This window comes from Wolbachia endosymbiont of Cylisticus convexus (genome assembly GCF_003344345.1).
The window spans coordinates 1-57,671 of record NZ_QPIP01000006.1 but is presented as its reverse complement, the minus strand read 5'-3'; the positions used below and the strand labels follow the sequence as shown (position 1 = coordinate 57,671).

Genomic DNA, 57,671 nt, shown 5'->3' with positions numbered 1-57,671 from the left:
GCGTCATAATATAAAACACTTAATGCATGAGTACGATCAGTGGAAAAAATGTGGATTCAATGTAAATTATGTTTTTAAAGATAGTTCAAAAGAATTTACATTACTACATTTTGCTGCGAGTTTTGGAGATACAAATATTACAAAATTGCTGTTAGAAGAAGGAGCAAGTATTGATATAAGAGATCAAAACAAAAATACTCTCCTGCACTTAGCTGCTTCCAATGGTCATACAGACACAGTGAAATTTCTAGTGGAAAAAGGTTCAGACCTTAGTTTAGTGAATGAAGAAGGAAATACTTCCCTGCACTTAGCTGCTTTCAATGGTCATACAGACACAGTGAAATTTCTCTTGGACAAGGGTTCCGATCTAAGTGAAGTAAATAAGGACGGAGATACCCCTTTAAATACTGCTTTCCATAATGATCAAAGAGAAACAGTTAAGTACCTAATAGAAAAAGAGCCAAGAATGAAAGAAGTAGTAGAGCATTTAGTAAAATGTGTAATAGAAAGCAAGGCGCATAAGTTATTAAAAGGTAGTACTTCTTTACATCTCGCTGCTGCTTACGACTGTACAGAAATAGTAGAATCTTTACTGGAAGAGGGAAGAAATCCTTTATCGAAAGATATTAATGGTAAAATTCCAGGAGAGTTAGCTACGGATGAAAGTTTAATACAGATTTTTAAGGCTGCAAAAATAAAACAACAAGAATATGATGCAACCAAGTGGAGTGTTGTGAGTGGCGTATCAGCAGCAGCCCTTGGTACAACTATAGCATCAACTCTTTTTGCAACGGTATTTACAATTGGATTTCTGCCTATAGTAGGAGCAGTTGCTGCAGTTACAGCATCTTCGTTAGCGATTGGTGGAACTATATATACAATGTTGAAGCCTAATGCTGAACAAAAAATAAGTAACAAATTGCAAACCTTTGAAGCATAACGAGAAAACCTTTACTTATGGTTGGACTAAAAATATGTATATAATATAAAATTGTGATATGGCAAAAAAAATAGTTAATGCATTAAAATCTGAAGTAGAAAAGCTCAAGTATGCTGATTTAAAATCTATACCAATAAAATCAGGTGGTTGGAGTAGCATAAACTCTGGTTACAACACATATATTGACCTTGATAGATCGCACAACCTTACTATTAACAAACACAAAATAGACAATGAGCTTATCGAGGAGCTATACTCAAAACATAAAGATCTCATTTTAGGGAATGAAAAAAGAAAAAGGGATTATCGTTTATTTCTTAAATTAGTTTTTATGGAAATATTTATACATGCTGGTGCAACAGTTCCGAGTGACTCTATTATGGAAGAATTGATAACTAGCTATCATCAAGAAGGGTATAATCATTTTCTGTTTCTTCATATATTAAAGGCTCTTTCTTCACTTGGCTTGCTTGTGTTAGATTCTGACGTGATGATAACTTATAGTATGGATTGTCGTAACTCCAATTGTCTAAAACTCAGTTTTAGCATGGAATGTATAAAGGTACGCAGCAGTGACCTTGTTAATGATATCAAAACACCAGGTTTTTACAGTTCATTGGAATTTAAGCTGAAATGTAAGGGTCGAAATGTAACATATGAAGATGGTAAAGTATCTCTTATTATTCCGAAAGAGCTGAAAAATTACAAAGCGAGTGGTAGAAATTTTTTTGACATTACTATTGAGAGTTTTCAAGAATTTTTTGGAAATTTGGGATTTAAATTTGAGACAAAAGTAGAACATACTCTAGGTGAACCACTGAAAGTGTTAAGTGATGTAAATGTACTTTGCGCTCAGTTAGAATTAGGTTGAAATTTTAACAGCAACAAGCCTGTTAAGATCTTCTTCAGCGTAATAACTTTGATGTGATTCTTTTTCTCTTATCTTTAGAGCTTTATCTGGCAATTCAGGAACACTCAAGGCCATGCTAACCTTTAAATATTCACATTTGCTGCTTAAGATAATTTTCTTTGCACTCAATTTTAGAGCGAATTACCTCTCCCTTCCATACTGGACTGCACAGTAACACCTTCTAAATTCGTAAAAGTATACTCTACTAGAAAGCTTAAAATCTCACGCCCACCTCTTTCAGCAATTAAATGTAAAGGTATTGCTCCATAATTGTTCTCTACATTAATACCAGCTACTCTCTCTATTAGAGATCTTACTACATCAATATTACCATTCCTAACAGCGAGGTGTAAAACTGTTTGTTCTGTTACATTATCAATAGTGGGTGCTTCTCTATACGTATTAGTCTCTTCTTCTGATGTTCTTCCTCCAATATCTCTAATAGCGGTTTCTAACTCTTTTAACATTGCGTTATTTAATCTTGACCTTTCACTTAATCTTGTATTACTGCCCTGACTGTCAGCAATAATTACATAATCTAAAGCTGTAAGACTCTTATAATTAGTGGTAATAATATTGTTAATATAATCTCTTCCTAATTCATTAACAATCTCCAATGCTCTTTCCAAGTTAGATCTAATATCTTCGATAGCAATAAGAGAAATTTTTTCAACTAATTCTTCTTGTAATTCTTTTATACCCACACTACTCACTATATAAATGCTTATATTTTAATTATATTACAGTAATCAATAAAAGTCAATATTTAATGACGAGCCTTGAGCCTGTTAAAATCTTCTTCAGCGTGGTATGATGACCGGGTTAATGGGCTCGATGCGACTACCAAGAAACCTTTGGAGTAAGCAATATATTTATAGTGCTCAAACTCTTCTGGGGTAACATATCTATCAATCTTTGCATGCTTTGGAGTTGGTTGCAGATATTGACCAATTGTAATGAAATCAACTTCGGCACTGCGTAAATCATCCATAACCTGAAATATTTCTTCTTTTGTTTCTCCAAGACCAACCATAAGCCCTGACTTCGTGAAAAGCTTAGAATTGATCTGTTTCACCATCTTTAGCAAATACAGTGAATGAAAATAACGAGCTCTTGGCCTTATTTTTGCATACAGCCTTGGTACTGTTTCGATATTGTGGTTATAAACATCAGGTGATGCAACAGCAATTGCTTCAAATGCTCCTTTCTTATTTAAAAAGTCTGGAGTTAAAATTTCTATTGTTGTTTCTGAAGTTATTTTTCTAATTTCCTCTATACACCTTATAAACTGATTTGCACCGCCATCTGATAAATCATCGCGGTCAACAGAGGTAATGACAACGTGCTTTAAATTTAGCTTTTTTATTGCCTTTGCTAAATTTTCTGGCTCGTGAGGATCGAGCTTATCAGGAATGCCAGTTGCAACGTTGCAAAACGCACAAGCACGAGTACAAACAGAACCAAGGATCATCACAGTAGCATGACGTTTATTCCAACATTCACCAATATTTGGACATGCAGCTTCTTCACATACCGTATGTAAGTTATGTAGCTTAACAGTGTTTAAGGTCTCATTGAATACTTTACCAGCTGGAGCTTTTGCTCTGAGCCATGTAGGCTTACTATGCATCTGAAACAGCTAACTCTACCTCTTGTTTTGCTAAAACTTTCTTTAATCTTCTTTTTATCTTTTGCGCTTCTTTACTTAGTTTAATTGTTTTTGTATTGAGCAAGAAAGCATCAAGATCACCTTTGTAATCTATAGTTCTTAAAGTTCTTGTTGCTATACGAAATTTAAACTTTTTGTTTAATATACCACTCATCAATGTAACTGGATGCAAATTTAAGAAAAAGGCACGCTTTGTTTTACGATTTGAATGCGATACCTTATTACCAAAAGACTTTTTTCTATTTGTTAATTCACAAATTCTACTCACTTCAATATACCAATTTATCCTATGTAACTAGGTTAACCTTATATAGTGAAATAGTCAACTCCCTTGCTTGATTTTTATGCCGTATACTGCTTTATAGCCAAAAAACACCGTAATTTTTTCTATTACAAGAGAAATCATATGCTGCATTTCTAATGCTTTACTGCCGTTTGTTACTACCAAATACAGCACACCCGAATTTACATTTTGTGCGTATGAGATCTTTTGTGGTTTTGTACATTCTGCTATTTCCTCTCCCACTATACTCTTCCAGTTTAAAATAAGACGTATTTCATTTTTGCTAATCTTATTTTTCATGCATTTTAATGCATAGTTTTCTATTATAGATTTTAATTTCTTTGGTCCGCTATATTTAAACATCCTTCCAGCGCTTAACATTGTAATTATATTACAACTTCCTTATACAAAAAACTAACTTATTATTTTAACGAACCTCTGGCTTCATGCCATAAAAAGCAGTATTTTTATATTTCAACTTAGCATTTGCGAGAAATTTTGTACAGTATAGTATTTCTAATAGGAAGAAGGTTATCTTTTTACTGCATACCATAATACCCATACAGTTATGTCTGAACTCTGTTTTTCTAAGATCTTTCTGCAATCCAAGCTACTTGAATGGCCTCTAGTATTTTTTCGTTACAATGCTTTTCATCATCATCAAACTCCTCTAAATCCAAAACCTTTCTTTTGAGCTCAGTGAATCTAATATTAATTATATCCTCGCTTGGAAATTTCTCTTCTAGAGCTTCTGCAATATCTTCTATATCAAACCATTTCATACTTTTTCAATCAATTAAACTGGTGCCCATGGGGAGACTTGAACTCCCAAGGTCGCAAAACCCACGGATTTTAAGTCCGCTGCGTCTACCGATTCCGCCACACGGGCCTTTTTTTATCTATCTAGAATAAAATTCTACTACTAAATTGACTTCCATGTCTGCTGAATAGGGAACTTCAGAATATTGAGGCACTCTCAAATATTTCACTGAAAGTGCTTTACTATCTGCCTCTAAATAATCTGGAGCTTTGTGCTCTGGTTTTTGTTCAGCCTCTACTACTATAGGAATTTTTGCTGCTCTTTCCCTTATTTTTACTATATCACCGGGCTTCACTCGATAACTTGATATGTTAACTACCTTATCATTAACTGTGACATGTTTATGAGATATAAGCTGTTTTGCTGAGTAAATTGTTGGCACAAAACCAGAGTGATATAGAACAGAACTTAACCTCGATTCTAGGGCACCGATAAAATTATCAGCCGTATAACCCTTTCTCTTGTAAGCATCTAAAAACGTACGCCTAAGCTGCTTGCTTGAAATTGCATAGTAGAATTTAAATTTTTTATGTGCAGCAAATTGCTTACCAAAGTCAGATAACTTCTTGTATCCAAGAATACCATGTTGACCTGGAGGGTACTTTCTCTTATTTACCGGATCTTTTGCTCTACCCCATAAATTTACACCATACCTGCGGCAAACTCTGAACTTTCTCTCAATAATAATTGTCATACAAAAATTCTCACAATCTAACTCTAAATTATTAATGATTTTAGCATTAAGTGTCAACTTGTTTTTGCCACTATGATATAGTATACTTCACTTTTAAGTTTTTCTATGAATCATTTACCACTAGAATCTATGGCAAATGCTGTCCGCTTTTTATCAATTGATGCAGTACAAAAAGCAAATTCTGGACACCCAGGCATGCCACTTGGCATGGCAGATGTTGCAACTGTTTTATTTGCTAAATATCTAAACCATAACCCTGATGATTCTCAATGGATCAGTAGAGATCGTTTCGTCCTATCAAATGGTCACGGTTCAATGTTACAATACTCTATATTATATCTGACAGGCTACATTAGTATAGATGAACTAAAAAACTTCAGGCAACTTACATCAAAAACTCCAGGTCACCCAGAATTTGGCTTAACTTCTGGTATAGAAGCAACAACAGGCCCGCTTGGTCAGGGATTTGCCACTGTTGTTGGCATGGCACTTGCTGAATCGATTCTTGAAAAGCAGTTTGAAATCAGTCACTACACTTACGTAATGCTAGGAGATGGTTGTCTTATGGAAGGTATAAGCCATGAAGCAGCGTCCCTTGCTGGGCATCTTAAATTAAATAAGCTGATAGCACTTTTTGACGACAATAACATCTCTATAGACGGCTCTACTAGCCTCTCTTGCTCTGATGATGTAGAAAAGCGTTTTTCAGCGTATGGATGGAATGTTGACAAAATCGATGGGCATGACTTTGATGCCATATCCCTTGCAATAGAGCAGGCGCAAAAGTCTGATAAACCTACACTAATTTGTTGCAAAACCATTATCGGGAAATTTTCAAGCCGTGCTGGTACATCTTCTGCTCATAGCGGTGCTTTTACAGAGGAAGATATAAACCAGATGAGAGAAAAATTAAATTGGAACTATGAACCATTTTATGTACCAGAAGATGTGAAAAACGCTTGGATGGAAACAGTTAAGAGGGCAAAACAAAACTATACATCCTTGATCAATGAAGAACTACAAAGAAGACTTGAGAAACGTTTGCCGAATAACATCGAGAGTGATTTGGCTAACCTGAAGAAACAAATATGTGAGCTCATGCCAAACGAAGCTACTCGATCTTCTTTCGGCAGAGTAATGGAACTATTAACTAAGTCTATGCCAGAACTAATTGGTGGCTCTGCTGATCTTACCGGTTCAAATTGTACTAAATATAAGCACATGCAGGCAATAGATAGTAATAATTATGGTGGCTCTTATGTACACTATGGAGTGAGAGAGCACGCTATGGCAGCTTGTATGAATGGTATGGCTCTTCATGGTGGGATTATTCCTTATGGTGGAACTTTTTTAGTATTTTCCGACTACTGCCGCCCTGCTATACGTCTTTCAGCTTTGATGAAACAGCAGGTTATATATGTGATGACTCATGACTCAATTGGAGTAGGGGAGGATGGTCCAACTCACCAGCCAATAGAGCATTTAGCTTCTCTGAGAGCTATACCAAATCTATATGTTTTTAGGCCAGCTGATGCAATTGAAACCTTGGAGTGCATTAGCATTGCATTGAAAAAAAAGAATCTCCATCGTTATTTGCACTTTCAAGGCAAAATATTAATTACATGCACTCTTATACTGACCAATTGGCCAACCTATCAAAATTTGGTGCATATATACTATGCGAATATTCAGGGAAGCTAGAAGTGACGATATTTGCTACCGGATCTGAAGTTGAGATTGCAGTTGAGGCAAGAGAAAAATTGCAGGAAAAAGGTGTAGGTACAAGGGTCATTTCTATGCCATGTTGGAGGCTTTTTGACGAGCAAAGTGATGAATATAAAGGGGCAATATTAAATAATGACAGCATTAAAATTGCAATTGAGGCTGGAAGTGAAATGGGTTGGCATAAATATATAGGCTCAAATGGTATATTTATTGGCATGAAAAATTTTGGAGAATCAGCACCTTATGAAGCACTTTACAAGCACTTTAATATCAGTGTAGATCATATAGTAAAATGTGTGTGCGAATAACTCTTTTTGTCATTCCACTGCGCATAAAATTACTTAATGAACTCGGCCAGTGCCGTTATTATGATGTGTATAACAATGTTACAAAAAATAATATCATAGAATTCAAGAATTACTACATACTAAAAAAAGCAGAATGCTGTTTATGAAAATAAATGGCAAACATCCAACATAACAATTTCTATTTGTAAATCAGGTGAAGTCAAACCTATAAAAAATTTGGGAGTGTTCATATGCGTCAAGAAAGGTAATTTTTTTAAAAATATCTTAAATTATTAATCAAAAAACTACCTTACTCTACACTTCCGCCATTTTCTCTAATTTAAGCTACAGCAGCAACAAGGACTTTTTAACTTGCCAAACAGGTACAAATTTAAAACCCTAAAGACCATTTAAGCAACCTACAAGATTGGTAGTTTGATCAATTTCAACATTACTAAGTGTTGTATTTGCCTTATACAAACAGTAACATCCTGCTGTAAGAAAAATTAATGCGGCTACAGCGAGTGAAAGACACATTGCTAAATGAAACATTGTCAAACTTGCACCAACAGCAGATGCTCCAGATAATACAAAAGAAATAGAGGCATAATTACCTTGCCTTTTACTATTAATGCTTGCTCCTAAGAATTTTTCATATTTACTATTTAGCTCTTTATTTTTACCTTCAAATTGTTTTTGTAGATCTTTAACACGATTCTCTAATGTGCTTTCATGTTTCTTGAGTTCGGTTACCATACTCTCTAGTGTATCCTGTAATTGAGTGTGTTCTTCAGTACATTGAGTTATTTTAGTTAATTCTTTTCTTACACAATCTAGGCCCTGTTCTAAGTCACTGTTCCTAGAGTCAAGTTCTTCAAATTTTTCATCGTATTTTTCCTCTAGAACGTTAATTTTAGTTTGTATACCCCCAAATTTCGCAGTTGCTATTTCACCCCATTGCTGTAGAGTACCTACAACATCTGAACTACTATTTGCAGAGCTATGACTTTCTACATTATCTGCATTATCAATATGAACATCACTGCTACAATTGGGTAAGACAAGTTTAGGACTATTAAGTAATTCTAGATCACCATTAACTTGCTTACCTTCAGGCTCTTGAGATTTCTTCCTCTTAAGATCATTAATTGCCTTAATGAAGTTACTCATACTAATAGTGACTTTTCCTTCTTTAATGTTAGAATGATATATAATATCCCATGCTGTTCTATTTATTAAATTTTCTAACTCAGCTCCCGAGAAACCATCAGTTTTATCTGCAAGTTTTTTAGTATCTACTGTAACTTTCAACTTTTCATTATCTTTGAATTTTCTTATATACAAGTTCAATATATTCTCACGCTGGGTCTTATCTGGCAAAGGAATTTCAATATGCTTAGAGAGACGGCCTGGTCTAATAAACGCTTTATCTAAAACATCTCTACGATTAGTTGTAGCAATTACTGTTACACCTTCTAGTGGGTTGAAACCATCGAGCTCGATTAAAAACTGATTCACAAGGCTGTTGCATAATTGAGCATGACTAGAACTACCACCGCTACCACGTTCTGTAGCAATACAATCAATTTCATCTATAAAAACTATGCAAGGAGCATTTGCTCTTGCCTCTTTAAAAAGTTTTCTTACGTGTGCTTCACCTGCACCAATATACGATTTCAGAAATTCAGAGGCAGAAACACTAATAAACTTTGCGTTAGCTTGACATGCAATTGCACGAGCAATTTTGGTTTTACCATTTCCAGGTGGACCATAAAAAAGATAGCCTTTTTCTGGCTTGTAACCCGTCTCTCGAAGTAATGCTTTATTTTCTTCTGGAATAAAATCAAGGATCTTGTTTAGCTCCTCTTTCAAGCTCTCTGGAATTATAATATCATCAAGTGTTGTTTTACTTTCCGATTGAGTTGGATCAAAGATTTCTATTGGAGAGCCACCTTGTTTATTTATCAAGCTCATTGTATCAAAATCTCCTTTACCTTTATTAATGCTAGTATTGTTACCATCTGAACGACACAAAGTAAGTTTTTTAATATTAGCTAAAGCTTTTGCTCCTTCATTACCAATTTTATTAAATTGCAAATCAAGTGAAGTAATGTTTATAAGATTACCATTAGCTAAAGCTTTTGCTCCTTCATCACCAATTTTATTAAATTGCAAATCAAGTGAAGTAATGTTTATAAGATTACCATTAGCTAAAGCTTTTATTTCTTCATCACCAATATCACAGTTTTTTAAACTAAGCTTTGTGATATTAGGACTGCTCTGTAAAAAGCTTACTAATTCACTTACGGCTATTTTTTCAAATTGCAACTCAAGAGAGTCGCCTTGAGCAAATTTACTAAAATTCATTTTGTTTCTTCATTAAATATATAAACATTTTAGTCTATATTTTAACAATTATCAAATTTTTTATAAATTTAATGAGAAATTATAGAAAATGCTCAGCATCACAAAAAATTTACTTTATTTTTAAGCAGAAAAACAGTACGTATCTTTGTGAGAATGAGTTGCATGATAAGGAAACTGGTGAAATGTTTCGAGTAACTTTTTCGTTTCTATGATCCACTTGGCGGCAAGAATAAAGTTTTAATCATTCCATGGTTTCTGTATAATTTTCAAAACTTAATTGGTATATATGAAGGTAATAATAGGTAGCGCTAGTAAACGATTAGGAGATTCAATAGCAAGTGGTCTACATGCTCAGCTATTCCCTACTCAGGTGTCAAGATTTGCCGATGGTGAGGTAAATGTAGAAGTAGCAAATGATCTACGTAATCAAGAAGTATACGTAGTACAATCTCTTTCTTCTCCTGTAAATGATAACCTTATGGAGCTTCTGCTTACAATTGATGCAGCAAAGAGATCTGGAGCTAAGAGAATAACGGCTATTATTCCTTATTACGGATACAGTAGGCAGGATAGGGTTATTAAAAACAATAATATGCAATCTGCTTTAAGTGCTAAATTAACTGCAAATCTCGTTCAAACTGCGGGTGCAAATAGTGTTGCTGCTATTGATTTGCATTCAAGTCAAATTGAAGGTTTTTTTGATATACCAGTTACTAATCTAATCTGTTTTGAAGTATTTGTTAACTCTATATACAAGGAAAATTTGGCAATAGTTGCGCCTGATGTTGGAGCAATTGGCAGAGCTCGTGCTTTTGCAAAGATTTTAGAGGAAAAATACAAGTTGGATAATAATATTATTGTAGTAGATAAATATAGAGAAAAAGCAGGTACATCTCAGGTAATGAATGTAATCGGAGAAGTTGCAAACAAAAATTGCATCATTGTTGATGATATAGTTGACTCTGGCGGAACATTATGTAATGCAGCTCTTGCTTTAAAAGACCGAGGAGCAAAGTCTGTAGTTTCATGCATTACACACGGCATACTTTCAGGGAATGCAGTTGAAAAAATCTCTTCCTCTTCTCTGGATAAATTAGTAATTACGGATACTGTACTTCACAAATTCGAAAAAACTGATAAGATAGAAGTTGTTTCAATTGCAAATATTTTAATTTGCTTCATGCAAGGAGGTAAAAGTGTCAGCTAGGTCAACAGAAGATGTTATCACTTCGCTAATAGAATTTGCAAACAAGAGAAAAATAACAATTACTAGGGAAGAAATGCTTAAAACTGCACAGCTTGTGAGAATTAAGTTATCTGATGATGAGATTAAGTACTACTCTAAAGAATTGACAATGCTGGATTGGATACATGATACTTTGTTGAAAGTTAATACTGAATGTGTTTCTCCTATACGTTATGGCAGTATAGACAAGGACATTCATGTACGCGATGATGTTATAAATTCTCAAAACATTAAAGAAGAGATATTGTCCAATACAAAACCTGAGCATGGGTATTTCGTAGTGCCAAAGGTTATAAACGATTAAGGTAAAATAAGGCTCATATCAAATCTATAATAGATCTACTTTCAAAAATAAGACCAATCTGGTAAAGAAGCATTCGTTGGAGTAAAAACCATTTTTTGATTTTTCTTTACTAAATCTACTAAATATAGTTTAGAGTTGCTTGGTGATTCTGTTCTTGTAAAAATGATTTCTCTACCATTTGGTAGCCATGCCGGAGATTCAATTTTATGCCCCTCTGAAAGCAGACGTTCTTCTTTGCCATCTGGCTTCATAACTCCTATGTAAAATTTTCCTGACTGAATCTTTGTAAAAGCTATCAGATCTCCTTTTGGCGACCAAACAGGCGTAGCATATCTTCCACTTCCAAAACTAATTCTTTTAGGTTTTTTACTTTTGTTAGTAAAATCGATAACGTACAGTTGCTGACTCCCACTTATATCAGAGCTAAAAGCCATATACTTTTGATCTGGAGAAAAAGAGGGAGAAGTGCTTATAGCTGAACCTTTAGTAATTTTTTTTGTTCGTTTACTACTTAAATCTAGAGATAATATATTCGTTTCACCACCCAATGAGTGGGAAATTAAAAGAGATTTACCATCAGGAGAAAATCTTGGCGCAGAAATAACTCCTTCAAATGCGCTGATTATTGATTCAGTGTTATCTTTTAAATTTTTTAATATTATATAACTTTTACCATTTGTGTATGAGATATAAACAATACCCTTTCCATTTGGTGAGAATCTCGGTGTTGACACAAATTTATCACCATTTGTTAAGTATCTTATATTACTTCCATCTTGATTCATCACAGCAACTTTACGCACAGATTTGTAATTGCTATCTTTTTCTTCAGCAATATACGTGATTTTTGTGTTGAAGTGACCTTTCTCGCCAATTAATCTATCATGTATCACATTTGAAACAAGATGACTAATTTTCTTCCAGTCTTTTGCTGAAAAAACAACCGACTGAGTAAGCAATTCTCTTTTTGTAAAACTGTCAAATAAACGAAACGATAGCTCTAAATTTCTGTTTGATACTTCACTTAAACTTACTGTGACTATGGTATCGCTTTTCCAAGTCTCTATGCCACATTTTACATTAAATAAGCCACTATTAGATAGATTTGTTTCAATTACCTTTGTGATGCTTTCACTTAGTTTGTTTTCCACTTCTGTCTTGCATGCACATTTAGATACAACAAGATCAATATTACCAATATTGCTTTTTTTTATATCAACATATAAAACAGCTTTTGTGGTATAAGGAATAAATAACGAAATAAATAACACCAACTGAACGAATAGCTTCATTAGATTTCTTGCATTACTCTCTGTCATCTCAGCAAATAGTTTACTTTTGAAGTTAAACTGCACGACAATAGAGTAAATCAATTTCTGATGTCATTCCAGTGCTTGACACTGGAATGACATCAGAAATTTTGCAAGTAAGCGCACTGAGATGGCAAGCATAAAAGTAGCTGTTTTATGCTAAAACAAACGTCTTTGACAAGGTTGCATGAAAAACTGGATCCCAGTGTCTGGGCACTGGGATGACATTCTCCTGGTGGAGATTGCTCTAAAACTACAATGTTCGTGCAGTTGTATGCCTGGGCATTGGGATGACACCCTTCTGGTAGACTCAAATCACAATGTTCGTATAGTTGTGTGATCTGACACTGATTTGTTTTTACGGATTCCAGTATTGCATGCTGAAATAACATCAAAGAATACATTGTTAACTTCTTACTCAAATAATGGTTAAAAAAAGAGGTATATTTCTATACCTGTTCTATCTGGACTTCAATTATAGGTCTTTTTAGTAAATATTCCTTTAAGATACTAAATATTGAACTTTCAATCTTATTTCTTATTTTTTTTATCGGTTGTGGACTAAATGCTGACTCAACCTTCTCTATGATCTTTTGCATAATGGCTGCATCTTCTTGCGCTTCGAAAACACCTGGTGCAAATACTTTTGGCTTAGCAAGCAATTTATTTTTCTTGTTTACAACTGCTGTCACTACGATGGCTCCAGCATCTCTCATTTTCTTACGCATTTTTATAACACTGCACTCCGGATGACGTAGCAACATACCATCAATACCAAAATAGTCAACATCGATTGAATCAACTTTTTCTCCATTCTTCAAATTAACAATATCACCTGGTGCAATCATTATTGCTTTTTTCACACCGCACTCTTTAGCGAATTTTACATGTGCATCCGTATGAATATACTCACCATGAACCGGAATAGATATCTTAGGTTTTATCAAAGAATACATTTCCCTTAGCTCTGCTTTTACTGGATGTCCGGAAGCGTGAACATTCTCTGTTTTTTCAATAACAACTTCTACTCCCATCTCAATAAAGGCATTGAGCATGTTATGTGCACGAGTTTCATTGCCAGGAATGATTTTTGACGAAAAAATCATTGTATCACTTTGCTGCATTTTAAATGCTTGATGACTCTTATTAGCAAGCCTTGAGGTTGCTGCCAGTGGCTCACCTTGACAACCTGTGCAAAGTAGCACCAGTTCTTCCCTTGGAAAATTTACTGCTTCCTTTGCTTCTAGAAACTCAGGAGAATCAGTTAAATAACCACTATCTTGAGCAACTTTCACTATTCTCCATAAGGATCTACCAAGTAAAACCACCTTCCTATTTAGTGCTTGTGCAGCTTTAGCGATAGTCTCAATTCGCGCCACATTTGAAGCAAATAGCGATACAGCAACCAATTTTTTAGACCGCTTTATTATGTTGTAAATATTATCATAAATTTCACTTTCTGACTCAGGGTCGTGTTTGCTCAGTATGTTTGTTGAATCACAAATTGCTGCAAGCAGATTGCCTTTATCGCCAATTTCTTTTAAACGCTCTATATTAGAAGTTAATCCAACAACAGGTTTTGGATCAAATTTCCAGTCTCCAGTATGAAGTGCACTACCTACTTCAGTGCTAATTAATATTGAATTTGCCTCAGGAATTGAATGAGTTATGTTTATAAATTCAACAGTGAAAGGACCCAAATTTATACTGCCATTTATGTCCACCTCTTTCATAGGCACTATACCTTCCAATCGAAATTCCTTTAGTTTTTCCTTGAGAAAATTAACCGTAAACTTTGTTGTATATATGGGACATTGCAACTCTTCCCACAGATGAGGTACTGCACCACAGTGATCCTCATGTGCATGTGTAATTATTATTCCAAGCAAATCTTTTTTTCTTTGAGCAATAAAATCTATATCAGCAATGAGCAGCTCAACACCTGGCATAGTTTCATCTGCAAAACCAACACCAAGGTCGATCATAATCCACTTGCCTTGGTAATGATATAGGCTAACATTCATCCCGATTCTTCCTACTCCTCCAAGTGGAAGAAATAAAAACTCATTTTTGTTTATGTTCATTAATTTTAAATTATTAAAATGTGAGGATAGCAAAACTTCGACCTTAAATAAAGAAATTTATCACTTTTGCATAACTTTAAGAAATCTTTTTACTAAAAGAGAAGGCTTTCAAATTGCTAAAAAGAATTAAGTGTAAATAGCTATTTCTTTATGTCATCTAACAGATTTCTCATTTTTTTTTACTTTTCCAAAAAATCCTTCGGATTGTTGCACATTTGCATTTTCTTCTTCAAGCGCTTTTAATAGCTCAATTTGCTTTTGAGTTAAATTCTTTGGATTTAAAGTCTCAACTATTACTTGTACGTATAAATCGCCACGAATATGTGAGTTCATATATGGCATACCTTTTTCCCTACAACGTAATTTAGTACCGGTTTGAGTGCCTTCAGGGACCTTTACTTTTATTTTAGTTCCATCAATTGATTGGACATCAATTTCACCGCCAAGTACTGCTAGTGTCATTCTTATAGGCACTTTACAGTGTAAATCTGCTCTATTGCGAGTAAAGATTTGATGAAGAGCTATTTTCACGCATACATATAAATTTCCGCTTTTTCCACCTCTTGTTCCAGCTTCTCCTTTACCGCTTACCCTTACTTTAGCTCCCTCTTCTATGCCCTTTGGAATTGAAACGGATATATTTATTTCATCTCTTTTACGTCCATTCCCACCGCATTTCCTACACTTATTTTGTATTAATTCTCCTTCTCCATAGCATGTGGTGCACGTCCTTTCAATGGTAAAAAAGCCTTGTTGAGCCCTAATCCTACCGCTTCCCTGACATGTGTGGCACTGAACTGGTTTTATTGCTCCTTCGCTACCTGTGCCTTGACATGTATTACATTTTACATTTGTTACGTAAAGTATAGGTGCTTGTATTCCTTTAAACGCCTCTTCTAAGGTAATTTCAAGGTCGTAGCGCAGATCTGCTCCAGATATTCCTGTCGTACTTCTTTTTGCTCTTGACCTACTTGTACCACCACCGAATCCCCCACCAAAAAAATCATTAAATATATCGCTAAAATCCCCTCCAGCTTGGCTGAAATCAAATCCACCAGAAGCACCTTCATGACCATAACGATCATAACCTGCTCTTTTTTCAGAATCGGATAGAATTTCATATGCAGCTGTTACTTCTTTAAATTTTTCCTCTGCTTCCTTATTACCAGAATTTCTATCAGGGTGATATTTTAATGCTAATTTTTTATATGCTTTTTTTATCTCATCAACACTAGCATTTCTGCTCACCTCTAGCAGATCATAGTAGTCTTTTTTGCTCATATGTAATAGTTCAGTATTTAGCCTTTAAAGATAGGTATTGCATATATCAATTTCAAGTATGACCCCTATTTCCTATAAAATATGGTGCACCCTGAGCGACTTGAACGCCCGACCTTTTGATCCGTAGTCAAATGCTCTAATCCAACTGAGCTAAGGGTGCTTGCACAAAATTGACTTTAGCAGGTTTTGTGGTTTAGTTCAATTGATTTGGCTAAAAATAAAACCTTTACCATACATGAAACTTATAAAAAACTGCATTAGCTCTCTTGAGAAGAATTTTGAAATTCCAGCCACTTTAATTTTATGATTAACTTAGATATAACAAGTTATGTAGAAATCTTAAAATATTTCTTATTTATTAAGCAGAATAAATACATTCCTGTAAATAAGCAGATACTCAATATCGATGCATAAGAAAATTTAAAAGTTAAATCTCGAATATATATTGATAAGCACTTACCTGAAGAAAATCTGTATAGTAGCCCAACACACACAACGGTACTATCAATAATTGATGCTATAATTAAAGTAACAAAATTTGCCATATGAAAATTCAACTTGGACTTTAGTTCTTCAAAAATAATTATGCTTGAGAGAAGAGAAACTAAAATTGCAGTATATAAAACCAATATCATCAAACTAAAATTTTGTAATTTAAAAAGACAACATATCACTGTACATGCTATTAAGCTGTACGTAGCTTTGCTTCTACCATAAAATTCAACCATTGAGTTGACAACTAAAGCAGCTCCCACAAATAAAGCAGCACATATCATTAATTTATTTGAAGCGTTGAGTAAAGAAAGACTGATAAACAAGAGTATCGATAAAATAGACATAGTTACCTACCCAGAAATAATATACATTTATTCTAAGTAAACATTACGTATAGTAAAAGAGTTATTAAACATAATACAAAAAATATTTTATATTATGCTACGATAACTGCTTCCCAAATCTTTCAGATCTACTTTTAAGATATCCTTTATGTTTAGAAATTTCTCTTCTGTCACTTTGCCAATACATGAAAAAACTATACCTTTAAACAATTTTTCAAACTTCCACTGATTTTGCGGGGCAATGGTTACTAATATTCTACTTTGCGATTCAGAAAACATTATTATCTTGTTTATTAGATCTATATTCTGTGTTTTTCCTACTTTCACTATTGAAAGATCAACTTCAGCACCAAGATTACCTGCAATTAGCGATTTTGCCAAAGCAACAGCCAATCCTCCCAGATTTGGTGCAATTGCAGAGGCAATTATGCCATCTTTTATTGCCAGATTGTAGAGCTCATACAACTTCTTGGCTTTCTTTGCATCTACTTTTGGTACGTTGTTATTACCTATTCCACTATATAACTGATATTCAGACCTACCAAGTTCATCAAGTGTTTCTCCAAGCACGTATATTAAGTCCCCTGGCATTTTCACATCAAGCGATACTGCATTTTCAATATTTTCTATAATTCCAATTGCTGAAATGAGTAATGAAGGTGGTGCAGATATCATCACTTTCTCGCCATTTTCATCATATCCCTTGAAGTCATTGAACATACTGTCTTTTCCGGATATAAATGGCGTTTTAAATGCAGTTGCATAATCATAACAAGCCTCCGCAGCTCTCTTTAGTTGCCAAAGTCTTTCTGGATTGTAAGCATCACACCAGCAAAAATTGTCGAGCAACGCCAAGTGATTTATATTTCCTCCTGCAGCTACATAGTTGCGTATTGCGATGTCAATCGCGCATGCTGCCATATGGTAAGTGTCAATTTCTCCATAACTTGAGCCAAACCCCTGTGATTTCACAACACCTTTGTTTGAAGAAAGAACCGGCCTTGAAACAATTGCTTCGCTGCACACTCTTCCCTTGCCCTGCAATGGTTTCAGCACTGACGAGCCCTGAACTTCATGATCGTATTGTGCCACTATGAACTCTTTGCTGCATATGTTTGGTCTGCTTAGCATTTCTTTTAGCTCAGTCTCTTGATTTATTGTATTGCGTGTTGGAATGACGGCAGGCTCCTTAGAATACGGCTTTGTCTGTAAATGCATTTTAGGGTTGCCATCATGCAAAAACTCAGTTTCCATATCCATTATTACTTTCCCTTTTGGACATTTAACAATAGCTTTACCACTATTGCTGAACTCTCCAATTACGCTGACTTCCACATCATGTTTTTCCATGATCTGCTTGAACATAAGGAGGTTTTCTTTCGGCACTGCTAAGGTCATTCTCTCTTGTGATTCTGATATCCATATTTCCCATGGAGCCATATCATCGTTTTTAAGTAGAACCTTGCTTAGATCAACTTCAAATCCATCTTTTCCCATTTCACCTATAGAAGATGACAGCCCTCCTGCTCCGTTATCTGTTATTGCATTGTAAAGACTGAGGTCTCTTGCTTCTATAACTGCATTGGACAATTTTTTTTGCGTTATAGGATCACCAATTTGCACAACTGTTGAAGGGCTGCTTCCTGACAGCGCCTCTGAGGAAAATGTTGCGCCGTGAATGCCATCCCTTCCAACTCTTCCGCCAATAATTACAATTTTATCGCCATTTTTGGGTTCTTTTATGTGTGAAGGTGCATTATTTATATTGCGTGGAATGATCCCGACGCTTCCAACAAAAACTAACGGCTTTCCACAGAACCTATCATCAAAATATATCGATCCAAGTTGCGTTGGAATACCAGAGCAATTACCAGCAACATTAACGCCATGGATCACTTTTTTCATTATATATTTTGGCGGTAAGATTTCATCAGTGCGCTCTTTGTCTCTATAAAGTTTGCCTTTTGCTTCTTTGGTAAAGCAAAAATAATAAGTGTTCATTATAGGTTCTGCACCTTTGCCGAAACCTACTATATCGCGATTAACTCCAAGCACTCCAGTCATTGCTCCACCAAATGGATCAAGAGCTGAAGGACTATTGTGGGTTTCAACTTTGTCTACAATCAAGTAATTGTCATCGAAGATTATTCCTCCTGCGTTGTCGGAGAAAACTGATACACATATGTCAGAATTTATCTCACGCGTTGCACGCTTAATATAATGTGCATATAAGCCGTCTTTTATTTCATCAATAGAAGAGCAAAAGATGTTGTGCTTACAATGTTCAGACCAAGTCTGTGCAAGAGACTCAAGTTCAATATCATATGGATTCCTACCGAGCTTTTTAAAGTAATCCTTTATAGCTTTCATTGCTATCAGAGAGAGCCCTAAAGTGCCATTACCATCGATTCCGTCTCTACTGATTTTTTCAAGCTCTTGGTCACTCACGTTGAGGTCAACAGACTTAGTACTATCCTCTGTCATCCCAACCCTACCTTCTGTCATTCCAGTGCTTGACACTGGAATCCAGTTTGCATTATACAATTGCTTGAAATTTTCTGGATCCCAGTGTCGGGGCACTGGGATGACACCAGATGTTGTATTCGATTTACCATAATATTTCCGGCTGTAGTTCTTGCAGATAAGTGTACAATACTCAGTAATAGGGTTGAACTCTTGTTTTATATCGTCTTCAGTTGCTTGACTTAGAATCAATTTTGAACTTCTTGCTTTTATATGAACATCTTCATCGACATAGCCTTTGCTTATTAAATACTCTCTAACAATTTGTTTCACTGTGTTGCCTACATTGTCGGTCATGCCAGGTAAGAAGCTTATCTCCAAGCCCCACTTTGCTTGTGGTTCTATGAAGTTATATTGAACTTCTTCAAGGTCTTCATTGTAGAAATAATAACGGCAGTCTTGTATGACTTTATTATAAAATAATTCACAAATTTCTTCGTGTAATTTTGATGGTAATTCTTTGCTTATGTAAATCGAGTAAACATTTACTAACCACCTGTGGCCAACTTGCTTACATTTATTTAAAACTTCTATTCTGATGTTTGTCATGCAATATTATTAAAGAATTTGATATATAATAACATAAGAAACTGCGAGCAAATTTATATTTTGCTGTACAATAAAGCATTGTACTAGTAGTCATTTTTCATGGGAAGAGTTTTTACCGTTAACGTAGATGAATCCCTTTTTGATGTGCTGGTTCAGCATATATTTTCTGAATATGAAAGAAAAGAAATTCCTGAAATAAAGATCATACTTCCCTGCAAGAGGGATGTGATAGCATTACTGAGTGCATTCAAGAGTTGCAGCGCTATAATTTTGCCAGAGATAGTTTCACTAGAGAATATTGATGAAGAAGATTTAATATTAAATCTTGATAGAGTTAAAGTTATCAACCCAACAAAGAGAACGCTGCTACTCATTCAATTCATATTGGAGTGGAATAAAAAAAACAATGATAGTTTTCCAATCGATCTGGTTTACAGTCTGCTGTCATTGCTTCAATATACCCAAATAGAGGGTGATTATCAGCTTGATGAGCACTCAAAGAAAGTAGTGAATTTCATAAATTTACTTATCAAAACTTGGAGTAACACTTTAAAAGATTTAGGAGTAATAGATATACTAAAGCATAAGAGTGACTACATAAATAATATGATGGATTCCCTGCAGAAAGATCAACATATAATCTTTGTTGGAATTGGAAAGGGTGAAATCTACAAGTTATTGATTAAGGCTATATATGATCTGCCATTTGGAAAGATAATTCTACCTAACCTGAATTTGAAAATTAAAGAAAAAGATTGGAAATCACTTGATAAAAAACACTATCAACATTGCCTAAAAGATCTGCTCGATTATTTAAATGTAAGCAGGAAGGACGTAGAGGTACTTTCTGGAGTCTATGGATCCCAGTATCGGAGCACTGGGATGACAGAGGGGGGAGCTAGAAACACCCACTTTGGTGTCATTCCAGCGTGTGACGCTGGAATCCAAAAAAAAGAACCAGTGTCAGCTACTTGGATGGAAGAAAAAAGAGCTGAGATGACAGGAGGTTCTACGGAATATCTAGATTACATCTTCGATACAACTGCCAATCTAAATAAGGTTAGTGATGGGTGTATTGAAAATATCGAAGTTATCACTTGTGATTCGAGGGAGGAAGAAGCACAAGTGACGTCACTGATTATAGAGAATGAAGGTTACGAAAATGTTTCTTTGTTTGTCTTTGATAAATTACTTGCAGCTCGTATGGCGTGCACCATATCGGAAAACTATTCTTGTATAACGCTCCTATTTTACAGCATTGAAGTTTTGACCTCAAATTGGAACAGTGTGGCACTGCTTTCGCTACTAAAACATAGTCTAGTGACTTTTGGTTACACTCAAGAAGAATACACTTGTATTTTGTCTGAGTTTGAGATAGAAGTATTGCGTAGCTTTAATACAAATGGTCTTAAGGATATTATTAACGCTATTAATACTTGTGAAAAGCTAAGATATAAAGAAGATATATTAATCATTATCAGTAAGTTGAAGATTATATTTAATTCTTTACTTCATTTTACAAATTATACTATTTTTGATATGACAGCAGCTCATTTGCAGTGTGTTAATGTGCTTTCTAATATCAATTTTTTAGAGCTAAATGGTGAAATAGGTAATTTTACTCGTGATTTCTTAAATGCATGTGAGGATGTAGCAATCAAATGCTCCTTAGAGTTATATAGCCAAATCCTGATATTATTTTTAAAAAGAAAATTTTTTTCTCCAGAAGATAACTTAGATAAATTCAGCTTATATCACAATAAAGTTGTAATACTTGCTGGATTTAATGATATACCAGGTTTTCAGAATCCGTTTTTGAGTGCACTGAATAGAGAAAAATTTAACCTTCCTTCTGTGCAAGAAGAGCAAGGGTACTTTTTGTATACTTTGCGCAATTTATTTGGTACTGGCAAAGTTTATATTACGAGGCTAGTGAGTGATAGAAAATCAATTCTATTGCGCCGTTTGGAGGTTCTGTTACAAGAATCAAAATATCCTTATCGCGATTGGCTAAGAATATTAAATACACCTGAGTGCATTGTTTCATGTACTCAGCCTATGCCCAAACCTCAAACTGAAGTTAGGCAAGCAAAAATGCAGGTGATGTCTTGCAGTGCAATAGAAAAGCTAATTCGTAATCCTTATTCATTTTACGTTGAATATATACTGGGCCTTAAACAATTAAGAGACTTGAATTTTAAACCATCTATATTGGAATTTGGCACTATGGTGCACAACATTCTTGCAAGATATTTACGCAACAAAAAGTCGCTAATGATTATTGCACGAGAAGTATTCTTGTCTAATCGGTTCCACTTTTCAAATATGTGGTGGATAAGACTGCAAAGAATAACTCAATCTTTTATCGAATTTGATGAGGTGAGAAACAATCATATCGAGTTAGAGAAGGAGTTTTCTTATCCAATATTTCATGATCAGTGTCGAGCTACTCGAGTGACAGAAGAAATTTCACTGACAGCAAGATGCGATCGACTTGAGTATCTACCAAGTGGGCAAGTAGCAATTATAGATTATAAACTTGGTTCACCACCTTCCAATGAGGAAGTTATGTCAGGATTTTTCCCGCAATTAACTTTACAAGCTTTAGCAGTGGAATACACAACAAAAAAAGAAGTCTCGGAGCTTGCTTATTGGAAACTTGATTATGATAAAATAAAGGTTATTGCTTTGAAAGATTATAGACAAAAAATGCACGAATTTCAGAATATTCTACCAAATTTCTTATCTAATTATTTAAGAGATACTACTCCCTTCATTGCCTCTCCGTATTTCAATAAATTCCTAAGATTTAACAGCTACAAGCAACTAGAAAGGATAGAAGAATGGTTGTAACTAATTTAGCACTTAAGGCAGATTGCATATTATTGTTTTTAATAACCCTATCCTGCCTATTATATTCATAATAAGGAACAATTGCCGTACTCTCTTGACCTCTTTGCTGCATCAATTGTAAGCAGAAGCTCAATAAGGTTATCATTTACAGGTGGAGAAATACGCATACTTCTTGATTATGTAGATCATTTGCTACTTGTATCTTCATAACATAAGGTATTAGAGCTAAAATACCTTACAGGAAGGGAGAAGCTTCTACATTTACCTTACCATCGGCAAATCTTAACACCCGAGTAGGGAATAGTTGAACATTTAGCCCACTCGCTATTGAATTTTTTAGTCCTTTACTAGCACTGCCTATTATTGCTTTCATATATACTCATTGAGTTTTTAAAACTATACAGAAATCATGGAATGATTGAAGCTTTATTCTACTAAATAATCTTCCTCCTGGATGATTGTGAGCTAATGTTATTGATCTTGCTAACGCTTTTTTAGACAAGGTCAAACCAAAGCTTTTTAAGGTAGCACCTTTATAGTTTTCGCGTCCAATAAAAATTCTTGCATAGCCTAAAATGTAGTGCTAATATTAGTATAGTAATACAAATAGGTAGTGAGGAATAATAAGCAAATAACTAAGGCCGGGTTTGATACTCGCAGTTACTCCTAATGCAACTAAATTTAACTACAAAGGTTAACATAAAAGGAGTTCTGATAGCTTAGTCACTCCTAAAGTAGATGTATTACCAAAACAATGTAGTAAAGGGGGTGTACTATGTCAACAAAATTCCTGATATTAAAAAACATATTAGCAGAGCTGAAAAGAAAAAATAACATTACTGTTTTAGAAGAATACTGTCAGGGCAAATGGGAGTTTTATGACTCGTTAATGGATTTGGCAAATGATGAAAAAGCGTATAAAGACCTTATAGAATTAGCAAATCAGGCAAAAAAAAGCTGTAAGTAAGTATTTTAGAAGGAAAGACATAGAGCTTCAAGCTCTTTATGTAGAGACTGAAGATGCTAATAGAGTGTTAAACATTAACCTTACTAATTACAATAGAAGTAAGCCAATAAGAATTAGCGATATCTTGCAGCAAGAAAGGGATATTAGCGAATTGAATATCTATTGCGATAAAAAGCATAACATATACGCTTATCGAAAAGGTAAGGAAAGACATTATAAATTTAAAGAGGATGCATATTATGAAATGACAAGCACTTGGCCTGTGCAGGACAAGCATGGGAAAACTTTTACCTGTACTATGGTTATGAATGTAAGTAGTTCTGGTATAACTGAAGTACTGCAGTTTAATGGTAAAGATTTTGAATCGCCACCTAAGGAGTTTTGGAAATTAGTAAGACAAAATGAGGAATTATATATTCAAGGCCTCTCTCTACATGATGCTGTAAAAGCATTATTGGCAAAGAATAAAAATGCTTCAGCTGTTAGTAATCTGCAAAATAACGAACATAGCCAAGACGAAAAGCTGAAAGATCTTAAAAATGATATTAAAAACAGCTCTATTCTTTCTCTCGTTGGCAACAACGTATCAACTCAAACAGAGATTAATCCACAGCAGATTGCAACTCAGGTGATTCATCCAATTGCAATTCAAACAGGAGTTAATTTACAGCACACTGAAACTCAGACAGAAGTTGCTGTGCAGCACGTTGAAACTCAAACGGGAATTGGCTCTCAACAAGCTGAAACTCAGAATTTGCAAGAAGTTGCAATTCAGAATTTGCGAGAAGCTGCAGTGCAAACAGAAGTTAACTCACAACAATTAGATCAAAAGCTTACAAAGGCTGAGCAAGAAATTAGAGAATTAAACGAGCAGAGGAACCATTTACAATATAGGCTCGATGAGGCTAAGCAAAAAAATGTGGAGTTAGAGAAGCATAATAGTGATTTACAAAATGAACTTGGAAAAGAAAAGCAAAAAAATGCAAAATTGCAAGCTGAACTAACACAGAAAGATGAAGAGTTATCAAGTATATTAGTAGATCTGCAAGAAAAAGCGCAAGAACTTGAAAGTGTGCATGAAGAAAAGAAAGACCTGAAGAAAAAGCTGGAAGTTGCCAATGCAAAAAATAAGAAACTGGAAGATACATTGCAGATAGAGAGCGAGCAAGCAGAACGTATAATGATTGAAGAGAATGAGCGTTTAACGAATTTAAAATATAGACTCGACAAGGCTAAGCAAAAAATTGAAGAATTAGAGAAGTATAATAGTGATTTACAGAATGAACTTGGAAAAGAAAAGCAAAAAAATGCAAAATTGCAAGCTGAACTGACACAAAAAAATGAAAAGCTAGCAAATATGTCAACAGAGTTGCAGGGAAAAGCACAAGAACTTGAAAGTGTGCATGAAGGAAAGGAAGACCTAGAGAAAAAGTTAACAATTGCTAATGCAGAACGAGAGAAACTGAAAAGTAAAGTGAATCAGTTAGAAGAAGAGGCAAATGAAAATGAAAATGAAGTAGACCGCATGAGATATCAACACGATAAATCGTTAACGAATTTAAAATCTCAAATGCGAAGCTTAGATGATGAGTACAACACAAATTTGGAATCTTATAAACAATGTATAGATCAACTAAAGTATGAAAATGGAGAGTTAAAGAGCAAGCTAGAGCTTAAAGATGAACAGAGTGAGAGGCAAAGAGAACAGTTACGGCAGGAGATAGAAGAAAAGGTAGAGAAGGAATACCATCTATTACGGGAATCAAAGTTTAAAGAATATGAGAATAAGATTGAGGAATTGATGCAAATAGTTGCAGATAAAGTTCAGGAAATTGAAAGAATAAATAAAGAAAGAAAAGAGCTAAACGGTAAAGTGCAATACTTAAATAGCCAAGTAGAAATGTTAAGTCCAGTGAGTGATCAACTATTTGTTAGTAAACAGGAGGTTTTGTGTAGTCGTTCAAAAACGTTTTATCACCTTACAGAAAAAATTGATGATTCAGAAAAAAAATCTAGATCTTCAAGCTTTGATAGCGTATTTAATAGCGATGATGATGATCACTGTAGTTCACCTCTAGGTCCCATCAGCAGTACCTCAAATGTGTGTATTAATCAGCTGAGACAATTGCAGTTGAATTAGTGCTCATAGTGATAGCATTGGCAGTTACATACAAGATCTAATATTGAAATTGATAGAGTTTGGAAGGTAATAGACAGTTGACACTGAAACCCAATATGATTTACATATGTAGTGTCAAGTACTAGAAGGAGGAAATATGGATAAAAAAGTTAGAATAGAATCAGATAGCTTAGGAGAAGTAAAAGTACTAAGTGAACATTATTGGGGAGCGCAGACTCAACGTTCTTTGGAAAATTTCAAAATTGGCACAGAGAAAATGCCGGAGCCTCTGATTAAAGCGTTAGCAATAGTAAAACTTGCAGCAGCACGTGTTAACATGAAGCAGGGTAGCATAGATAGTAGGGTAGGGGACGCAATCTGTGCAGCTGCAAAGGAAATAATAGACGGTAAATTCAATAACGAATTCCCGCTTGTTGTTTGGCAAACGGGGTCTGGAACGCAGACCAATATGAATATAAATGAAGTGATCAGCAATCGTGCAATAGAGATTTTAGGCGGTGATTTGGGTAGTAAATCTCCAGTGCATCCAAACGACCATGTGAATTATGGTCAATCATCAAATGATACTTTTCCGACAGCAATGCATATAGCAGTAGCAGAGCAAATAAACCGCTTGCTTATTCCCAATCTTGAGGAATTATATAAAGCGCTAAATAATAAGGTTCAGGAATTTAAAGATATAATAAAAGTAGGACGTACTCATCTGCAAGATGCAACTCCTCTAACACTTGGACAGGAATTTTCTGGCTATACGGTTCAGATTAAAAAGGGAATAGAGAGAGTAAAATCGACTAACGTATATGAACTTGCACAAGGTGGCACCGCGGTTGGCACAGGACTCAATACTAAAAAAGGCTTTGCCGAGGATTTTGCTAAAGAAGTGGCAGGAATCACCAATCTTCCGTTTATTTCAGCAAAAAATAAGTTTGAAGCGCTAGCAGCAAATGATGCTTTGGTTGAGCTCAGTGGAGCACTCAATACAGTAGCAGTCAGTTTGATGAAAATTGCAAATGATATAAGGTTACTTGGTTCTGGTCCAAGATGCGGAGTTGGAGAAATAATGTTACCAGAAAATGAGCCTGGCTCTTCAATCATGCCAGGTAAAGTGAATCCAACTCAATGTGAAGCAGTAACTATGGTATGTGCTCAAGTTATGGGAAATCATGTTGCTGTGACAATTGGCGGCTCAAATGGTCACTTTGAATTGAATGTGTTTAAGCCAGTGATAATTTACAATGTTTTACAGTCTATAAGACTTTTAGCTGATGCAAGTTTAAATTTCGCAGAAAAATGCGTAGTTGGTATTAAAGCAAACGAAGAAAGAATAAAGGATTTACTGAATCAGTCATTAATGTTGGTCACTATATTAAATACACATATAGGATACGATAATGCAACAAAAATAGCTAAACTTGCTTATAAAGAGAACATCACTCTAAAAGAAGCAGCGGTAAAACTTCAGCTACTCACTGAGGAAGAATTTGAAAGGATAGTGAAACCAGAAAAGATGATAAATCATTAGTGCCTACTCCTCTATTCTTTCGTCTGCTAGATCTAGAGTATAAGTAGTGTAGATACTGCTAAAGAAAAAGCCGGGAATGTTCAAAAAAGTGTGTCAAGCCTCCATTTTTTATATCAATTTATTACTTTTTTTTTCAGTTTGACACACTTTTTTGAACCATAGGCGTCAAGTTAAGGAAAAGTGGCATAAGAAAGAAGGGAAGCGGTAAAAATTATTTTAGATATTAAACGATAAAATTAGTAATTTACAGACTCTTTAAAAAAAATTATCTTATTTTAGATCAAGATTTCTTAAAAAATAAATATAACAAATAAACCTTAAATGGTTGCTATATTGGGCGTATTCTCTTAACTTGACACCTATGCTTTTTTGAACATTCCCAAAATTAGAGGAAACTTGGGATGAAGCTTATTCTGACACTTATGTAATAAAGGATATAGATGAATTTGCATGGTAGTATAGTAAGCTTCAGGGTTTAGCAAAACTGTTGGACTGCTTTTTATTTATATCGCTTAAGGTTAATATTTTTTATCATTGGCCTTAAGCCTTTTTTTCTCAGGAACGCAACATTAAAATGTTAAATAACCTGACTGCATATCTGCAAATTCTTTCCGTGAGCTCCAATTCTAGCGATTCTGTTTTAAATAACAAAATTATAGTGTTTACTGGTAAGCTACGAGTAGAGGAGAGGCAAAATAAAGCTCTGGGAGCAAAGATCAGTTCAAGTCTTATATCCCCCAACTTTTGCAGTTATTAATTCACTTACAAGTTATTTAAACAGAATACACATTAGACATCCAATAACGATGATAACCTATATTATAACACTTCGAGATCCGTAGAATAGAGCTGGCTAAGGTTCTCATACATTCCTGTATGCTGAGAACATAAAAGCTCTTTTGATTCTATCCCTAAACCCTCAAGCATTTGCTCCTGTTCAGCTATAAGTTCTAGTAGTCCTGTTCCTCCACTTTGACTTATTTCACTTCGTTCAAGACACATAAGTTCTTTTAACTCTGCTATGTCATCTCTAGAAAACTGATTTTTTTCAGAAAAAGTTGCTTCACTCATATAGTCCTCTTTATTGATAAAAAAGTACTTTATACAATGAAATAACTAAGATAATCTAAATTCTTGTGTCATATTTACAACTCAGTATAGTTATATGGTACATTTTAGATAAGGATTTAGTACTCTGGCTATATTTCTCTAAACGCAGCACATAATTCAGCAAGCACTTATTTACCAAAAAATAGTCATTTTGTTTGGATATTTGATATAATTTAGGTCTATTGAAGCAAAGAATATGAATGAAGTGATAACATTTGGTTGTCGTCTAAATTTTTACGAGAGTGAGTTAATCAAAGAAGCATTAAAAAAAACAAAGAGAGAAAATGTTGTTGTAGTGCATAGCTGTGCAGTGACAAACGAAGCAGAACGTCAAGTAAAGCAAAAAATACGTAAGATTTATAAAAATGACCCAAGTAAAGAAATTATCGTAGTTGGCTGTGCCGTTCAGTTGGATCCTGAATCATATAGTGATATTCCGGGTGTAAGTAAAGTGCTGGGTAATCAAGATAAGCTAAGAGCTGAAAATTATCTACTAAATAATGATGAAATCTTAGTTAGTGATAACCAAGTAAAACCCATTCTAATTAATGGATTTGAAGATAAATCAAGAGCATTTATTGAAATTCAAAATGGTTGTAATCATAGCTGCACATTTTGCTCAATTACTGAGGCAAGAGGGAATAATCGATCTGTGCCAATAAACAGTATTATAGAGCAAATTAGGATTTTTATAGAAAATGGGTATCAAGAAGTAGTGTTTACAGGGGTTGATATTACTGATTTTGGTACAGACTTATTTGCTAAGCCATCACTTAGTTCAATGATTAGAAGAGTTTTAAAGGATATACCACAGTTAAAGAGACTAAGACTTTCCTCTATTGATGTTGCTGAAGTTGACAACGAATTAATGGATTTAATAGCTAATGAGTCAAGACTTATGCCTCATTTACATTTGAGTCTACAATCTGGTAATAATTTAATACTAAAGAGAATGAAGCGTCGTCACAACAGAGAGCAAGTGATAGAATTTTGTCATAAAATGAAGAGCTTGAGGTCTAATATAGCATTTGGCGCTGATATTATTGCTGGGTTTCCAACAGAAACTGATGAAATGTTTCAGGATACAGTTGATCTATTAAAAAAAATAAATATAGTTTACCTGCATGCTTTTCCATATTCAGAGCGGAAAAATACGCCTGCTGCACGAATGCCGCAAGTACCAGAGAATGTGCGTAAAGAACGAGTAAAAAGCTTAAGGGAAATGAATAAAGAAATGATGAGCAGTTTTTATCAATCTTTGATTGGCACTGAACAAAGTGTTCTGGTTGAACAAAATCATATCGGTAGAGCGGAAAATTTTGCACTAATAAAGCTTAAATCAAGAGTTCAAGCTAAAAGTATTGTGAAAGTTCATGTTACAAGAACAGAAAATAATTATTTAATTGGAAATATTCTTTCTTAATTTTTGTACATAAAAGAAATATATGATATAAGTAGTTATGCTATAAATAATAATTCATTGGTGATGAATAAAATATCTGTTACTTTATTTTTCATTTTCATTACATGTGTCTATTTTTTTATTACTTATATCAGTAACAATACACACATTGAGCAAGTGCAACCCTTAAAATTAGAAACAGACAATAATGAAAGTGTGATACATTCTGAAGAGGTTACAGAAAAAGAAATACCAGTAAAATATCAAGAACTTGAAAGTAATTCACCTTCTATTCTCCAAGTAGTTGATCAGAAAAATATGTGGTCACGTATTGCAGATCAAGTTGATAATGAGCAGATTACAAAGGAAAAATCAAAAAAACTTGGTTTTTATGTTAGTGCTAACGGCGGTAAGATATACAATGATAGCTCAGAAGTGTTTGTGAAGGGCATTAAAGGAATAGGGCAATGGTTTATTAATTTAATCGATACAGCTGATCCTAATCTTTCTTGGCAAGACAGGTTAGGATCAGTGCTTATCAAAGCGGGATTAGTGAATAAAATTGAGAGTATACAGAAGTTTAACGGTAAAATTGATTTCCAGTGGCTTAGCAGCATATCTGTAGGTTACTATGCTGGGGAAAATGGCCGAGTTGATTTTGAGACCATGTATTCTAAAGTCAATATTAAAGATAGTAATTCTCCTCCGATATTTGATAGATCAGCAAGCGTATCTGCGTTTCTATTAAATTTTTATTATAACCCCAATGTTCAAAATACGCAATTTGCTCCGTATATCAGTCTTGGTATAGGATCAATAGTTTTTAGATTAAAAGCGCTTGATGAATCATTACAAGGTCTGATACCGATGAATATTCCTTGGTTTGCTTATCAAATAAAGCTTGGTGTTGATTATTCAATAATTCCAGAAGTTAAAACCTTTCTCGGCTATCGTTACTTTAATATTCCAACACCTGTTGCAGACGACATATCCACCCATAATATTGAAGCTGGTTTAATATTTAATTTTTAGTAATGATTTAATACAGGCAATGGCGTCAACTTAAATTAGCAAACTCTCCTAAATTATGATACCTTATGAAAAAATTCATGCCTTTTATTATTTGATCTGCAAATTCTTTATTAAAAAAATTCAGAAAAATGCTGTATAATTACCCATAAACTTTGGTATAACTTATCAAAGGTTAGTATAACCTTCAACCCAGAAACTTCACAACAGCTTATTGAATTAGCTAAAGCCACTAAACAATCTGTTCAAAAATTAGCAGGAATAATATTTTTAAACTATTGCCTTACTTGCCCACTGAGAACTCTATTTTTCATACCACTCATTTATGAGTTTATTGATATCAGAGTCTATAAAATCCTTTAGCGGTTGCCTGGTTTTTACCTCAGCATTTTTAGGGATACACCTATCTTTACATATTGCATACTTTATATGAAAGTTAATATCAACGTATTCCTGATTTGGAACTATATTAGTTTTAAAGGGAAATAACACCATATCTTCATATACGTTACTAACAAATGTAACTTGTCCAACTTTATCTTCATGTTCCTTGGGAGTAGGCCAATGGATATCTATATTTGATGTGTTACCCTTACAATCAAAGGAAGTGGGAAGGCCGAAATCTCCAGGATCTTTGTAATATATATGCCAACCCGGTTTTATTGTAACCTTTATTGCGCCTTCAATGGCGAGATTTGCTTCATTTACTTTACCAATGAGCAGATCAAATTTTGCAACTTCTTCTTCAGCATGCAATTGAGTGCAAAAAAAAAGCAAAAGTAGCATTGAATGTATACGTATTTTCATAAATACTCTATTTACGAAGAAAATAATTTGAATTTTAGCTGTTATAATAAATAATATTATATAAATTATTTATTAATATAGTGTTATACTAATACAAGTATACTAGCAATTATAACTTTCATATGCTATTTTTTATTGTTAAGCAGTCGCAATATAATGTAAGATTTCCGAGAACTGGAAAGATACCTTGGAGCAACTTGCTCCAAGGCTTGTTTTATTTATTTAGAATCCATTCATTCCACCCATTGCTCCTGCACCCATAGGTGATGAAGCATTATCTTCTTTGTTTGGTAGATCAACTATCATAGATTCCGTAGTAATGAGTGCACTTGCTACAGATACTGCTATTTCAAAAGCAAAACGAACTACTTTTGTCGGATCAATTACACCATTTGTTGATGCATTAGCATAGTTCATAGTCTCAACGTTGTATATAAGCTCTTTATCATTCTGCTTAATTAGATGATCAATGATAACAGCAGATTCAAGACCAGCATTTTTAACCAATCTTTTGATTGGAGCACTGAGAACTTTTTTGACAATGTTGATACCTATTTGCTCTTCATCACTTGCACCTTTTAGCTTATCAAGAGCAGATGCAGCGTAAAGAAGTGCAACTCCACCACCTGGAACTATACCTTCTTCAATTGCAGCTCTTGTTGCATGCAGCGCATCTTCGACTCTATCTCTACGCTCTTTCACTTCCACTTCAGTTGCTCCACCAACTTTGAGCACAGCAACACCACCTGATAATTTTGCTAAACGTTCTCTTAGCTTTTCTTTATCATAATCAGAGGTTGAAGTTTCAATTTGAGACTTAATCTGGTTAATTCTAACATTTACTCTGTTTTGTTTATCACAGTCACTGTCTTCACTAACAATTGTAGTATTGTCTTTAGTGATTTTAACATTTTTAGCAGTACCAAGATCTTCAAGGGTTAAATCTTCCATCTTGATTCCAAGCTCATCTTTTATGACATACTTAGCACCTGTTAAAGCTGCTATGTCTTCGAGCATTTCCTTTCTCCTATCACCAAAACCTGGAGCTTTTACTGCAGCAACTTTTAAACCACGTAATTTGTTGATCACTAAAGTGCTTAATGCTTCACCCTCAATATCTTCTGCAATGATAAACAAAGGTTTACCGGACTTGAAAATAGCCTCAAGAATAGGAAGTAAAGGTTGAATAATATTAAGTTTTTTTTCCGTAATCAATAAATATGGATCATCAAGCTCCACGCTCATCTTTTCATTATTTGTGATAAAGTATGGAGAGAGATAACCGCGGTCGAACTGCATACCAGTTGTAAGTTCGACTTCTAATTCTTTTGAACCCTTACTTTCTTCAACAGTGATAACACCTTCTTTTCCAACCTTTTTAACAGCATCAGCAATGCTACTACCAATATCTTTATCACCATTTGCAGAAATTATTGCAACTTGTGCAACTTCATCCATTTTCTCTAAAGAAATTGTGCGAGACATCGACGTAATTTCTTTTAATACCACATCTTTTGCCTTCCGTATTCCATTCTTGATACCAACACGATCATTTCCAGCTGCAATTAACTTTGAAGCTTCTATTACCATATTGCTAGTTAGTATTGAGCACGTTGTTGTACCATCACCAACTTTGTCATTACATTGAGAGGAACTCTGAGCAAAGACATTTACTATTACAGCGTGTAATGGTTTTTCAGGCTTTATGCCTTTCATTACTTTATAGCCATCTTTTGTGACCTCTGGTCCACCATACGGCTTACTAATTGCTACTGTTTTTCCATTAGGCCCTGCAGTTATTGCCACCGTTGAGTCAACCATTGCTGCAACTTCACGAAAGGCTTCTTGTAACTGTTCGCCTGATACTACTATATTAGCCATTTTTATCACCCCTTAAAAAATTTAAAATATTAAAATACATAATGCACTATATAGCGCATTAATTTAGTAAAATAGAGATAACTATTTGATAACAGCGAGTATATCTGATTCCTTCATTACGATATACTTTTCATTATCATGCTCTACTTCTGTTCCAGCCCATTGGCGATAGAATATTTTATCACCAGCTTTTACAGTTAAAGCTACGCGCTCTCCGCTTGAGCTGCGTGAACCACTACCAATTGCTATAATTTCACCTTTAGTAGGCTTCTTTTCAGCGCTTGACGGAAGTACAATTCCACCTTGTTTTTCTTCGTTGATAGGCTTTACTAATACGCTATCATCTAATACACTTAAGTTTACGTTTAACATTTGTCTTTCCTCATTAACAAACTAACCTACAGTTCTATGTAGTCATCTAAAGGTTACATTTCAAGGGTTGGGGTTAGTAAGATACAAGAAAAAGTGTATAATTTAAGATTTGAATAGAAGTTTTATGGGTTACATACCGCTACCAAACCGTGGTGTAATATCTTTATATGGACCAGATACAAGAGGTTTTTTGCAGGGTATTATAACAAATGATATCAATAAGTTGGATAGTCAAAAGGCCATTTACTCTTTATTACTTAGCCCTCAGGGAAAATACCTATACGATTTTTTTTCTTATTGAGTATGACAAATATATTTTTCTTGAGTGTGAAAACACTCATCTGCAGCAAATAATTGAAAAACTAGATTTGCTTAAAACTTACTTGAGAGTGAGGATTAAAGATGTTAGTTCGTTGCATGAGGTTGGAGTCTTGTTTAATACTAAATTAGCGGAGGATAGTAATGAATCGCAAGTTATTTTTCAAGATCCAAGACATAGATCTTTAGGAATGAGGATCATACATAAGGGTAAAATAAAGGAATTAGCTGGAGATTTTACTCAATATGAAAAAGTTAGAATTCAAAATCTTATTGCAGATGGAGCGAAAGATATGGTGCAAAATTCGTCATTCCCGCTGCAATACTTAATTGATAAGATAAATGGCATAAGCTTTAATAAAGGGTGCTATATAGGTCAGGAAGTTGTAAATCGAATGAGCAGACAAGAAGCATTCAGAAGGAAACTTTACCTCGTTGAGGGAAAAAATGCACTTCCAAATATTGGCACTAAAGTAATTAGTGAAAATAATGAAGAAGTAGGAGAACTGCGCTCTAGTGTGGACAATATTGGACTTGCATTGCTTAATACTGAAAAAAGCCATGCAAATTTATATGCAGGTGGAGTTAGCATTAAGACGTTATAATGGGAATCAATTTTTCGTGTTTACCAATTTAGATTGCTGGCTAGCTATAAATCAAATGTTAGGAGGAGTGGCAGTATTGCAGGTAAATTTGCAGTATAACTGACTTTAATTTTTCTTCCTATAAGATTCTTTTCTGTGTTTTATTGAAGTGATAGTTACTTCGCACTCTGCAATGTCTACTGTATAGATAATACGATAATCGCTAACTTGTAGCCTTCTGTGCCCTTTAAGTTCGTAGAGCAATGGTGCACCAACTTTCATTGGTTCATCTGCAATTCGCTCGTCTATAGCTCTTATAATACTTTTCTTGATTGGTGACGATAAAGCAGGGAAATCTTTCTTAACAACGTTTTCTAAATAAGTAATCTTATATTTCAGTTTGTACCCTCAACTCTTTTAGCTAATACTGTATCCCAGTTTATATCCTCGCTTCTAATCTTTTTCGTGCCTGGAACATCAAGCTCAGCAGCACGCTCGATTAGTATTCTATCTTCCTCAAGTTCAATTGCTTGTTGCATTAACTTCTCTGTTAATTCTTTTACAGATTTGTTTCTTACTTCAGCAAGTCCAGTAAGGCACTTCGAAGTTTCTTTGCTGAAAGTTATACTAAATCTTGAATCTGCCATAAGTTTTACCAAAAAAGTATAGTAATAATTATACAACATTTTTCTGAAATTTTCAATAAAAAAAACGTATCTGAAAAGTAATTATACTATTATCGATATAGTATTAATACTTTAAGGAGAATATTATGGTAAATGATTTAAAACCTAAACAAGATTTGATTCCATCGATACTTAGGACATACGATCCACATCATGATTGCCACAGAAATTGTGAAACTATGCATCCTTTCAAGGCATGCTGCGAGTATTTAATATCAGTAAAGAGAGAAGATGGTAGCAAAAACTATCTGTGGCTGCTCTTTAGCAGTGTTAATCGCTTGGTGTTGGGGCTATTCACAACATTGTGAATAACTCAGTTGATAATCCAGTGGAATACGTAGTTTACGCGTTATTAGTACTTGAGCATTTTTCGATGCTAATCTGGAGGTGCAACAGGCACTTTTTTATGCTGTTTGAGAAGAGCAAAAATTGCATTTTCTCTTGCTGAAAGCTTGTGTTGCTTATATTTTCCATAATATATATTATGTAATTTTCGATACTAATGACTGTAAAGCTTCTAGGTCATTTTTGATTACTACACTAATGTTAATTTGGTCTAACACCTTGTGACTACTGTTAATTTTCGGTAGACTTTCGTCCTTGTCTCGCCGGGATGCCCAGAAGGTAGCTAGTAAAGGGCAGTTTACATAATTCCACTATCAATGTTAATATACTCAAGCAAGAAAAAGCGCTCTGGTGTTCATCCTTTTTTTATAGCTAATATTCTTGATTCAATCCTTTGCTTTCTTCTCAATATATCTACATATTAGGATAGAGAGCTCGTATAGTACCAGCATTGGAATTGCAAGTCCTACTTGGCTTAGTACATCAGGTGGAGTTAAGATTGCGGCAATAGTGAAAATTACCACTATTGCAATTCTGCGTTTATTTGACAAACTTTGTGCAGTGAGTAGCCCTACCCTCACCATTAAGGTGAGTATGACTGGAATTTGAAATGCAGTACCAAACGCAAACATGAATTGGAGAACAAGGTCTAAATATTCACTAACTGATGGCATAAACTCTATCGGTATACCGAAAGACTTTCCACTATGTTCAAAAGCAATAAAAAATTTCCAGGCCAAGGGAAATATGTAGTAATAAACTACAGCAGCTCCCGTTATAAACAAAACTGGTGTTGCAATTAAGTATGGCAGCAACACTGCCCTTTCGCGTTTATATAATCCAGGTGCTAGAAACATATAAAATTGCCATGCAAACACAGGAAAAGAAAACAAAAGTGCACTCATTATTGCAACCCTGAGATATACGAAAAACGCTTCTGTTAAGTCTGTATAGATTAGAGAAAAATCATCACTATCTTTTGTAACTTCTATTAAAGGTGCAAGTAAAAAACGGTATGTATTTTCTTTAAAGTAGTAACAAAAACCGAAAGTAACACAAAAAAATAGAAAGCAAAAAATAACCCTTTTTCTGAGTTCCGCAAAGTGCTCATAAAATGAAGCATATTTTTTATTCATACTTTACAATAACGCTATGTCTAACATCCTTAGTGAAAAAGCCCATTCATTATCGTACCACGCTGCAACTCTACAGATATCACCTGTGACATATGTACCAGCTAAATCCACAATTGCACTATAAGGGTTATGAACAAAGTCTATTGAAACTAAAGGTTCTTTACATATGGAAAGTACATGATTTGCTGAATTCTTAAACATTTCATTTATTTTTCCAACTGTTACCTTCGTATCAGTCGTAAATTTAAAATCAACCATAGAAACATTGCTAACTGGAACTCTAATGGCAGTGCCATCTAGCTTTCCTTTTAACTCAGGAATAACAGAACCAATAGTTTTTGCTGCCCCAGTTGTAGTTGGCACCATAGACAGGCCACAAGCCCTTGCCCTGCGCAAGTCTTTATGATTGCCATCAAGAATATTTTGATCATTTGTATAGGCATGTATAGTGGTCATAAAACCGCTTTTTATACCTAAATTAAAATGTAAAACGTGTACAATTGGAGCCAGACAGTTTGTAGTACAAGAACCTGCTGAGATCACTTTATGCTCCTTTTTGAACATATCGTTATTTACGCCGTAAACTATAGTTACGTCAGCATCTGAAACTGGAGCAGAGACAATTACTTTTTCTGCATTATGCTTTGCTGCTTTCGCACGCTTGTTGAATGCACCAGTGCATTCAAGTACCACATCAACATTCCAAGGAATATTCTCAGGATTCCGTTCTCTATATAAAGAAAACTTTTTACCATTTATAGATAGCCAATTTCCAGACTCGTTAAAATCAATATCACCACTGAATTTACCATGAACAGAGTCATATTTAATCAAATGTGCATGCTGCTCAGCACTGAGTGACCCATTTACAGCTACGACTTCTATTTGCTCACCATATTTTTCTATTTCAAAAATAGCACGCAATACACTTCTGCCTATTCTACCAAGACCATTAATTCCTACACGAATTGTCATTTTTCCATCTTAAAAGTTTAATTATAGGGAATATTGCCTGATATTTCATTCTATTCTTTTAGTTGTTAATCCTAATGTTATAATATATTGATGCTTATCTTGACTAAAGAAACTGTATCACTTAATTAATAATATCTAAATTTTAACTTGGAGTAGGTTATGCATGGATTACCAATGACAAATTCAGATAATCAGTATCAGCAAAGAAAAATAGAAGCATTGCAAAAAGAAAATAAAGGACTGTCAGAAAAAGTGAAAACACTACAGAAAATGTCAGTGCTGCACAATGAAATGCTAGTAATGCTACAGTGGAAATCAATAACAGAGAAACTGCGCACAGAAATATTAAAAAAACTGCTAGAAGCACCTCAAGAAGCAGCAGCATTTCAATTAGAAGAAAGAGATGAAGATCAGCAAGTAATAGAAGACATACTGGATATGCAAGAAGAATTTGAATCTTCACAAAATTTGGAAAATGCTACCACTGAACAACAAAATATGCAAGGACAGAACATATAGCTCTTTCCTACTCTTCAGAGTTAGCTAAATAGCTGACTCTGAAAAGTAGATAACAATTAGGGCTTCTTTTACCTTTTTTATTTAGTAAATTCCTTAATATTTCTAATTATAAAGAACCCGTCAGTTATTTTTGTATTTTACGGCTAAGGATATTACTCTTTGGTATTTTATTCTTTAATATCTTAATAATTAACTTGATTAAGTAACTATAGCACTATATTATTTAACTAAATATTAATGGTAATTATCATGGATTTAAAAAACTTACAACAAGAGTTGCTTGGAATAATTTTTTTCATACTTGCACCAATTAATGCAGAAGAGGAAAAAGATATGAAAGAGCGAGCATTAAAGATTATTGATGAATTAAAAGATCATATTAATGATGATATAGAAATGAGTGATCTGAGAATGCCAATTTTAGGCTACATTATCCTTTGTGATAGTCAAGATAACGTAAGGTTAAATAACAGATCATTGTTAGACTTAGAAGATGCCGTCAAAAGTATTGGAGGGAAAACTTCACAAGAGTTAGGGCGAGTAAATCAGATTCCACAGCAACCAAATAGTATTGGGTTAGCGTTAGCAGAAGCTGCAATACAATATGAGGCGCATGTGAGAGAAATGGAAGAGAGAAATGTAAGGATTATCACCTCAATTGGAGTATTAGGTATAACAGCCTTAGGAGTGAATCTTGGAAAATCAAAAGTGAGTGAAATTATTGGTACAACACTTGGAGGACTATTATCCATGCCAATAATGGTCATGTTACCAGCATCAATAGCAGTAGCGTTAAAAAACAGGAATTCAGGGCTTAGAGAAGTAGTACAATATTCTCTTGATGCAACAAGTAAACCATCGAGGATTGGGTTAGTAGCAGCTTTAGGAGCAGGCGCGATGATGTTAATTAACAATATAACTAGCAGCAGCGCTGAAACAAATATGGAATTATTAGGCCCTGGTTTTATAGCTGCAACTGGAGCTGGAATTGGTGCTGCATTGTCAACGGCTTTAGCGAGAAGGATGTTTGCTACTATCTCTACAAATTTGGAAAACGCTACCACTGAACAACAAAATATGCAAGGACAGAATAGATAGCTCTTTCCTACTTTCTCCTTTATTGTTATCCCAGGTGACACTGGGATAGCACTTTCTACTATGCAAATTACCTATAATGTTCGTACAGTTGTAACTTGACCTACTAATTGCAAATCATACAGCTGGATTTTGCAGTCTAGAAAAGCTCAATTTATTTTCTTTTAGTGATTAATTGTTAGTTTAAGTAATTATATTAATATAATAAATACTTCCTTAATATACTAGTATTTACCTTGACTACACAACTATAGTGCTGTATCATTTATACTTAAGCTTTAATAGTGGGGTATACACAAGGATTAGAAAATTTACAGGAAAGTTTGTTGACTAGCTCCCCTACCCTTCTGTATAAAAACGACAAATTTTATAACTAAAAAAAGTACTTCCCCATTTTCAGAGCACTGCATATAATTTTATTATATGCAGTGCATTGCAAAACAAAATTCCCAATACTACAGGAGGCTTTATGAATAAGAAATTTTTCTATTCACCATTGTCAATAAAAAGCATAGGAGAGAATGGCGTATTTTCTGGATATGCGAGCGTTTTTAACATAATTGATAAACAAAATGATCTGATATTGCCTGGAGCATTTAAGGAAAATTTAAATAAAAACAAGATAAAACTTCTTTGGCAGCACAATCCAAGCGAACCTATAGGTAATATTATAGATATTTGCGAAAATGATGTTGGCCTATATATAACTGCACATTTGCTTTTGGGTATCCAAAAAGCAGAGGAAATATATTTAATGCTCAAAACTGAGACTATTAACGGGCTTTCGATTGGTTATATACCTATAGAGTATGATGTTGATCGTAAAAGCGGAGCTCGAGTGTTAAAGCAAGTGGAATTATGGGAAGTTAGTTTGGTCACTTTTCCTGCAAATTTGGCAGCTCAGGTAATTAATGTGAAAAATCAGCACAATGAACAAGAAATGTTAGCAAGAGCAATAGAAAGAGCAAATTCTGTGCTTACGAACACGTGTATTTCTGCTTGAAGTGTGTAAAACTTTACCATAGTTTTACATTTGTATTAATATTTATTTAATATTAATACAAATATATATAATTTTATTACCATTAAAAATTTCAAAGTAAGAATAATGAGGTAATTTTATGCTGAATACTAACAATATGGTTAACTACAAAATTAATATTAAACAAAAGGAAAAAAAATACAGCTTATCTACTGTGCTTGCTTGGCTATATCTAAAAACAATTGGACGAATACTGCCAAAGAGATGGAGTAAATGGGCAGAGAATATCCTATATTACAATAAAGTTATTGCAGATCAGACTGATGCTCTTAAAGCAGTAGATCAAAGTATTCAAGTTCCTGAAGTTGTAGCACAAGAGATTCAGAGTGAGATAATGAGTGAAGATAAAACTACATTTCAATATATGGCAACGCAAACAGACGGTCTTATAACAGTAGATGAAAGTGTTCAAGTTGATTTAAAACTTGAAGCTACAAAAGAAGAGAGTGAAGATGAAGGAGTTTACTTCAAAGTAAGTGGTGAATCCACTGATGAAGACTGCTCTGATATTGAGGTGGATGGCGATGAACCACAAACAATACCCATAAATGATTCAGTGTCAGAAGAAACTGAGCAATTAAGATCACAACTTGAAAGTGATTATGTAGAACTAAAAAGCGTTACAAATCAAATAGAAAAATTACATGAGGAACAAATAAAGGAAAATTTAGTAGAGATGGAAAAAAAAGACGAAAAAATAAGCAGCTTAACGCAATTAAATAAAGCTTTAGAACAAGATAAAAAAGTAATGAATGATAAAAATAAAACCCTACAAACAGAAGTAATAGAACTTAAGAGTAAGTTAAAAAGCAAAATTAGTAACTTAAGTCGAGAAAAAGAAACTCTACAATCAAATGTAAATATATTGACTGTTCAATTACAAAGCGCTCAACAACAATTGGAGAGAGAGAAAATTGATTTAGAAGATAAATTAAAAGATTCAAGTAGTAAGTTAAGTGCTGCTGAAAAAGAGAACAAGAGGTTAGAAAATGAAGTTACCGAGTTACAAGAACAAGTACGGACATTAGAAGAAAGTAAAGAGTGGGAATCAGCTGGAATAGATGATAGCTTAAAGAAAACTTCTTTTGATCTAACAGAAATGTTAAAAGAAGAACTTGCAAAGCAAGAGAAACAAATTGAGCAGTTACAAAAGGAACGGAAACAAGCAGAAGATCAATCAAAAATTGATATTAAAAAACTACAGGAAGAAAAAGAAGGTCTATTGGTTAAAACAGATAAATTGAGGAAAAAATTAGAATCTTCGCACAGTGTTGCACTATCATCGATTCAAGCACATTCAGAAACACTTGGAGAAAATTACGAGTTAAAAATACAGAAAATTGAAAATTCAACAGCTGGAGGTGAACAACAAAATGGAAAGTTAACAGAAGATACACAAGAGCAAACAAAAGCTAAAGAGCTAGATACAATGAGTATAGTATCTATTGCAAAGTCAACTACCAAATCAACTCTTTCAAAATTGTCTAACAAGATTTTTGGGAATGAGAACCTCAATAAATTTTTATCTGATAAAAATAAAGAGTTGAAAAAAGGTTTTCCTGAATTTGAAAAGAAACGCTTTTGCCATAATGTGCTTACGAAAACTATAAAGTCTCTATCAAATCAAGGTGATGGTAAATTTGAAAGCAATAAGTTACTTGAATTACTAGAAAGTAATTTTACAAAATCTGCAAGAGAGATCATAGAAGCCGAAGTTAAAGGAGTTGTCAAAAAATATTGTGATATTGGAAAAATAGATAAGGAGCTACGTGATGGCGTATTAAAAGGTAAGCTGTTACCTTCTGTTAAAAAATGCATGAAAAAGTTAAGTTGGAATGAAAAAGGTGCTGCTGCAATCACAGATTCTGTCTTGCAAGATTTTCGTAGCAGAAATAACACCGATAATGGTTTACTCAAAGAAATTGTTCTGGAGGAGTTAATAAAAGGTAGAATGAAATTTTTTTCAAGTAATATCCAGTCGTTACAATTGGCATCGAGTATAAGGGATACATTTATATCTCCAGATCAGAGGATGTGCAATAAAATTACAGGAGAAAAAAATGAATACCAATTAACAGAAAAAGCTAAAGAGGAATATCCACCTAATTCTTCCATGAGTCACACTAATACTGTAAATATATCTTTTTTATCAAATAATAAGAGAGTAGCTAGAGCAGGTTCTTAGCATAAAGTATCAGCTCCTCTTTTGTTAAAGTGTAGGAGCTGTTTTCCCAGTGTTGTCTTAGCAATTCTAAACTCCTACCCAAACTTTTTCCTGGCTGGTGACCTATACTTATTAAATCATTGCCAGATAAAGGAAATTTTGGAATATTGAATGTATTAGCAAATGAAATATATTCATCAACATTTGTTTCAGATTCAACACCACAAATCTTCATTAAATCACAATATAATTCTATACCAAATAAAGATATGTATTTTTTTTGCTCTTTCTCTGAAAGCTCTGTTTTGATATTGTTTGATAATAAAAATAACAGTTTTTTCTTTTGCTTATTTGAAAGACGTAAAAACTTGCTCACGTCTTCTCCAAGACTTCCGGCAGTCCTAAGAAGCAACGCTAATTTTACTAATGCATCGATTGGTTTGGTGTCATTCGAGTAGCTGACACTGGGATCTAGGAAAGGTGTATGGCCATACGCTGGGATGACAGAGGGTTTTGTAAGAGGTTTAGTGTTGATAAGAAGTGGTGAAGATAAAATTTCACATTTTACTTCTTTTGGAATAATTTTTTGTAGAACATCAGACTTTTGCATGCTCTTAAGTGTTGGAACAGGATCATTGCACTCCAACAGTTTAAATACTTCTTCTCTTATTCTCTCTCCAGAAAGATTTTGGATCATGTGTGAATGTTTTTTGCATACATCTAATATTTCATCACTTAAATCTCCTATGCATATTTTAGCGTGAAAACGAAACGCTCTTAAAATACGTAAATAGTCTTCCTTAATTCTATCTTCAGCATTGCCTATAAAATTTAACTTTCGTGCTTTTAAGTCCTGAGTGCCACCAAAGTAATCGTATATATGGCCATGCTTGTCTGCATAAAGAGCATTAAACGTAAAGTCGCGCCTTGAAGCATCAGCTTGCCAATCATTGGTAAATTCTACCTTTGCATGCCTACCGTCACACTTTACATCATGCCTTAGTGTCGTAATTTCAAAAGACCTCTGATTTAAGATTGCAGTGATAGTTCCATGTTTTAAGCCAGTTGGAATAGTTTTTATATTACGGAGTTTTAACGCTTTAATTGCTTGATCAGGCAGAAGATTGGTAGCAAGGTCAATGTCGTGAACGTCACGCTGCAAAATTGAATCTCTAACACACCCACCAACAAGTCTTGCCTCACCACCAAATTTCTCTATAGCATCAATAATTACACTAGTTTCGTGATCAATTCGCATTTGGGTTATACACATTGAAGATCATATTACACAAAATGCAAAATTTTTGCAAAAAGCCTCATATAAAAATATATAGGCAGGAGAGTGGTAAAATAAGGTAGGCAAAGTAAAAGTAAGTCTACAACAAACCCAGTGCCCAGACACACAACTGTACGAACATTGTGGTTTGTAGGCAATTCGCGTAGCAGATGGTGTCATTCCAGTGCTTGACACTGGAATCCAGTTTTTTCATGATCATCAAAATGTTGTATTTTAACATAAAACGGCTACTTTTCTGCTTACCAACTTAATAAAATTCCTGGATCCCAGTGTCAAGCACTGGGATGACACCAAAGGGGCTACTCGTATGACACCTTCTTTATTAGCCCAAATCACAGTGTTCGTACAGCCATATGCGTCAAATTAAGGAAAAGTGACATAAGAAAGAAGAGAAGCGGTAAAAATTATTTTAGACATTAAACGATAAAATTAGTAATTTATAGACTCTTTAAAAAAAATTATCTTATTTTAGATCAAGATTTCTTAAAAAATAAATATAACAAATAAACCTTAAATGGTTGCTATATTGGGCGTATTCTCTTAACTTGACGCGTATGGTTCGTACAGCTGTACGCTTGACACTGGGATGACACCATTGTAAACATCTAAGCTTAAGCATTAGATAGAAAAGTTTGAATAACACCACTTTTACTTCAATCTTCACACATTAACCATGCTTCTGAATAGAGCTATTATTTCACAAGTATTTGTTGCTGCTGATCTTCTATTTTTACTTCTTCCATACTACATCTTGGGTTAAGAGACTGTGCATACTCCTGCCCTTGAAGCCGCTTTGCATATTCTTGCTTTTGAAGTTTCATTGCTAGCGAATAATCTTCTCTTTCTTGAAGTTGCTTTGCAAGCAAGAAATCCTGTTGTTCTTGCGTTTGTTTTGCTAAGATTTTATTTCTATTAAGCAGTGGTTCAAAATGGGCATGGCCCCTATTTACTATATGTAAGACACTATTATCAGTATAATTTACCCTATTATATTCACCTACATTTTTTGACCCTGAACTACCTATTAATTGATGCAAGAACTGATCTTGCTGCTTATCAGTAGTATGCCATGGATTACTCTCTACAATATGCAATTTTACACCATATTTTTCGCAAAGTATTCTACCTTCAACTTCGGGATCACCCCATCTATTATTAGACATAATATTTGCTGCATAAGCATTCAAGTTTTCATTACGGCGCTGGCCATTATTATCATAGCTATGAGAGATAGAACGTCTAAACCACTCTGGAGGATTGTTTTGCGAAAATCTCTTACAGTCAGTCCTTAACTGCTCTACAGTAACCTGTATCCCTGTTTGCTGCTTTAGACTATGCCTGAAAGAATCGAAAAAACAGCTTCCATTACTAATTGCCTGCCCTACATAGAAGTTATCAATTTTGTTTAATTTTTGTTCTTTATCGCCTTGTTTTTCTGCCTTTTCAGTAGCTTCTTTCTCTAAATCGAACATTTCATTCCAGTTATATCTACCTTCTAATCCTAGCCTTCTACTTTCCTTTTCTGCTGCATTAGCTAAGTCTTTTTTGGAAATATCCTGCTTACTTTTAAATAATTTGTATAAAGCTTTGAAAAGTGATATCAAAGCAGTTCTGAAATCAAAGTTTTTTTCCTTTTTGATTATATTGACTTCTATGTCATGTAAATCTATTAGTAATTGTTGATTTAAGTTCATCCCTCTAAGCTATATATTATTGTACCAATAAAAGTATCAATAAATCATTAATTAAGCACATCCTTATATTTTATTTAGTATAAATCGAAAGAATTAAGGTAATTTTACAGAACGCCCCATATAGAGGTATATAGGGCTATGAAAATCTACTGTGCAAGTATTTGTTGCTGTTGACTAGATAGTCCTTGTATTTTTGCTTCTTCCATGCTACAAGATGGACCCAAAAACTTCTGCTTCTCAGAGCGCTCTATGCGCTGCTTTATATCACTAACGCACTGCTCTATAACATCGTGAACTCTTCCTCCAGGATTTTCTCTCAATAACTCATCAAACCTCTTCTCAACTTCTACCCTCTCAGAGATATCCTTTGAAAGGTTACAATATTCTAAGATCTCATCTATCTGAAGTTGTTTTGCTAATAGAAAGTCTTCCTGCTCTTGAACTTCCTTAGTTACAACCTTAGCTCTAGAGTAATGATTCTCCCCAAGATATATTGTTTCTCGCTCTTTACTGCCCCATAACTTACCGTTTAATTTATAACTCTCACGATTACATACCTGATTTAGTTGATCATCATTTATCATTTCAGGATTTGGTTCAAACTTTTTTCTACCGCTAACTTCATAATGGACATTAATTTCAATGTTAGCTAAAGAAGCTAATATCTGAACTTCTTCAATGAAAGGAAAATAACTTTTACTTTCTATTGCTTCTAGATAAGCTCGGTAGAGCTCAGGCTCATTAAGAAATGAGCGTGCAATAAAATCACTTCTATATTCGGCATTATAGTCATTTTTACCAATGTTATAAAGAGCTTCTGCATATTCACTTAGATCAGACATAGCTTGATCATGCGATATACTAAATTTGCTAACAGCTTCACTTACTAACCTCTTCACCTTACCTTCAGCATTTCCAATTTCCCTATTTGTTTGCTCAACCAACTCCTTTATTTTATCAGACTTGCCAGTTAAATTTTCTGGTTTGTTTAAAAATATATTAAAAATCTTTTCTAGCTGATCTTTTAAAGGAGCTGGTATACTTGGATCATCTAAAGATGTAAATCGACTTAAAAATTTGTGCCATTCCATTCTCATATCTTGCGCTCTTTCAGCCTTATATGAACCGGAGCTGTTATCACCAAACACTGCATGGAAAAAGCAGTTGCCATCACCCACAGTATCATATTTAACTACTTGGCTATTAGAAAGTTTTTCTTCTACATCACTCCCTGAAATCTTGCGCCTTTTTGCATCAACATCAAGAAGATTGTTTGGTAATTTTTGTTTCTCAGCTATAATCATAATTTTTACCTTACTTAACTTAAGCTATATACTAATAAAATTGTTAATAAGTAATTAAGTATAGCAAAAATTCTTGAATTATGCAATAACTATAATTTTATATAGTAAATATGAGCTTTAATTGTGGCATAGTTGGACTGCCAAATATAGGAAAATCAACCTTATTTAATGCGCTTACAGAGTCAAGTGCAGCGGAAGCTGCAAACTATCCTTTCTGTACAATTGAGCCCAATGTTGGCAAAGTGCCAATAAGAGATCAGCGTTTGAAACAAATTGCCGCGATTGCTCACTCAGAGAAAATAATCTACAATCAATTAGAAGTTGTGGATATTGCAGGTTTGGTGAAGGGCGCAAGCAAAGGTGAAGGACTCGGAAACAAATTTTTGAGTCATATCAGAGAAGTTGATGCTATTGTTCATCTGCTCAGATGCTTTACAGACGACGACATTAGCCACGTTCACAATAAAATAGATCCAATATCAGATGCTGAAGTGGTGGAAATGGAATTAATTCTAGCTGATATTGACAGTATAGAAAAAAGGCTACCACAACTTGAAAAAAAAGCAAAGCAAGGTGATAAAGAACTAAAGAAACAGCTTGAGTTGACTCAGGAAGTTTTAGCTACTTTAAAACTTGGTAAGCCTGCAAGAAGTTTAGAGCATATTGATGAAGATGAAATGAAGTTGCTTCAATTGCTGACAACAAAACCTGTTATGTACGTCTGTAATGTTGAAGATACGCATATCATAACTGGTAATGAACTATCTAAAAGGGTGGAAAAAATGGCAGAAGAAAATAAAAGTAAATTTTATTGCATTTCAGCAAAACTCGAAGCAGATATTGCAAATCTTGGTAGCGAAGAAGAAAAACAGAGTTTTTTATCAGAATTTGGCTTACAAGAATCAGGACTTGATGGAGTAGCGCGTATTATGTATGAAGTGCTGAGTATGATAACTTTCTTTACTGTGGGCCCTAAAGAAGCACGGGCATGGCCAGTAAAAATAGGATCAACAGCTGACAAAGCAGCAGGTGTAATTCACACTGATTTTGAAAAAGGCTTTATAAAAGCAGAAACAATAAGTTTTGATGATTACGTAAAGTATGGAAGCGAATCAGCCTGTAAAGATGCAGGCAAAATTCGCTTCGAAGGCAGAGACTATATCGTACAAGATGGTGATATAGTGCACTTTAGGTTTAATGTGTAATTAATACACAAATCCTTAATACCTTCCTGATGCAGCCCATGAATTTTCATAACTACACGGCATAATTGCAATCCCACTACTATCCTATTATACCAGTTCCATCAAAGTCAGTCATATGATCTTGCAGTACGAAATTTTCTTATCTCTTCTTCATCTATCTCCTCTTCAGATAAAGGAGAGAAAGAGAATCGCCCTATCCCCAGGTTATCAAGTTTACTTCCAGGGGTTTCATCACATCTCTTTATTATCTCTTCCTGCGATTGTACATCTTGTTTCAGATATTCTTCTAAAAACTCATGTAAAGCTTTACCTTCTATAAGCACATCTTCGTTTTGCTCAGCTAATTTCAAAATTTCGTCTAATTCAACATCTTTATCATTAATAGTTGCCTTCCCAATCTCAATTTTCCCAGAATTTACATTTAAACTAATAAAGCAGTTAACTTTCTCATTTTTTGCACCCCATCTAATTTCCAAGTTGCATATTGCATCTTCTTCAAAGCAGTAGTTTCTTTGTTGCTTTTCATTCTTTTCAATCGTTACGGTTCTTTTACCATTACTGTGTATTTTTACTCTTTCTACCTCATTTTTATTCTTTTCCATCCTTTCAATTTTGTCAGTGAAAAGACGGCTGGTTTCTAAACTCTGTCCAGGTTTAATAATATTTATACTAAGATTATTATAATGATTAACAAAACGCCCTGCCTTTTCATCTGGCCAATAACATCCATCAAAGAAACCTATTAGATTATCTTCTCCTAGCAATTCTTTTGCATCATTCATCCCTTCACTAATTCGAAGAAGATACCTACCTAACCTATTTTCAAAATTCTTTTTCTGATCTTCATTAGTAAACTTCTTATCTAATATATTCATTATTTCTTTTTGCTTACTTAATATCGCATAGTTGAAAAGAAAAATATCCTTTTCTCTTCGATAATAATTTGCTATTTTATCAAATGGATCCGCAGGCCAGCCTCTATTATAATTTATAGCATCCTTATCATCCTTACACACATTATCCTTGAGGCCAAAATTCAACTTTCTAAAATTTGATAATACTTCTTCTACCCTATCTTTGAAAAACTCAAGTTTATCTTGAAGCTCTTTTTCATAACTCATCCCTTCTCTAATCCTAGAATGAATATACTCACCCAATCTCTTTCTAAACTCTTCTTGTCTTTTGAGATCAGGAAGCTTATTATCTAATATATTGACTATCTTATTGTACTTATTTAACACTAAATAGTCAAAAAGGCCCCTCTCTTTTTTATACTTCTCTGCTATTTTGTTAAAACACTTACTATCATTATAATCCAATTTCTCAAAATCCTGGAGTACACTCTGTATTGCAGGATCAATTTGAGAATTTGTTTTAGGAGATGGGGTAACTACGTTTTCTTTACTTTTTCCTTCAGGAATAAAATTATTGTTTTTTTCAGACTGATAACCTTTCCAATTGAATTTATTAATAAGCCAATTACTAAAACCACTCAACATTGTGCACCCCTTATATTAATAAACTTAATTATAACTTAATGCCAAATGTTGTAAAGCTAAAATTAATATGTAAACTCATTTTTTTATAGGACAGCTATAGATAGCTTCTACAAAAAATTTTCAAGATATTGATTTTGTTTGTATTTTTATTACTTTACCAGGCAATATTATTAATGAATGAGTCAGACAAATATCTTGGCTAAATTTTACTCCATCCACAAATTCTCCACTTGTTACTCCAGTTGCAATAAATACTGATTCACCCTTTGCCATATCTTTTATGGTGTAGATTTTTTCTGGGTCATGAATATTCAGACTTTTTGCTCTTTCTTTTAATTGATCCGTGTCAAATATTAATCTTCCCTCCATCTGTCCACCAATTGAACTCAGCGCTGCAGCTGCAAGCACTCCCTCTGGTGCTCCTCCTGTGCCAATGTACATATCGTGATTGCCATTTATTAGTGAAACTACAGCAGCAACATCACCATCATCTATTAGCTTAACTTTTGCTCCTAACTTCCTGATTTTCACTATTAATCCATCGTGTCTTTCACGATTAAGTATAGTTACTGTAAGATCATTTACTTTGCATTTTTTTGCCTGAGCTAGATTGTCTAAATTTTTTTCGACGCTATTTTTTAGTGAGACTACACCCTCTGGGAGATTTTTTCCTACTGCTATCTTTTCCATATAAACATCAGGTGCATGTAAAAAATTACCTTTTTTCGTTGCAGCAAGAACAGACATTGCTCCTTGTTTATAATGAGCACAAATTGTGGTACCCTCAAGTGGATCAACAGCGATGTCAATCTCAGGGCCACTTCCTGTACCAACCTTCTCTCCGATATATAGCATTGGTGCTTCATCTCTCTCACCTTCGCCAATTACAATCGTACCATTTATTTCTATTGAATTTAATACTCTACGCATTGCATCAACTGCAACTTGATCAGCTCTTTTTTCATCACCTAAACCTGCTAATTTATGTGCAGCAAGTGCTGCAGCTTCGGTCACTTTCACTAACTTGTAGGCTAAATCTTCCATCATTTGCTCGAGAATCATGAATTAAAGAATCCAATATATATCATGCCATTTGAGACTGCAAGATTCCTTGACTGATTGTGGGAAAGTTAGTATAATATAAGCATTATAGTAGTAGGATTAATTATGGCATATAGTAATGATGATATTGAAGAGTTATATCGGACTGTAGGTAATATTATAATAAATAGTATTAAATATAACTATAGCATCAATAATCTTGAAGATTTACAAAACGAACTAAAGAAGAGTAGATTTACTAAATTTAAGGAAACTAATTTTCAAGATAAATATGAAGGAGGCCATTCATTAGGAGACTTACTTCTAAAACTTGCAGATGAAAGTGACAACCTACGTGTTAGGGAATTTTTCCTTAAAAACGGATTCGAGCTTCCTCCTAAGCAAGAACAGATAGCTGCAGCGATAAATGAGGAAGAAGAGGAGCAAAACACATCTAGTGTAGAAGAAGATAGAGCAGAACCTAGCAACAAAAATGAAGATGATCAATTTTCTACATCATACAACAAGATAAGGAAAATTGTAGCTAGTAATCCTAATATAACTGCTCAGGAATTTGGTGAGAAGCTAAAACAAAGTGGGACAACAGATGCAAAGATTTGTGATTTATTTATAGATATCCTCCGCCCAGGGAAAGATGATATTGTAAACGATCATGATACATTTCTCAAAACTATTGAATTGCTCGCTAAGTCAAACATTAAAATTGACATTGGAGATACTGTTTCTAAAACCGTATTGGATTACGCTGTGGTAGGTGAGCAACTTGACGTTATAAAGATATTTTTGAATAGCGGTAAATTTGATCAAGAAAGAAAATCAAATGCTTTGTCTATCGCCATTAATGGAAGTAAAGTTCAAGAGTTTGAGATATTTTTAGATTACATAGATCATGCGGAAATACTAAATATTCTTAATACGGCTCCTCACAATGAGAGCGCTGAAGTTATGAAGATACTCTTGAATAACAAGAGATTTACTGAAGAAGAGAAAGTTCAGGCTTTGAGTGACGCCATTATGGATGGTAATGCGCCAAGAGTTAAATTACTTTTAGATTATATGACAGGTATACCAGAAGATGGCATAAGAAATCTTCTAGAAATAATTGAAGAGGAAAAATTATCACTTAGAGAAAAACTTGAAATAGATTCTGAGTTTAAAGAAGATCCCAACAATTCTGATCATCATAAATACTACTCAAATATTGCAATAATTAAATTGCTTGAATCATCAATAGAGAAGAAAAACACACCTCATGTAGAGAAAGAGAACACAGGTACTGATCAAACTGCCAAGCCAAGCAATGAACAAGAAACTAAATATAAAGAAAGCACAAAGGATTTTTACACCTCATTAGCAAAAGATGTTGTTGGAGTTGTTATTACAGGATTGTTTGTTGCTGCTGCTGTGATGGTTCCATCTGCAACTGGTGCAGTAGTTTGTGGTGTTGCAGCTACCTTGATTGCAATAGTAACCGGATTACATATAGCAAGTTCTACATTGCCAAGTTATAGAGAAATGAGAGAAAATAAGGTTGAATGTGTAAATTCAAACCTTAGAACCTGTTAAGAATCTCTAGATGATGAGGTAAAATAGGCATAGATTAAGAATGAGGTATATCTATGCAAAACAAGTGATATAGATCGAGAGCAATTTGAAAAAATCAGGCCAATACTGGAGAGCAGCAGGAAGAAAACAAGACCAAGAAAAATGTGAGCTATATTTTTCAATAAAGAACTGTATTGACAAGCAATTCCAGACTTAGTATATAGCTTTTGCTGATGTTAAGGAGAAATGACACAGACTAAGTATAGTATTGCAAGACATCATTAGGAATAGGGAGGGTATGCCAGCGGCTGGATACTTAATCAAGTTAGTACTAATCCAGTTGTAACTAAAAAAGAAAAGGTATGACGATTGTTGAATCAGCCGACCTAAAGGCAATTAAATCTATTTATAAGGAGGTTTTCAGTGTCCACTAAAAAATGAATAATTCCTACAATTTTAGAGCATAGATCGAATAGAACTTCTGGTAATTTGGCTGTAGGTTATAAAAAAGAGGATCAACAGGGCCATGCTTTTATTAGAGGACGGGAACCAAAACAACGATTAACATTAAAGCTTTCACCTGATTTTTGTAGAAAAGTGAAAGAAATAGCCTTTAAAACAGAAGATACAGTTTCTAACATTGGATTCAGGGCTTTAACGGAATACATTAAAACCTTAGAGAAATAAGTTGTTGATCAGCTGTTTGTCCTTTTATATTCATAATATAGGAGCACTTTCAACTTCTCTAATAAGAATATGCTATAATTATATGCTTTTATATGTGGATAACTTCTTTGAAATCTAGAAAAAATAGATAGAAGGATTCTATCGTATACAATTCTTACTGATAATGGCATACAATTTGCCAATCAGAATCGTCATAAGTATGCTTTTAAGCATATATTTGACCGCATTTGTAAAGAAAATAACATTGAGCATCGGCTAACAAAAGCCAGCCACCCATGGACAAATGGTCAACGTACATTGAAGGATGTGAAAAATACTACTACCAAACAGCTGAAAGAGCATCTTTCTTCGTTATGGCTTGCAATTACGCAAAACGGCTCAAAATTCTCAAAGGTCTTACTCCTTATGAGTTCATATGCGGTCAATGGACAAAATCTTCAGAATTGTTTATACTAAATCTACACTACCACTCTTTGGAGCTATACACTAGACTTGAGGAGGAATTAGGTTATTTGGAATTTTACTATAATTGGTGCCAGCTCACTTAATGGAAAAATTCCTTATGAAAAGTACTTAGAACTTATTTATCAGACTCCACTGCAGTTGATACAATTATAATACAGATTTTACTCAAAAAATATTGAAATACTCTCTATGAATCACTCACTAAGCTCTTAGTTTCTCAAAGAAGTCTTTTAACAAAAGAGAACATTCTGTTTCCAATATTCCACCATAAACTTCAGGTATGTGGGTACAGAATTGAAATATTTTAGCACCGTTTTCAACTCCTCCGCCTTTGGGATTGTAAGCTCCAAAGTACAACCGTTTAATTCTTGCAAAAGAGATAGCCTGAGCACACATCGGGCACGGCTCTAACGTTACGTACATATCAGCATCATAAAGTACTGATGTTGAAAATGCTTTTCTAATCGTTAACATTTCTGCATGTGCAGTTGGGTCATTAGATATATTGTGTGCAGAGGAGATGATATTGTTTCTACTCACTATTACAGCACCTATTGGCACCTCACCATTTTTCTGAGCAAGTTTGGCTTGCTCTATGGCAAATTCCATGTATTGGTACTTAAACATTAGGTGCTTAGACAAATATAATTTTCTTTTCTTGATTTTTCTATTTTTTGTAGATTATAGACTTTACTAGAGACCATTGTCCTTTTTACAGGGCTATCTATTTCTCGCTTTAAATATTTTTTATTTCTTCTACCGATCTGAGTTCGTTTACGGCTACACCTACTTCTTCCATTATATCAATTATGTCCTCTATAACTTGATCCTCCTCTAATTTATATATTATTTGCTCTATATGCCTATGCAACTTCTCGAAGGTTACAGGTCTATATGTGATGGTGTCTTTACTGTTTCCTAGTAGCATTTTTTACCTCTCTATTCAGAATCTTATCTATTAAGTTCTATTAAACCCTATTGTCAATAGCTGCCTTAATAAATGATGTAAAGAGAGGATGAGGAGAAAACGGCTTTGATTGAAATTCTGGATGAAACTGCACACCAATAAACCACGGATGACTCTCTAACTCCACTGCCTCTATGCACGTTCCATCTTCTGATATGCCACTGCATAGAAGCCCATTTTTTTCCAAATCATCTTTATAATCTGAATTGATTATGTATCTATGCCTATGCCTTTCTGAAATAGTAGTGTTACTATATGCATCCATCATTTTAGAGTTTGCATTTATATTACACTTGTATGCCCCAAGTCTCATGGTTCCACCAAGATCGTCGTCCTGATCGCCAGCTAACTTAACGATTGGATGTCTACAGTTATGAAATTCTTCAGAGTGTGCATCTTCAAGCTTAATAACATTGCGAGCAAATTCAATTACTGCGAGCTGCATACCAAGACATATTCCTAAAAATGGAATATTATTTGTACGGGCATAGTTTATTGCTAATATTTTACCTTCTACTCCATTATCACCAAATCCCCCTGGAACAAGGATTGCATGAGAATTCCGTAGTTTTTCTCTTATAAACTTTTCATCTATAGATTTTCCATTCTCTTCTCTTGAGTTGACCCAATTTACCTTTATTCTGGCTTTATTGCTAATTGCGCCATGATTTAGTGCTTCAATCAGTGATTTATATGCGTCAGGAAATTCAGTATATTTCCCTATTATGGAAACAATAACTTCTTGTGTTGGGTGTCTCATAGAGTGTACTATTTTGTCCCATTCAGTTAAGCGTGGTTTTGGCTTACTCAAATGAAAGTGGTCCAAAATTTGTGTACCAAGCCCACATTGATTATACAAGATCGGCAGCTCATATATATGATTTATATCAGGAGCAGGTATTACATTAGATAAGGAAACATTGCAAAGATTAGCTATCTTTTCTTTTTGATTATTGGAAATTTCTTTTTCACAGCGACATACTATAATATCCGGTTGTAATCCCACAGAGTTTAATTCTCGAACTGAATGCTGTGTCGGCTTCGTTTTTAATTCTTGCGCTGCAGTGAGATATGGTATTAAAGTTAAGTGGATAAGGATAACTTTTTGCTTTCCTAATTTGTAATTAACTTGGCGTATGGCTTCCAAAAACGGTTGGCTTTCAATATCACCTACAGTTCCACCTATTTCACATATTATAAAATCTAAATCTTCCGTACCATTAAAAATAAACAACTTAATTAAATCTGTCACATGAGGAATGATTTGTACAGTTTTGCCTGAATAATCACCACGTCTCTCTCTCTTTAGTAACTCATGGTACACTTTACCAGTTGTTATATTATCGTCTTTAGTTGCTTTAATTCCAGTAAAACGCTCATAATGCCCAAGGTCTAAATCAGTTTCGGCGCCATCCTCAGTAACGAATACTTCCCCGTGCTGAGTTGGACTCATTGTTCCAGGATCAATGTTTAGATATGGATCAAGTTTTCTAATATGGATTTTAAAGCCGTATTCTTGAAGAAGTGCACCTACGCTTGAAGCAACTAAACCTTTACCAAGCGATGATACAACCCCACCTGTAACAAAAATAAATTTAGCCTCTTTCATTAATTTTCAAATGGAACAGAAGTGGATTTGTTTTCTTGTTTTTTTTCTAATATAATCTTTTCTGCAATCGATTTTTTATGTACGTCTTTTGAGCATAATCCTGACAATAGCAATGTGTTTATAATAAATAATCCAGCAACTATAGCCGTTATTCTGCTGAGTGGATTTTCAGAAGACTTTACTGGAATTATCGAATTGACTCCTTGCTGTGAACTACTAAAGCCACTTAATGAACTACTTCCAGGTGGCTGTAGGAGCACTAAAATTACCAATACAACAACTAATATTATTTGAAGTGCACTGAGTACTGTTACTGACATTATGAGTAGAGCTAAAAATAAAGATTTTAGGAGCGTAAGGCTCATAAGTCAAGAATATCTTTACCCGAGTAACTTGACTACTGGAATCTACCGTCTTAAGCGTCAAGATAAAAACTATTGTTTTTTACCATGGCATTTAAACAAATAATGATTTTTCTCATGACAGCAACTAATGCAACTTTAGCGGCTTTGCCAGAAGCAACTAAGCGCTGATAAAGAGCTTTCATTTTCCTGTTATGACGCATTGCGACCACAGCAGACATGTATAATGCTTTTCGAGCATAAAACCTGCCACCTATGATTTGAGCTTTGCTTACCTTTCTTCCGCTTTCATTAGTTTTTGGTGCAACTCCAATTAGACAGGCTATTTCTTTATTATCTAATCTACCAAGCTCAGGTACTTCTATGAGTAGGATACTCGCAATTTTGCGTCCAATACCTTTATAGCTAGTTAGAAGTTTGCTTTTTTCCTTCAAACCAGGGTCAGAGTCTATTATGTCTTCTATGTCTTGCCTAACTTGCTCTAATTGTTTTTTGGCAAATTCTATCTGCTTTACTATATATTCTCTGGCTTTTCCTGTCACATTATGTAAACGACACATATTTGCGTGAACATCATCGCTTAGATTACGCTCAATTGCTCTTAGTTCTTTTAGTTCTTCTTGTTTTTGTGAAACTATACATTCTACTACCTCATCGTTTTTTGTGATAAATTCAGCATACTTTTCTAGCAATTTTGCATCTAATTTGTCTGTTTTTGCAAAATGGTTACAAGCTTTCGCAAACGCATATACCCGGTTTGGGTGAGCTCTATGCACAACTATACTATGTTCTTGTAACAATTTTACGACAAGTTTTTCATAACCGCCTGTTGATTCTACTACACATAATTCAACAAATACATTAACTATTTTTGACTTTATAAACTCAGATATAGCTTTTTCTGCATTTTCTATACGCTGATGTTTATTGTTGATTGAAATATCAAGTGTCTCTTTTGAAACATCAATACCCATAAAAACTGTTCTAGCCATTTTTGCACCTATAAATTATAATCAAATAACAATATAAATGATGTACAGGATTGTGATTCGATCTTTTAGATCCCCCTACCGTTCGTACTACATTTTTTAAGCAAGGAGTGTACTGAGATTCCTACGATTTCTATCAATCAATCCAATTGACAGTATCACTCCTTGCTCATTATAGCCTTGCGACTTTGATTTAATATACAATCCA

General features: G+C 34.2%; 50 protein-coding genes, 2 tRNA genes and 5 pseudogenes (1 of these 57 running past the window's edge). 22 read left to right on the top strand and 35 right to left on the bottom strand.

Annotation, left to right across the window (positions count from 1 at the left end; all coding sequences use genetic code 11):
- Nucleotides 1-940: the 3' portion of an ankyrin repeat domain-containing protein gene (locus Wcon_RS01470; RefSeq protein ID WP_114516946.1), read on the top strand. It extends 428 nt beyond the left edge of the window; only the last 940 of its 1,368 coding nucleotides appear in the window; the start codon falls outside the window, past its left edge; the stop codon is at nucleotides 938-940.
- A gap of 58 nt (nucleotides 941-998) precedes the next feature.
- Nucleotides 999-1,811 (top strand): hypothetical protein, encoded by an 813-nt coding sequence (locus tag Wcon_RS01465; RefSeq protein WP_114516945.1) that lies wholly within the window; start codon nucleotides 999-1,001, stop codon nucleotides 1,809-1,811.
- On the opposite strand, the gene Wcon_RS11350 is transcribed toward Wcon_RS01465, so the two are convergent.
- The 8 genes from Wcon_RS11350 to rpsD all read right to left on the bottom strand — a co-directional run bounded on the left by Wcon_RS11350 (nucleotide 1,803) and on the right by rpsD (nucleotide 5,310).
- A complete protein-coding gene (locus Wcon_RS11350; RefSeq protein WP_179947453.1) occupies nucleotides 1,803-1,979 on the bottom strand; it encodes a hypothetical protein in 177 nt (58 codons plus the stop codon). The two genes, Wcon_RS01465 and Wcon_RS11350, sit on opposite strands and share 9 nt — an antisense overlap.
- A gap of 2 nt (nucleotides 1,980-1,981) precedes the next feature.
- Nucleotides 1,982-2,554, bottom strand: coding sequence for an ankyrin repeat domain-containing protein (locus tag Wcon_RS01460; RefSeq protein ID WP_147269132.1), 573 nt, complete (start codon nucleotides 2,552-2,554; stop codon nucleotides 1,982-1,984).
- Between the two features lie 62 nt (nucleotides 2,555-2,616).
- A complete protein-coding gene (gene lipA / locus Wcon_RS01455; protein WP_047758682.1) occupies nucleotides 2,617-3,480 on the bottom strand; it encodes a lipoyl synthase in 864 nt (287 codons plus the stop codon).
- Complete coding sequence (gene rpmB / locus Wcon_RS01450; RefSeq protein ID WP_114516943.1) at nucleotides 3,473-3,787, bottom strand: 50S ribosomal protein L28; 315 nt, start codon at nucleotides 3,785-3,787, stop codon at nucleotides 3,473-3,475. The genes lipA and rpmB overlap by 8 nt, the downstream gene beginning before the upstream one ends.
- A 54-nt stretch (nucleotides 3,788-3,841) precedes the next feature.
- Nucleotides 3,842-4,165, bottom strand: coding sequence for a DUF721 domain-containing protein (locus Wcon_RS01445; protein WP_114516955.1), 324 nt, complete (start codon nucleotides 4,163-4,165; stop codon nucleotides 3,842-3,844).
- A 224-nt stretch (nucleotides 4,166-4,389) separates the two neighbouring features.
- On the bottom strand, nucleotides 4,390-4,584 hold the full coding sequence (gene iscX, locus Wcon_RS01440; RefSeq protein WP_114516942.1) for a Fe-S cluster assembly protein IscX: 195 nt from the start codon (nucleotides 4,582-4,584) through the stop codon (nucleotides 4,390-4,392).
- 20 nt (nucleotides 4,585-4,604) lie between these two features.
- Nucleotides 4,605-4,691, bottom strand: a tRNA-Leu gene (locus tag Wcon_RS01435).
- 10 nt (nucleotides 4,692-4,701) lie between these two features.
- Nucleotides 4,702-5,310, bottom strand: a complete 609-nt coding sequence (gene rpsD, locus Wcon_RS01430; RefSeq protein ID WP_179947455.1) for a 30S ribosomal protein S4 — start codon at nucleotides 5,308-5,310, stop codon at nucleotides 4,702-4,704.
- 111 nt (nucleotides 5,311-5,421) lie between these two features.
- Between rpsD and tkt the strand changes: the two are divergent.
- Nucleotides 5,422-7,386, top strand: a pseudogene (tkt, locus tag Wcon_RS01425) (transketolase).
- 341 nt (nucleotides 7,387-7,727) lie between these two features.
- On the opposite strand, the gene Wcon_RS01420 reads toward tkt, so the two are convergent.
- Nucleotides 7,728-9,695, bottom strand: coding sequence for an AAA family ATPase (locus Wcon_RS01420; RefSeq protein WP_114516941.1), 1,968 nt, complete (start codon nucleotides 9,693-9,695; stop codon nucleotides 7,728-7,730).
- 286 nt (nucleotides 9,696-9,981) lie between these two features.
- Between Wcon_RS01420 and Wcon_RS01415 the strand changes: the two genes are divergently transcribed.
- Together Wcon_RS01415 and Wcon_RS01410 are read left to right on the top strand one after the other, a co-directional pair.
- The gene (locus Wcon_RS01415) at nucleotides 9,982-10,902 is read left to right on the top strand and encodes a ribose-phosphate diphosphokinase (RefSeq protein WP_114516940.1); all 921 of its coding nucleotides are present in this window, start codon (nucleotides 9,982-9,984) and stop codon (nucleotides 10,900-10,902) included.
- On the top strand, nucleotides 10,892-11,245 hold the full coding sequence (locus tag Wcon_RS01410; protein ID WP_114516939.1) for an Asp-tRNA(Asn)/Glu-tRNA(Gln) amidotransferase subunit GatC: 354 nt from the start codon (nucleotides 10,892-10,894) through the stop codon (nucleotides 11,243-11,245). The genes Wcon_RS01415 and Wcon_RS01410 overlap by 11 nt, the downstream gene beginning before the upstream one ends.
- 41 nt (nucleotides 11,246-11,286) lie before the next feature.
- On the opposite strand, the gene Wcon_RS01405 is transcribed toward Wcon_RS01410, so the two are convergent.
- The 5 genes from Wcon_RS01405 to Wcon_RS01375 form a co-directional block, all read right to left on the bottom strand.
- The gene (locus tag Wcon_RS01405) at nucleotides 11,287-12,537 is read right to left on the bottom strand and encodes a Tol-Pal system protein TolB (protein ID WP_114516953.1); all 1,251 of its coding nucleotides are present in this window, start codon (nucleotides 12,535-12,537) and stop codon (nucleotides 11,287-11,289) included.
- 467 nt (nucleotides 12,538-13,004) lie between these two features.
- Complete coding sequence (locus Wcon_RS01395; RefSeq protein WP_114516952.1) at nucleotides 13,005-14,639, bottom strand: ribonuclease J; 1,635 nt, start codon at nucleotides 14,637-14,639, stop codon at nucleotides 13,005-13,007.
- Between the two features lie 153 nt (nucleotides 14,640-14,792).
- Nucleotides 14,793-15,920: a molecular chaperone DnaJ gene (gene dnaJ, locus Wcon_RS01390; RefSeq protein ID WP_114516938.1), complete on the bottom strand. Its 1,128-nt coding sequence runs from the start codon at nucleotides 15,918-15,920 to the stop codon at nucleotides 14,793-14,795.
- Nucleotides 15,921-16,002: 82 nt separating this feature from the next.
- Nucleotides 16,003-16,080, bottom strand: a tRNA-Arg gene (locus tag Wcon_RS01385).
- A gap of 766 nt (nucleotides 16,081-16,846) precedes the next feature.
- The gene (locus Wcon_RS01375) at nucleotides 16,847-19,831 is read right to left on the bottom strand and encodes an AIR synthase-related protein (RefSeq protein ID WP_114516937.1); all 2,985 of its coding nucleotides are present in this window, start codon (nucleotides 19,829-19,831) and stop codon (nucleotides 16,847-16,849) included.
- 99 nt (nucleotides 19,832-19,930) lie between these two features.
- Between Wcon_RS01375 and Wcon_RS01370 the strand changes: the two genes are divergently transcribed.
- Entirely contained in the window at nucleotides 19,931-22,684 is a 2,754-nt protein-coding gene (locus Wcon_RS01370; RefSeq protein ID WP_114516936.1) for a PD-(D/E)XK nuclease family protein, read from the top strand.
- Here Wcon_RS01370 and Wcon_RS12985 read toward each other — a convergent pair.
- Together Wcon_RS12985 and Wcon_RS12980 are read right to left on the bottom strand one after the other, a co-directional pair.
- Nucleotides 22,641-22,796, bottom strand: a complete 156-nt coding sequence (locus Wcon_RS12985; protein ID WP_237349971.1) for a ribose-phosphate pyrophosphokinase-like domain-containing protein — start codon at nucleotides 22,794-22,796, stop codon at nucleotides 22,641-22,643. The genes Wcon_RS01370 and Wcon_RS12985 overlap by 44 nt on opposite strands.
- Nucleotides 22,797-22,919: 123 nt before the next feature.
- Nucleotides 22,920-23,057, bottom strand: a complete 138-nt coding sequence (locus tag Wcon_RS12980; protein ID WP_237349967.1) for a hypothetical protein — start codon at nucleotides 23,055-23,057, stop codon at nucleotides 22,920-22,922.
- A 402-nt stretch (nucleotides 23,058-23,459) separates the two neighbouring features.
- On the opposite strand from Wcon_RS12980, the gene Wcon_RS11725 reads away from it, so the two are divergent.
- From Wcon_RS11725 to Wcon_RS01350, 4 genes and pseudogenes are all read left to right on the top strand, one after another.
- A complete protein-coding gene (locus tag Wcon_RS11725) occupies nucleotides 23,460-23,651 on the top strand; it encodes a hypothetical protein (protein WP_237349966.1) in 192 nt (63 codons plus the stop codon).
- A gap of 64 nt (nucleotides 23,652-23,715) precedes the next feature.
- Nucleotides 23,716-25,791: a coiled-coil domain-containing protein gene (locus tag Wcon_RS01360; protein WP_237349965.1), complete on the top strand. Its 2,076-nt coding sequence runs from the start codon at nucleotides 23,716-23,718 to the stop codon at nucleotides 25,789-25,791.
- A 136-nt stretch (nucleotides 25,792-25,927) separates the two neighbouring features.
- On the top strand, nucleotides 25,928-27,313 hold the full coding sequence (fumC, locus tag Wcon_RS01355) for a class II fumarate hydratase (RefSeq protein ID WP_114516935.1): 1,386 nt from the start codon (nucleotides 25,928-25,930) through the stop codon (nucleotides 27,311-27,313).
- Between the two features lie 544 nt (nucleotides 27,314-27,857).
- A pseudogene (locus Wcon_RS01350) lies at nucleotides 27,858-28,043 on the top strand (hypothetical protein); the annotation flags it as partial.
- 89 nt (nucleotides 28,044-28,132) lie between these two features.
- On the opposite strand, the gene Wcon_RS01345 reads toward Wcon_RS01350, so the two are convergent.
- Nucleotides 28,133-28,384, bottom strand: coding sequence for a hypothetical protein (locus Wcon_RS01345; protein ID WP_114516934.1), 252 nt, complete (start codon nucleotides 28,382-28,384; stop codon nucleotides 28,133-28,135).
- A gap of 235 nt (nucleotides 28,385-28,619) precedes the next feature.
- Between Wcon_RS01345 and mtaB the strand changes: the two genes are divergently transcribed.
- Complete coding sequence (gene mtaB, locus Wcon_RS01340) at nucleotides 28,620-29,846, top strand: tRNA (N(6)-L-threonylcarbamoyladenosine(37)-C(2))-methylthiotransferase MtaB (protein ID WP_114516933.1); 1,227 nt, start codon at nucleotides 28,620-28,622, stop codon at nucleotides 29,844-29,846.
- A 63-nt stretch (nucleotides 29,847-29,909) separates the two neighbouring features.
- Nucleotides 29,910-30,857 carry an outer membrane protein gene (locus Wcon_RS01335; RefSeq protein ID WP_410543445.1) on the top strand — a complete coding sequence of 316 codons (948 nt, stop codon included), beginning with the start codon at nucleotides 29,910-29,912 and terminating at the stop codon, nucleotides 30,855-30,857.
- A gap of 300 nt (nucleotides 30,858-31,157) precedes the next feature.
- On the opposite strand, the gene Wcon_RS01330 is transcribed toward Wcon_RS01335, so the two are convergent.
- The 3 genes from Wcon_RS01330 to Wcon_RS01320 all read right to left on the bottom strand — a co-directional run bounded on the left by Wcon_RS01330 (nucleotide 31,158) and on the right by Wcon_RS01320 (nucleotide 33,914).
- Nucleotides 31,158-31,661 (bottom strand): protein-disulfide reductase DsbD domain-containing protein, encoded by a 504-nt coding sequence (locus Wcon_RS01330; RefSeq protein WP_047758699.1) that lies wholly within the window; start codon nucleotides 31,659-31,661, stop codon nucleotides 31,158-31,160.
- A gap of 222 nt (nucleotides 31,662-31,883) precedes the next feature.
- Nucleotides 31,884-33,542 carry a chaperonin GroEL gene (groL, locus tag Wcon_RS01325; RefSeq protein ID WP_114516932.1) on the bottom strand — a complete coding sequence of 553 codons (1,659 nt, stop codon included), beginning with the start codon at nucleotides 33,540-33,542 and terminating at the stop codon, nucleotides 31,884-31,886.
- A gap of 81 nt (nucleotides 33,543-33,623) precedes the next feature.
- On the bottom strand, nucleotides 33,624-33,914 hold the full coding sequence (locus Wcon_RS01320) for a co-chaperone GroES (protein ID WP_114516931.1): 291 nt from the start codon (nucleotides 33,912-33,914) through the stop codon (nucleotides 33,624-33,626).
- Between the two features lie 124 nt (nucleotides 33,915-34,038).
- On the opposite strand from Wcon_RS01320, the pseudogene ygfZ reads away from it, so the two are divergent.
- Nucleotides 34,039-34,837: pseudogene (gene ygfZ / locus Wcon_RS01315) on the top strand (CAF17-like 4Fe-4S cluster assembly/insertion protein YgfZ).
- Nucleotides 34,838-34,942: 105 nt separating this feature from the next.
- Here the strand turns inward: ygfZ and Wcon_RS01310 are convergent.
- A complete protein-coding gene (locus Wcon_RS01310) occupies nucleotides 34,943-35,203 on the bottom strand; it encodes a type II toxin-antitoxin system RelE family toxin (protein WP_255351233.1) in 261 nt (86 codons plus the stop codon).
- 8 nt (nucleotides 35,204-35,211) lie between these two features.
- Complete coding sequence (locus tag Wcon_RS01305) at nucleotides 35,212-35,463, bottom strand: hypothetical protein (protein WP_047758704.1); 252 nt, start codon at nucleotides 35,461-35,463, stop codon at nucleotides 35,212-35,214.
- A gap of 125 nt (nucleotides 35,464-35,588) precedes the next feature.
- On the opposite strand from Wcon_RS01305, the gene Wcon_RS01300 reads away from it, so the two are divergent.
- Entirely contained in the window at nucleotides 35,589-35,810 is a 222-nt protein-coding gene (locus tag Wcon_RS01300; protein ID WP_114516930.1) for a hypothetical protein, read from the top strand.
- 423 nt (nucleotides 35,811-36,233) lie between these two features.
- Here Wcon_RS01300 and tatC read toward each other — a convergent pair whose 3' ends face one another.
- Both tatC and gap read right to left on the bottom strand, forming a co-directional pair.
- Complete coding sequence (gene tatC, locus Wcon_RS01295) at nucleotides 36,234-36,983, bottom strand: twin-arginine translocase subunit TatC (RefSeq protein WP_114516929.1); 750 nt, start codon at nucleotides 36,981-36,983, stop codon at nucleotides 36,234-36,236.
- 3 nt (nucleotides 36,984-36,986) lie between these two features.
- Nucleotides 36,987-37,958: a type I glyceraldehyde-3-phosphate dehydrogenase gene (gap, locus tag Wcon_RS01290; RefSeq protein WP_047758707.1), complete on the bottom strand. Its 972-nt coding sequence runs from the start codon at nucleotides 37,956-37,958 to the stop codon at nucleotides 36,987-36,989.
- Nucleotides 37,959-38,117: 159 nt separating this feature from the next.
- Between gap and Wcon_RS01285 the strand changes: the two genes are divergently transcribed.
- The 4 genes from Wcon_RS01285 to Wcon_RS01270 all read left to right on the top strand — a co-directional run bounded on the left by Wcon_RS01285 (nucleotide 38,118) and on the right by Wcon_RS01270 (nucleotide 42,799).
- Nucleotides 38,118-38,477, top strand: coding sequence for a hypothetical protein (locus Wcon_RS01285; RefSeq protein ID WP_047758708.1), 360 nt, complete (start codon nucleotides 38,118-38,120; stop codon nucleotides 38,475-38,477).
- Nucleotides 38,478-38,726: 249 nt separating this feature from the next.
- The gene (locus Wcon_RS01280) at nucleotides 38,727-39,575 is read left to right on the top strand and encodes a hypothetical protein (protein WP_114516928.1); all 849 of its coding nucleotides are present in this window, start codon (nucleotides 38,727-38,729) and stop codon (nucleotides 39,573-39,575) included.
- Between the two features lie 466 nt (nucleotides 39,576-40,041).
- Complete coding sequence (locus tag Wcon_RS01275) at nucleotides 40,042-40,575, top strand: HK97 family phage prohead protease (RefSeq protein WP_114516927.1); 534 nt, start codon at nucleotides 40,042-40,044, stop codon at nucleotides 40,573-40,575.
- A 118-nt stretch (nucleotides 40,576-40,693) separates the two neighbouring features.
- Nucleotides 40,694-42,799: a coiled-coil domain-containing protein gene (locus Wcon_RS01270; RefSeq protein WP_114516926.1), complete on the top strand. Its 2,106-nt coding sequence runs from the start codon at nucleotides 40,694-40,696 to the stop codon at nucleotides 42,797-42,799.
- On the opposite strand, the gene Wcon_RS01265 is transcribed toward Wcon_RS01270, so the two are convergent.
- From Wcon_RS01265 to Wcon_RS01260, 4 genes and pseudogenes are all read right to left on the bottom strand, one after another.
- Entirely contained in the window at nucleotides 42,783-44,036 is a 1,254-nt protein-coding gene (locus Wcon_RS01265) for a CCA tRNA nucleotidyltransferase (protein ID WP_114516950.1), read from the bottom strand. The two genes, Wcon_RS01270 and Wcon_RS01265, sit on opposite strands and share 17 nt — an antisense overlap.
- A gap of 147 nt (nucleotides 44,037-44,183) precedes the next feature.
- Nucleotides 44,184-44,264, bottom strand: a pseudogene (locus Wcon_RS13260) (WPE palindromic element domain-containing protein); the annotation flags it as partial.
- 503 nt (nucleotides 44,265-44,767) lie between these two features.
- Nucleotides 44,768-45,769 carry an OTU domain-containing protein gene (locus Wcon_RS11345; RefSeq protein WP_179947452.1) on the bottom strand — a complete coding sequence of 334 codons (1,002 nt, stop codon included), beginning with the start codon at nucleotides 45,767-45,769 and terminating at the stop codon, nucleotides 44,768-44,770.
- Nucleotides 45,770-45,915: 146 nt separating this feature from the next.
- Nucleotides 45,916-47,073 carry a hypothetical protein gene (locus Wcon_RS01260; RefSeq protein ID WP_114516925.1) on the bottom strand — a complete coding sequence of 386 codons (1,158 nt, stop codon included), beginning with the start codon at nucleotides 47,071-47,073 and terminating at the stop codon, nucleotides 45,916-45,918.
- Nucleotides 47,074-47,183: 110 nt separating this feature from the next.
- Between Wcon_RS01260 and ychF the strand changes: the two genes are divergently transcribed.
- Complete coding sequence (gene ychF, locus Wcon_RS01255; RefSeq protein ID WP_114516924.1) at nucleotides 47,184-48,278, top strand: redox-regulated ATPase YchF; 1,095 nt, start codon at nucleotides 47,184-47,186, stop codon at nucleotides 48,276-48,278.
- 107 nt (nucleotides 48,279-48,385) lie between these two features.
- Here ychF and Wcon_RS01250 read toward each other — a convergent pair whose 3' ends face one another.
- Entirely contained in the window at nucleotides 48,386-49,777 is a 1,392-nt protein-coding gene (locus Wcon_RS01250) for a hypothetical protein (RefSeq protein ID WP_179947451.1), read from the bottom strand.
- A 120-nt stretch (nucleotides 49,778-49,897) separates the two neighbouring features.
- Complete coding sequence (glpX, locus tag Wcon_RS01245; RefSeq protein WP_114516923.1) at nucleotides 49,898-50,821, bottom strand: class II fructose-bisphosphatase; 924 nt, start codon at nucleotides 50,819-50,821, stop codon at nucleotides 49,898-49,900.
- 123 nt (nucleotides 50,822-50,944) lie between these two features.
- Here glpX and Wcon_RS01240 point away from each other — a divergent pair, with 123 nt between their 5' ends.
- The 3 genes and pseudogenes from Wcon_RS01240 to Wcon_RS01230 all read left to right on the top strand — a co-directional run.
- Nucleotides 50,945-52,405 (top strand): ankyrin repeat domain-containing protein, encoded by a 1,461-nt coding sequence (locus Wcon_RS01240; RefSeq protein WP_237349964.1) that lies wholly within the window; start codon nucleotides 50,945-50,947, stop codon nucleotides 52,403-52,405.
- Between the two features lie 468 nt (nucleotides 52,406-52,873).
- The gene (locus tag Wcon_RS01235; protein WP_114516922.1) at nucleotides 52,874-53,071 is read left to right on the top strand and encodes a hypothetical protein; all 198 of its coding nucleotides are present in this window, start codon (nucleotides 52,874-52,876) and stop codon (nucleotides 53,069-53,071) included.
- Nucleotides 53,072-53,215: 144 nt separating this feature from the next.
- Nucleotides 53,216-53,619 (top strand): annotated as a pseudogene (locus tag Wcon_RS01230) (hypothetical protein); the annotation flags it as partial.
- 118 nt (nucleotides 53,620-53,737) lie between these two features.
- On the opposite strand, the gene Wcon_RS01225 reads toward Wcon_RS01230, so the two are convergent.
- The 5 genes from Wcon_RS01225 to Wcon_RS01205 all read right to left on the bottom strand — a co-directional run bounded on the left by Wcon_RS01225 (nucleotide 53,738) and on the right by Wcon_RS01205 (nucleotide 57,466).
- A complete protein-coding gene (locus Wcon_RS01225; protein WP_047758719.1) occupies nucleotides 53,738-54,145 on the bottom strand; it encodes a nucleoside deaminase in 408 nt (135 codons plus the stop codon).
- A 127-nt stretch (nucleotides 54,146-54,272) separates the two neighbouring features.
- Nucleotides 54,273-54,464 carry a hypothetical protein gene (locus Wcon_RS11715; RefSeq protein ID WP_237349963.1) on the bottom strand — a complete coding sequence of 64 codons (192 nt, stop codon included), beginning with the start codon at nucleotides 54,462-54,464 and terminating at the stop codon, nucleotides 54,273-54,275.
- Nucleotides 54,465-54,504: 40 nt separating this feature from the next.
- On the bottom strand, nucleotides 54,505-56,112 hold the full coding sequence (locus Wcon_RS01215) for a CTP synthase (RefSeq protein ID WP_114516921.1): 1,608 nt from the start codon (nucleotides 56,110-56,112) through the stop codon (nucleotides 54,505-54,507).
- Nucleotides 56,112-56,432, bottom strand: a complete 321-nt coding sequence (secG, locus tag Wcon_RS01210) for a preprotein translocase subunit SecG (protein WP_114516920.1) — start codon at nucleotides 56,430-56,432, stop codon at nucleotides 56,112-56,114. The genes Wcon_RS01215 and secG overlap by 1 nt, the downstream gene beginning before the upstream one ends.
- Before the next feature lie 95 nt (nucleotides 56,433-56,527).
- Nucleotides 56,528-57,466, bottom strand: coding sequence for an IS110 family RNA-guided transposase (locus Wcon_RS01205; RefSeq protein WP_114516788.1), 939 nt, complete (start codon nucleotides 57,464-57,466; stop codon nucleotides 56,528-56,530).
- Nucleotides 57,467-57,671 lie beyond the last annotated feature (205 nt).

What these genes read in the sequence shown, in the direction of transcription:
- Wcon_RS01465 (WP_114516945.1), top strand. Translation starts at nt 999, where the DNA reads ATGGCAAAAAAAATAGTTAATGCATTAAAATCTGAAGTAGAAAAGCTC.
- lipA (WP_047758682.1), bottom strand. Translation starts at nt 3,480, where the DNA reads ATGCATAGTAAGCCTACATGGCTCAGAGCAAAAGCTCCAGCTGGTAAA.
- Wcon_RS01445 (WP_114516955.1), bottom strand. Translation starts at nt 4,165, where the DNA reads ATGTTTAAATATAGCGGACCAAAGAAATTAAAATCTATAATAGAAAAC.
- iscX (WP_114516942.1), bottom strand. Translation starts at nt 4,584, where the DNA reads ATGAAATGGTTTGATATAGAAGATATTGCAGAAGCTCTAGAAGAGAAA.
- Wcon_RS01420 (WP_114516941.1), bottom strand. Translation starts at nt 9,695, where the DNA reads ATGAATTTTAGTAAATTTGCTCAAGGCGACTCTCTTGAGTTGCAATTT.
- Wcon_RS01415 (WP_114516940.1), top strand. Translation starts at nt 9,982, where the DNA reads ATGAAGGTAATAATAGGTAGCGCTAGTAAACGATTAGGAGATTCAATA.
- Wcon_RS01405 (WP_114516953.1), bottom strand. Translation starts at nt 12,537, where the DNA reads ATGAAGCTATTCGTTCAGTTGGTGTTATTTATTTCGTTATTTATTCCT.
- Wcon_RS01395 (WP_114516952.1), bottom strand. Translation starts at nt 14,639, where the DNA reads ATGAACATAAACAAAAATGAGTTTTTATTTCTTCCACTTGGAGGAGTA.
- dnaJ (WP_114516938.1), bottom strand. Translation starts at nt 15,920, where the DNA reads ATGAGCAAAAAAGACTACTATGATCTGCTAGAGGTGAGCAGAAATGCT.
- Wcon_RS01375 (WP_114516937.1), bottom strand. Translation starts at nt 19,831, where the DNA reads ATGACAAACATCAGAATAGAAGTTTTAAATAAATGTAAGCAAGTTGGC.
- Wcon_RS01370 (WP_114516936.1), top strand. Translation starts at nt 19,931, where the DNA reads ATGGGAAGAGTTTTTACCGTTAACGTAGATGAATCCCTTTTTGATGTG.
- Wcon_RS12985 (WP_237349971.1), bottom strand. Translation starts at nt 22,796, where the DNA reads ATGCAGCAAAGAGGTCAAGAGAGTACGGCAATTGTTCCTTATTATGAA.
- Wcon_RS12980 (WP_237349967.1), bottom strand. Translation starts at nt 23,057, where the DNA reads ATGAAAGCAATAATAGGCAGTGCTAGTAAAGGACTAAAAAATTCAATA.
- Wcon_RS11725 (WP_237349966.1), top strand. Translation starts at nt 23,460, where the DNA reads ATGTCAACAAAATTCCTGATATTAAAAAACATATTAGCAGAGCTGAAA.
- fumC (WP_114516935.1), top strand. Translation starts at nt 25,928, where the DNA reads ATGGATAAAAAAGTTAGAATAGAATCAGATAGCTTAGGAGAAGTAAAA.
- Wcon_RS01345 (WP_114516934.1), bottom strand. Translation starts at nt 28,384, where the DNA reads ATGAGTGAAGCAACTTTTTCTGAAAAAAATCAGTTTTCTAGAGATGAC.
- mtaB (WP_114516933.1), top strand. Translation starts at nt 28,620, where the DNA reads ATGAATGAAGTGATAACATTTGGTTGTCGTCTAAATTTTTACGAGAGT.
- Wcon_RS01335 (WP_410543445.1), top strand. Translation starts at nt 29,910, where the DNA reads ATGAATAAAATATCTGTTACTTTATTTTTCATTTTCATTACATGTGTC.
- Wcon_RS01330 (WP_047758699.1), bottom strand. Translation starts at nt 31,661, where the DNA reads ATGAAAATACGTATACATTCAATGCTACTTTTGCTTTTTTTTTGCACT.
- groL (WP_114516932.1), bottom strand. Translation starts at nt 33,542, where the DNA reads ATGGCTAATATAGTAGTATCAGGCGAACAGTTACAAGAAGCCTTTCGT.
- Wcon_RS01320 (WP_114516931.1), bottom strand. Translation starts at nt 33,914, where the DNA reads ATGTTAAACGTAAACTTAAGTGTATTAGATGATAGCGTATTAGTAAAG.
- Wcon_RS01305 (WP_047758704.1), bottom strand. Translation starts at nt 35,463, where the DNA reads ATGGCAGATTCAAGATTTAGTATAACTTTCAGCAAAGAAACTTCGAAG.
- Wcon_RS01300 (WP_114516930.1), top strand. Translation starts at nt 35,589, where the DNA reads ATGGTAAATGATTTAAAACCTAAACAAGATTTGATTCCATCGATACTT.
- tatC (WP_114516929.1), bottom strand. Translation starts at nt 36,983, where the DNA reads ATGAATAAAAAATATGCTTCATTTTATGAGCACTTTGCGGAACTCAGA.
- gap (WP_047758707.1), bottom strand. Translation starts at nt 37,958, where the DNA reads ATGACAATTCGTGTAGGAATTAATGGTCTTGGTAGAATAGGCAGAAGT.
- Wcon_RS01285 (WP_047758708.1), top strand. Translation starts at nt 38,118, where the DNA reads ATGCATGGATTACCAATGACAAATTCAGATAATCAGTATCAGCAAAGA.
- Wcon_RS01280 (WP_114516928.1), top strand. Translation starts at nt 38,727, where the DNA reads ATGGATTTAAAAAACTTACAACAAGAGTTGCTTGGAATAATTTTTTTC.
- Wcon_RS01275 (WP_114516927.1), top strand. Translation starts at nt 40,042, where the DNA reads ATGAATAAGAAATTTTTCTATTCACCATTGTCAATAAAAAGCATAGGA.
- Wcon_RS01270 (WP_114516926.1), top strand. Translation starts at nt 40,694, where the DNA reads ATGCTGAATACTAACAATATGGTTAACTACAAAATTAATATTAAACAA.
- Wcon_RS01265 (WP_114516950.1), bottom strand. Translation starts at nt 44,036, where the DNA reads ATGCGAATTGATCACGAAACTAGTGTAATTATTGATGCTATAGAGAAA.
- Wcon_RS11345 (WP_179947452.1), bottom strand. Translation starts at nt 45,769, where the DNA reads ATGAACTTAAATCAACAATTACTAATAGATTTACATGACATAGAAGTC.
- Wcon_RS01260 (WP_114516925.1), bottom strand. Translation starts at nt 47,073, where the DNA reads ATGATTATAGCTGAGAAACAAAAATTACCAAACAATCTTCTTGATGTT.
- ychF (WP_114516924.1), top strand. Translation starts at nt 47,184, where the DNA reads ATGAGCTTTAATTGTGGCATAGTTGGACTGCCAAATATAGGAAAATCA.
- Wcon_RS01250 (WP_179947451.1), bottom strand. Translation starts at nt 49,777, where the DNA reads ATGTTGAGTGGTTTTAGTAATTGGCTTATTAATAAATTCAATTGGAAA.
- glpX (WP_114516923.1), bottom strand. Translation starts at nt 50,821, where the DNA reads ATGGAAGATTTAGCCTACAAGTTAGTGAAAGTGACCGAAGCTGCAGCA.
- Wcon_RS01240 (WP_237349964.1), top strand. Translation starts at nt 50,945, where the DNA reads ATGGCATATAGTAATGATGATATTGAAGAGTTATATCGGACTGTAGGT.
- Wcon_RS01225 (WP_047758719.1), bottom strand. Translation starts at nt 54,145, where the DNA reads ATGGAATTTGCCATAGAGCAAGCCAAACTTGCTCAGAAAAATGGTGAG.
- Wcon_RS11715 (WP_237349963.1), bottom strand. Translation starts at nt 54,464, where the DNA reads ATGCTACTAGGAAACAGTAAAGACACCATCACATATAGACCTGTAACC.
- Wcon_RS01215 (WP_114516921.1), bottom strand. Translation starts at nt 56,112, where the DNA reads ATGAAAGAGGCTAAATTTATTTTTGTTACAGGTGGGGTTGTATCATCG.
- secG (WP_114516920.1), bottom strand. Translation starts at nt 56,432, where the DNA reads ATGTCAGTAACAGTACTCAGTGCACTTCAAATAATATTAGTTGTTGTA.
- Wcon_RS01205 (WP_114516788.1), bottom strand. Translation starts at nt 57,466, where the DNA reads ATGGCTAGAACAGTTTTTATGGGTATTGATGTTTCAAAAGAGACACTT.